The following is a 57,671-nucleotide window of genomic DNA, read 5'->3' as shown; positions in this document are numbered from 1 at the left end:
CGTTATTTGCAGATATTCTTGTGAAAAATCAAAAAATCCGTCTTGGAAATTATCACCTGCAGACGACAAACTGGAATCAGGTAAAGGGGGCATTGATCCCACAGCAGGAAAGTAAAGGCAATTGGATGGATGCATTAGGCACGATTTCACAGAATTTTAGATACAGGGGACGTCAGGTAGATAGCTTACGGAGTATTATGGACCGATCGCCTTATCCCATGATCATGAGCGGAGATTTTAACAATACACCTTTTTCTTATAGTTACAGTACGATCAAGGGAGATTTGAAAGATGCGTTCCGTGAGGCTGGCAATGGGTACGGATACACCTACCGTTATTTTATGAAGTTGTTCCGTATAGATTTTGTTTTTTTTAATGGAGACAACTTTCAGGCATTAAAATATCGTACAGGGGATGTTGATTTTAGTGACCACTTGCCTGTTTTAGTGGATCTTAATATCAAATAAAACATTCATGTTCATTTTTTTGTTAGATAATGTTATTAAAGGATTAATATCGTTGGTAATTAATAATTATATTTAAGAACGAAATTACTTATGTTCGTATTTTCGTATTTGCAGATAGTCTATGGAAATTGATTTTTCACATTATAATATCCTTATTGTTGAGGATTCAGAGCTAAACCGTTACGTATTGAGGGAGATTCTAGAACGGGAGTCTTTCAATGTATTTCCTGCGCCCGGTGCTTCTGTAGCATTTGAAGTTCTTCAAAAGGAAAGAATAGACCTCATTCTTATGGATGTGATGATGGGTGTAACCAATGGTTATGAGCTTACCCAGCAGTTAAAATCAATGGATCTGTATAAGCATATTCCAGTAATTTTTATCACAAATTTACGGTCGCCCGAAGATATCGTACGGGGCTTTGACAGTGGCGGCGTGGACTATATTCCAAAACCCTTTAATAGAAAAGAGCTACTGCAGCGTGTCAAGCATCAGATCAGGATACTAGCTTCCAATGAAACAATCGCAAAGCAGACCGAAGAGCTTAAAGCGGCCATTAAAAACCGCGATAGTATGTATGCTATTTTAGCACATGATCTTCGCAGTCCCATTTCTTCACTTAAGATGATCTTTAATATATTAGCGGTCAAAGCGGAAGAAGAAAATAATGGCTATTCAGCTATGGTCAACACCGGAAATGATATTGCCGAGCAACTTTTTAGTGTGCTGGACAATTTACTAAAGTGGACCAAATCAAGTCTTGGCATACTTAGTTTTATACCGCAGCAAATTCACTTAAAAGATTTGATATTGGGGGTTGTTGAGACACTTCAGCCTTCTGCAAATTTAAAACATATCAATCTCGATCTCGAACTGCAACAGGGACTGGAAATCTTTTTTGACGTGGATATTATGAAAAGTATACTCCGAAATCTGTTGATCAACGCAGTTAAATTCAGTCATGAAGATTCTGTTGTTAAGCTGACTTTACATCAAGATGGGGATTGGGCCGTTGTAGAGGTGATCGATAGCGGTATCGGTATGAGTGCACCAGCTCAAGAGCAGTTGCACAAACAGATTTTTAGACATGATGCGGTAACCGCGATGGGAGAAAAAGGTACGGGTATGGGACTATGGGTAGTCTCTCATTTTATTCATGCGCACCAGGGTGAATTCTTTTTTGAATCTGAGGAAAATGTAGGTTCCCGTTTTGGTTTTAAAGTCAAACTCAGTACCGGCGATTTATCTGTCTAAACTAATTTTTAAGTAAAAGATGCACGGTTTATCTGTAAGAAAAACTGTGCAATTATAGTTAAGACAGATTTTTAAAATAAGCAATGGTCTTTATAAGTCCTTCTTCCAGTTGGATTTTTGGTTCCCAGTTTAATTTTGCTTTTGCCAGATCAATATCCGGTTTCCTTTGTCTAGGATCATCAGAGGGTAGAGGCTGAAAGATAATTTTAGATCTGGAGCCTGTCAGTGCGATCACCCTTTCTGCCAGTTCACGTATGCTGAATTCATTTGGATTTCCCATGTTAATGGGACCTATCGTTTCAACAGGGCTTTCCATCATTTTGATCATACCATCGATAAGATCATCTACATACTGAAAGCTTCTGGTCTGCGAACCATCTCCATAGAGCGTAATATCTTTATTGTTTAGCGCCTGAATGATAAAGTTCGATACGACCCTTCCATCATTCGGATGCATATTCGGGCCATAGGTATTAAATATTCTAATGATCTTTATTTTAACATCGTTCATGCGGTGATAATCCATAAACAATGTTTCTGCGCATCTTTTGCCTTCGTCATAGCAGGAGCGTATTCCGATGGGGTTGACATTACCCCAGTATGATTCCGTTTGCGGATGGATGATCGGGTCACCGTAGACTTCGCTTGTAGAAGCCTGCAAGATTTTAATGTTTAACCGTTTTGCCAATCCCAGCATATTGATCGCGCCCATCACCGAAGTCTTGACCGTTTTGATCGCATTAAATTGATAATGTATCGGCGAGGCTGGGCAGGCTAGATTATAAATTTCGTCCACTTCGATAAAATAAGGCATGGTCACATCATGCCTGATCGCTTCAAAGTACGGGTTTGATAATAACGGAGCTATATTTTCTTTAGATCCTGTAAAATAATTATCCAAAGAAATCACCTCGTTGCCGGCATCCAGCAATCTTCTGCATAAGTGCGAGCCGATAAAACCTGCTCCGCCTGTTATCAATATTCTCTTTTTCATGGATCTCTTTTCTTCTAAAAAGTTGAACATTACGAAGATATAGATCTCACCGTTGTCTGACAAATTTATTCCGCTCCGTATTGAAATTTAGTAAATAAATGAGTAATTTCGACATCCATATAGCTGCTTTAATATCCTTATATTTTGTTGGTTAAGACTTTTAGGTCGTTGTATGCTGTATTACATATATATAAATGAGAGAAATTAAGAGAATAGCCTGTGTCGGGGCAGGTTATGTCGGTGGGCCGACGATGTCGGTTATTGCGCAGAAAAATCCTACTATCACAATTACAGTTGTTGACTTAAATCAATCTCGTATCGATGCGTGGAATGATCCAGATTTAAACAATTTACCGATCTATGAACCCGGTTTAGATGCGGTTGTTGGTGAAGCCAGAGGGCGCAATCTTTTTTTCTCTACTGATGTTGACAAAGCGATTGCAGAGGCAGATATGATCTTTATTTCGGTCAATACGCCCACCAAAACATATGGTAAAGGAAAAGGGCAGGCTGCCGATTTAAAATACATAGAATTATGTGCCCGTCAGATTGCACGAGTTGCAAAAGACGATAAAATTGTTGTTGAAAAATCTACTTTACCTGTCCGTACGGCCGCAACATTGAAGAGTATATTGGATAATACCGGAAACGGTGTCAATTTTCATATTCTCTCCAATCCTGAATTTTTGGCAGAAGGTACCGCAATACCCGATCTGCATCATCCGGACCGTGTACTGATCGGCGGTGAAGATGCCGAAGCTATTGAAGCTCTGGCACAGATCTATGAAGCTTGGGTACCACGGGAACGTATATTGACCACTAATCTGTGGTCTTCCGAACTATCCAAACTAGTGGCCAATGCCTTTTTAGCACAGCGTGTCTCTTCGATCAATGCCATTTCCGAATTATGTGAAGTGACAGGGGCCAATGTCGATGAAGTGTCGCGTGCCATTGGTTATGACTCCCGGATTGGGCCTAAGTTCCTGAAGGCATCTGTCGGGTTTGGTGGTTCCTGTTTTCAGAAGGATATTTTAAATCTCGTTTATATCGCCCGTTCTTACAACTTAACTGCTGTGGCCGATTATTGGGAGCAGGTCATTTTGTTAAATGATCATCAGAAAGAACGGTTTGCACAGCATATCATTAAGACCATGTACAATACGGTCAATGGTAAGAAAATCGTGTTTTTAGGCTGGGCCTTTAAAAAAGATACCAATGATACGCGGGAGTCAGCAGCCATTTATGTGGCCGATCATTTATTAGAAGAAGAGGCGGAGATTGTTGTTTACGATCCTAAGGTGTCTGCTGAGCAGATCTACCGTGATTTGGATTACTTGGGCACGCGTTCTCCATCGGAAAACCGTCGGTTATTGACTGTTGTCAGCGATCCTTATGAAGCGCTGGCTGAAGCACATGCTGTCTCGATATTGACCGAGTGGGATGAATTTAAGTGTTATGATTGGAGTAAAGTAAAAGATAAAATGAAAAAACCATCCTTTGTATTTGATGGACGTAAGATTTTGAATAGAAAAGAATTGGAGAATCTAGGTTTTCAATATTATGCTATTGGCGAGTAATCGTTGCAATATCAAGTATATCACAGTATTAAAGACGCGTTTATCGCGTCTTTTTTTGTTTATAAGCATTTTCGTCTTGCTAGTTTCATCGAAACTTAATTTTAAAGGAAAGTACAGTTCACTTTTGAGGCCTACATTTACATCGTTCAAATATCATATTCTGGTATATAAAGATTGTATTAATAATCTTCTTATCGCTATACGATGTTTCTATTTCATGACGTTATTATAGGCAAATCATGTTTACTATATGCAAAACCATTTTGAGCATTACAGTGTTACTCTTTATCAGGTGAGGTGGTTAGACCGTTAGTAGGTGTTTGTCACTAGTTACTATGTTACGGGTCACTTTGTCACTACGTTACTATGTCACTGGTCACTACGTTACTGATCACTATAAATGCTCTTTTATTTTACAACCCTTAACCTTTACCCACAATGATTATTGTAATTATTTTAATTGTATTATTTTTATTTGGCAGTTATTACTTTTGGACAGCACAGCAGGCAAAACAGCGATTAGCGGAGCATGGAGCTTTATCGGTCAGTTATCTTTTTCAAGAGCGGCCGGGACAGTACAGCGGCGATCGTAGTGTGAAGAGCGGCGTGATTGTGATCCATACCAGCAGCAATGATCAAAAATTGAAGCATGCAACGCTAAAAAGTGTCAATTTAAAACACCCTGATGTCAATATACAGCTTGATCAGTCTTTATCACTTCCTTTTCAATACAATAGTTTAACAAATCCTGAAGTATCCATCCGTTATAAACTGATGAATCGGGATATTAGCACCCTAGACTTGACCGGGGTATTAACAACTATTTCCGGGAAACTACATTTTGAAGGGGGCAAGACGAAGCCTTTTCGAGTTATCATACCGATATCTGGTTTATACCAAGAACAAGTGGAAAATTGATTTTTAATAAGAAAATAAGCTGAAAACCGCATTTTAGCTTGTTTTGCTTGGGTGCTGTGGTTGATTGTTCATAAAATCTTATTACTTTTGATGCTAATCCCTTAATTATCGTTAAGGGGCTTTAAGCTGTTAAGAAATATTTTGCTCATATTATGAATAAAACAATCCTAATTACAGGTGGAGCGGGTTTTATAGGTTCGCATGTTGTACGAAATTTTGTCACAAAATATCCGGATTATCATATTGTTAATTTAGATGCTTTGACTTATGCCGGTAATCTCGAAAACTTACGGGATATCGAAGAAAAACCGAATTATACTTTTGTTAAGGCCGATATTACCGATGCCTTGGATATGTTTCGTGTTTTCGAACAATATAAACCCGATGGTGTCATTCATTTAGCAGCAGAATCCCATGTGGATCGTTCTATTGCAGATCCTACCGCATTTGTGATGACCAATGTGATCGGTACAGTTAATTTATTGAACGCTGCGCGCCAGATCTGGAAAGATGATTTTACAGGTAAACGTTTTCATCATGTTTCTACCGATGAGGTATTTGGGGCATTAGGGGCAGAAGGTCTGTTCACGGAAGAAACATCTTACGATCCGCATTCACCTTATTCAGCATCGAAAGCAAGTTCCGATCATTTTGTTCGGGCTTATCATGATACCTATGGTTTACCTATTGTACTGACCAATTGTTCCAATAACTATGGTCCCAATCATTTTCCGGAGAAATTGATTCCATTATGTATTCATAATATACTGAACAATCAACCATTACCGATTTATGGTGACGGTAAATATACTCGTGACTGGTTATTTGTGATTGATCATGCTACAGCAATAGATCTGGTATTTCACGAAGGTAAGAATGGTGGTTCTTATAATGTCGGTGGGTTCAATGAGTGGCAGAATATTGATTTGGTCAAAGAGTTATGCAAACAGGTCGATGAGAAATTAGGCCGTCCAGCTGGTACAGCAGAGGAGCTGATCACTTTCGTTAAAGACCGCCCTGGGCATGATCTACGTTATGCTATTGATGCCTCCAAGATTAATAAAGAATTAGGCTGGTATCCATCTGTAACGTTTGAAGAAGGTCTTTCCAAAACAATCGATTGGTTTTTGAACAACAAGGAGTGGTTAGAAAGTGTAACTTCCGGAGATTATCAAAAATATTACGATAAGCAGTATGAAGGTTAGTTAGTTAGTTAGTTAGTTAGTTAGTTAGTTAGTTAGTTAGTTAGTTAGTTAGTTACACCATTCTCACTTACTAACCTTCTCATCTTCTAACTATTATCTCACCATCATCTAACCTTCTAACTTTAAAGAGTTAATTATGATAGAGTCTCACAAAGACTTAAAGGTCTGGCAGGAGTCGATGATTCTTGTGGAAGATGTGTATAAAATAACAGCTACATTTCCGAAAGAAGAGTTATTTGGTCTGACTAGTCAATTAAAACGATCTTCAGTATCAGTACCTTCTAATATTGCTGAGGGAGCTGGACGTAGGGGTAAAACTGAATTTATGCGTTTTCTATATATTGCGATGGGTTCTTTAAGTGAATTGGATACACAACTTGAACTAGCTGAAAGACTTTTCTTTTGGAAGCGAGACGAAGAAATATTTAAAAGAGTATATTATATAAAAAGTATGTTAGCGAAGTTGATTAAGAGTTTAGATAGGTAGAAAGTTAGAAAGATAGATTGTTAGAAAGTGAAACTAACCTACTAATCATTTAACCTACTAACCATTTAACCTAATAACCTACTAACTTCTTCACCTTCTAACCATAATAAAAACCATGAAATTTACCGAAACAAAATTAAAAGGCTGTTTTATTTTAGAACCGACAGTCTTTGAAGACGAAAGAGGTTACTTTTTTGAAGCCTTTAATGATCAAAAGTTTGAACAGATTGTAGGGGCAAAACCAGCATTTGTTCAAGATAACCAATCCCAATCGCAGTATGGTGTTGTTCGCGGATTGCATATGCAATCCGGCGATCATGGGCAAGCAAAATTAGTACGTGTTTTGGAGGGAAAGGTGTTGGATGTTGCGGTCGACGTTCGTCCAGGTTCTGCTACTTATGGTCAGTATGTATCAGTCGAGCTATCTGCCGAAAATAAGAGACAACTGTATGTTCCACGTGGATTTTTACATGGATTTTCGGTATTATCAGAAAATGCTGTATTTTTCTACAAGTGCGATAATCATTATCACAAAGTAGCAGAAGACGGAGTTCATCCGTTAGATAGAGAGTTAGGTATTGATTGGCAGGTCCCTCAGGAAGATATGATTCTTTCTGTGAAAGATGAAGAAGCGCAATCTTTTACGGCATTTAAAGAAAAAAATGGAATCGGTTAGTAAAAAACAACGTATTGTTATTACGGGAGCATCCGGACAGCTAGGTCAAGAATTGAAAGTGCTGTTGGATCAGGATGTATCGAAAGAATGTTTTTTCTTGGATCGAAAACAGCTTCCTTTGGACCACATTATGATTATTCAGGATATTCTGAGTATGTATCAGCCTGATGTCGTTATTCATGCCGGAGCATATACTGCGGTTGATCAAGCCGAATCAGATTCAGAGCTTGTTGATCAGGTTAATCATTTGGCTAGCGAAGAGATTGCGCTATATTGTCGTTTACATAATGCAAAACTGATCGCTATTTCAACCGATTATGTCTTTGATGGAAATAGCGGTATTGCCTTGGCAGAGGATGCTCCAGTGAATCCAGTTAATGTTTATGGTGCAACAAAATTAAAAGGTGAGCAAGCCATACAGAAGTGGTGCCCCGACGCTATTATCATTCGAACTTCATGGGTATATTCCACTTTTGGAAAAAACTTTGTAAAAACCATGCTGCGTCTGCTGTCCGAGCGTGAGTCGATTTCTGTTATTAACGATCAGATCGGTTCTCCGACCTCAGCACAAGATTTAGCACAGGCAATTTTAGATATTGTGAATTCAGGTAAATGGAAAGGCGGTGTTTATCACTATAGCAACGAAGGCGAAATCAGCTGGTATGATTTTGCTGTAGCGATCAGGGATATTAAAGGTTTGAACTGTGAGATACAGGCGATACCGACAACAACATATCCTACACCGGCAAAAAGGCCTCAATATTCGTTATTAGATAAAACGAAAATCAAAGCAACATTCGGAGTGGAAGTACCATTTTGGAAAGATAGTTTAAAGAAACAGTTAGAGAGTTAGGAAGTTAGAGAGTTAGGAAGTTAGAGAGTTAGGAAGTTAGAGGGTTAAGAAGTTAGAGGGTTAAGAAGTTAGAACGTTAGAAAGTTTCTAATCTACTAACCATCATTTAACCTTTTAACAATATTCTAACCTTCTCACTATCATCTCACCTTCTCACCATATAAAAAAACAAAAAAATGAAAGGAATTATATTAGCAGGCGGATCAGGAACACGTTTACATCCAATGACATTGGCTGTTAGCAAGCAGTTAATGCCTGTATATGATAAACCGATGATTTATTATCCCTTATCCACTTTAATGTTGGCTGGAATCAATGAGATCTTAATTATTTCGACACCACAAGATCTACCGCAATTCCAAAGACTTTTGGGTGATGGATCGCAGCTTGGATGCCGATTTGAATATATTGCGCAACCAAGTCCAGATGGTTTGGCGCAGGCCTTTATCTTGGGCGAAGAATTTATAGGTGATGATAAGGTAGCGTTGATCTTAGGCGATAATATTTTCTATGGCTCAGGGATGTCCAAGTTATTACAGTCCTGTATCGATATTGAAGGAGGAATGGTGTTTGCTTATCAAGTTACAGATCCTCAACGATATGGCGTTGTGGAATTTGATGAAGATAAAAAAGCCATTTCAATCGAAGAAAAGCCACTGCAACCCAAATCTAATTTTGCTATTCCAGGCTTATATTTCTATGATAATGATGTAGTCGCCATTGCAAAACAAATAAAGCCATCTCCACGGGGAGAGTTAGAAATTACAGATATCAATAAAGTTTATTTGGAGAGATCGAAGCTTAAAGTCACTGTTTTTGATCGCGGTACTGCATGGTTGGATACGGGTACAGTTCAATCACTTATGCAGGCAGCACAGTTTGTTCAGGTTATTGAGGAGAGACAGGGGTTAAAGATTGGAGCAATAGAAGAAGTGGCTTATCGAATGGGGTATATTGATAAAAACCAGTTGTTAAAAATTGCAGAACCCTTACGTAAATCGGGATACGGTGAATACCTGTGCCTCTCAATTAAATAAATTTACCTATTTTTGTGAAAATTTCAAATTAGAATGAAAAGAGTGATATTGTTGTTGTGTGTGATGAGTCTTTTGGGATCGATTCATGCACAAACTAATCCAGCAAATATAAAAGTTGACGATTTAACAGATGCGCAAATTGAGCAGTACGTAAAACGTGCTGAATTGATGGGCTATGGTGAAGGTCAATTGGATGGATTTGCTCGTGCACAAGGTGTTTCTGCGGTTGAAACTCAAAAGCTGAAAGACCGCTTGCAAAAGATTAAAAGAAAAAAACAACAACCAAAAGGAGTACAGAATTACCAAAATAACACACGCTCCACTGCGGGACGTCAGATAAATGGTATATCCCAAACAGATTCTTTAAAAAGTAATAAAAATAGTCAGGATTCTTTAAAAATTGATGACGGTAAGCTTAAAATTTTTGGATCCGATTTATTTAGGAACAGTGAAATTACTTTCGAACCAAATTTAAGAATGGCAACTCCAAGTTCCTATATTATTGGACCTGACGATGAAATTTTATTGGATATTACAGGAGATAATGAAGCATCATATAAATTGCCAGTTAATCCAGACGGAAGCATTACAGTTGAATATGTGGGCAAAGTTGATGTTTCAGGATTATCAGTTTCGGCCGCAAAAAATAAGATCCAACAACGTTTGAGTGGTACTTACCCAGCTATTCGTTCTGGTAATACGCAGGTTGATGTCAACATTGGTAATATCCGTAGTATCCGAATTACACTAACCGGTGCCGTGACAAAGCCGGGTACATATACCTTACCATCTTTAGCAACCGTATTCAATGCGCTATATGCTTCAGGCGGTCCTAGTGAAAAGGGGACTTACCGTCAGATTCAGGTGGTTCGTAACAATCAGGTTGTTACGACCATTGATTTATATGATTTCTTAGCGAATGGCATTCAACGCGGAAATATCCGTTTACAAGATCAGGATATTATCCATATTCCGGTTTATGGTAGCCGGGTACAATTTGAAGGCGAAGTCAAACGTCCAGCGATATTCGAAACCGTATCTGGTGAATCATTATTGGATTTAGTTAAATATGCTGGTGGATTTAATGAAAATGCATACACTGCTAAAGTCAAAGTTTTGCAAAAGACGGATAAAGAACGTAGTGTCAAAGATATTTACGCCGATCAATTTGCTGATTACAGTCCAAATGCAGGTGATCAGTTTATTGTGGAGCCAATCTTGGAACGCTTTGCTAACCGCGTCAGTATTTTAGGGGCCGTATTCCGTCCAGGTTTATATGGAATGGAGCCAGGTATGACGTTGAAGCAGTTATTAGAGCAAGCAGATGGTGTGCGTGAAGATGCCTTTTTAGAAAGGGGGATCATCAATCGGTTACGAGCAGACAATTCGGCAGAATTGATTAATTTCAATGTTCGTGAAGTACTTGCAGGAACAGCAACAGATATTCCGTTAAAAAGAGAAGATAAAATTGAAATTGCTTCTATTTTTGATTTAAGAGATGAATATAAGTTTACCGTCCAAGGTGAAGTGCGTCTTCCTGGTGATTTTCCTTTTGCTAGTAATGCAACGTTAGGCGATCTCATTCAAAAAGCAGGTGGTTTGAATGAAGCAGCAAAAAATGCACGTATTGAAATTGCTAGACGTTTAAATAATAGAGAAGTTGCAGATCCTACTTCATCTCAGACTATAATCGTAGAGATTAACGAAGGAATTGTATCTGATTTAAATATTGCGTTGCAACCGTATGATGTCATTACCGTGTTAGGCGATGCCGGTTTCAGAACACAAAGACAAGTAAAGGTAGAGGGCGAAGTATTGTTTCCTGGAATATATACGATTTCTAGAGAAGATGAGCGTATTTCTGATATCCTCAAACGTGCTGGAGGATTGACTTCTTATGCGTATACCGAAGGTGCCTCATTAAAAAGAACTGGCCTTTCCAAATTAAAAGCTGAGGAGAAGAAAGAAAAAGCTCGTTTAGAAAGAACACTGAGCAAAGGACGTAATCAAAATGGTGAAGATACAGAAACAGATACTCTAGACGATTTTGATAAGGGGGATGGTCAATTGGACTCGGATCTTAAAACAAAAAATAGTGCCTTGGCTAAAGTTTCACAACAAGGTGTTTCAACTCCCGATATTGAACCAAGTGACTTAGTCGGTATTGAGTTAAATAAAATTCTAGCGAGTCCTCATCAACGAGGAGATTTATTAGTGTTAGATGGGGATATCATTACTGTACCCAAGGAGTTAGAGACAGTGAAAGTAATGGGTGAAGTGTTAAACCCAAATAATGTCGTTTATGTTAAAGGTAAAAGCTTAAAATATTACGTCAATCAAGCTGGAGGTTTTACTGATAATGCATTAAAAAAACGTGTTTTTGTACAATATGCTAATGGATCTGTTAAAGGCAAGTCCGGAGGATATCCTGAAGTAAAACCAGGGGCAGAAATAGTAGTTCCAAAACGTGCTCCAAGGCAGAAAATGAACGTTCAAGCTTGGGTAGGGTTAGGTACTGGTATCGCTTCCTTAGCGGCTATTATTGTTTCATTATTGCGTAATTAGAAGGATGGAGGGAGTTCAAAATAAAAAAGGCAGAGTACGTCACGATGAAATATCGCTGAAGGAATTAATCTTAAAAATGCAGGATTGGTTCAAATATTTGTTTTCAAAATGGTATATTTTATTAATTGCCGGGTTTATTGGAGGGGGAATAGGATTTATATATGCAAGGTCTAAGAAGCCTGTCTATATTGCTACTACAACTTTTGTTCTTGAATCAGGAGATAAAGGTGGAAGTTTGGGACAATATGCAGGTATGGCCGCTATGGTAGGTATTGATTTAGGTGGTGGTAGCGGTGGAATATTTCAGGGTGATAATCTTTTAAATTTGTACAGATCACGCAAAATGATAGAAGCCGCTTTATTACAAAGGTCGGTAAGTGATAGCTCGAAACTGTTAATAGATCGTTTTTTTGACATAAATAATATAAGAAACATATGGAGAGAAAAGACCCCTGCTTTGTTAAAAATTGATTTTAAGAAGAAAAATCTTGGTTCACTACAAAGAAGTAGGGATAGTATTGTCTATAATGTTGTTGCTCTTATCAATAAAAATAATTTAGAAGTCGGAACACTTGACAAAAAGTCTTCAATTATAAAAGCTGAAGTTAAATCCGAGGATGAGGTTTTTTCTAAAGAATTTAATGAAGCTATTGTCAATGAAGTCAATTCTTTTTATATACAAACTAAAACAAAAAAATCATTAAATAATATCGATATTTTACAACATAAAACAGATTCTGTTCGAGCAGTAATGAATGGGAGTATTAGTGCTGCGGCCTCAGTTTTTGATGCGACCCCTAATCTGAATCCAACGAGGCAAGCGCAAAGAGTTGTTCCAACACAACGTTCTCAGTTTTCTGCTGAAACAAATAAGGCAATTTTAGGTCAACTTGTTCAAAATTTGGAGATGTCTAAATTGACTCTAATGAAAGAGTCCCCACTTATTGAAAAGTTAGATGAGCCCATATTTCCTTTAAAAAAAGAGGTAGTAAGTAAAATTAAATTTAGTTTATTGTTTGGTTTTGTCTTCATGTTTTTATTCACCTCTTTCTTGTCTGTTCGCTATATTTTGAAAGATATAGGTGTTTTAAAAAGAAATTAACTTGAATATTAAAATTTTTCTGTACTTGGTAAATGGAACATATAAAAAACTAGATTGGATGGATTTCTTTACATTGCAGTCTTTTCCATATGAACCATATTAAGCTTTTAAAGTTTAATTATACAATAGTTAAACAGAACATTGGTTTGATTTTCGATCTGGAATCATGTTTTATATAGATCGTTAGTTCATACAAGGTTATAAATAATGACAAAAGAATTTGACTTAATTATTATCGGCGCTGGTTTGGTTGGATTAGCTACGGCTTATCAGGCGAAGCTGAAGTCACCTTACCTCAAAATAGTCGTTTTAGAAAAAGAAGGTGATGTCGCTGTACATCAATCGGGACATAATAGCGGTGTTATCCACAGTGGGATCTATTATAAGCCAGGAAGCAAAAAAGCTACTAATTGTATTGAAGGTTATAAATCCCTGATTTCTTTTGCGGAAGAACATGGTATATCTTACGATCTATGTGGAAAGATTATCGTTGCTACAAGTACTGAAGAGCTTCCTCTATTGGACAATATTTATAATCGGGGTATTCAGAATGGATTACGAGATCTAAAGTATTTAAGTGTAGAGGAGTTCAAAGAAATCGAACCCCATTGCACTGGTCTTCGTGCAATTAAAGTACCTCAAACAGGTATAATCGATTATCCGGCTGTTGCAAAAAAGCTCAAGGAACTTTTTGAATCTTTAGGCGGTGAAGTATTGTTTAATCAAAAAGTGATTAATCTTAATAAAGACGGTTCGAAATGTTATATTATTACAGATAAAAGCGAATTTTTAACGCAGAAGGTAATAAGCTGTGCGGGATTGTATTCTGATAGTATAACCAAGATGACGGAGAAAAATAATGATGTCATTATTATTCCTTTTCGAGGTGAATATTTTGAATTAAAACCAGAACGTCACCATTTGGTGAAGCACTTGATTTACCCTGTCCCAGATCCAAGTTTTCCTTTTTTAGGGGTGCATTTTACAAGAATGATTCATGGAGGTGTTGAAGCAGGTCCGAATGCTGTATTAGCTTTTGGAAAAGAAGGCTATAAATTCTTTAATATTAATATGGGAGAATTGATTCAGACTTTGACTTGGCCTGGCTTTCATAAGGTCGTTGCTAAATATGGTAAGACCGGAATCGGTGAGATGTACAGATCTCTATCTAAGACAGCATTTACAAGAGCGCTTCAGAAGTTGATTCCGGAAATTCAGGAAAATGATCTGATTGCAGGTGGTGCCGGTATTCGAGCCCAAGCATGTAGTCGTGCTGGTGTATTGTTAGATGATTTTGATATTGTTAGAAGTGGTCAGGTTATTCATGTACGCAATGCACCCTCACCAGCAGCTACTTCGTGCTTGTCTATCGGTAATACAATTAGTGACTTAGCTATTTAGAAAATGAAAAATATACAAATGGTTGACCTTAAAAGTCAATACGAAAACATAAAGAGTGAAATTGATCAGGGGATTCAAGAGGTGATCGACCAAACAGCTTTTATTAACGGACCTCAAGTAAAGACTTTTGCTATGAGCTTGAGTAATTATTTGGACGCATCATATGTAGTACCCTGTGCAAATGGCACAGATGCTCTACAGATAGCCTTGATGTCGTTAGATTTGGAGCCTGGAGACGAGATTATTGTGCCAGCATTTACTTATGTCGCCACAGCAGAAGTTATAGGACTACTTAAATTAAAGCCTGTATTAACGGAGGTTGATCCTGATAACTTTATGATTACAGCTACCGAAATTAAGAAGGTGATCACTCCAAAAAGCAAAGCAATTGTTCCTGTACATCTTTATGGACAATGTGCTCCTATGGAAGAAATATTAAAGCTCGCAAAAGAACTCAATTTATATGTTATAGAAGATACAGCACAAGCTATAGGTGCAGTTTATACTTTTTCTGACGGGCGTACCGCACAAGCTGGGACAATGGGAGATATTGGCTGTACATCCTTCTTTCCCTCTAAAAATCTAGGGTGTTATGGTGACGGCGGTGCAATGTTTACCAATGACGCTACGTTAGGAAAAAAGTTACAGGTGATTGCGAATCACGGTCAAGCTAAGAAGTATTATCACAGTGTGATAGGTTGTAACTCTAGATTAGATACCATTCAGGCGGCTGTTTTGAATGTAAAGCTTAAATATTTAGATAAATATTCTGAAGCCAGGAATAGAGTTGCAGATACTTACGATCGGGCATTTAGAGATATTTCTTGGATTAAGATACCAGTACGTGTAGCTAATTCTACACATGTATTTCATCAGTATACTTTACAATTAGTAAATCAAAGTGATCGAGACCAATTAAAAATACATTTACAAGAGCGAGGTGTGCCAAGTATGGTATATTATCCAGTATCATTACATCTTCAAGAAGCTTTTAAAACTAGCGAATTCGGTGAAGGAGATTTCCCGATCTGTGAAGATCTATGTACCCGTGTACTATCTTTACCGATCCACACTGAGATGGATACAGAAACCTTATCTTATATTATTGAATCTGTTAAAAGTTTTAAATCATGAGTTATTATGTACATGAATCAGCCATAATAGATGAGGGCTGTCAGATCGGTGCTGGGACAAAAGTCTGGCATTTTTCTCATATAATGCCGAGTTGTATTATCGGTGAATCCTGTAATATTGGACAAAATGTAGTTATCTCACCTAATGTCATTTTGGGTAACAATGTAAAAGTGCAGAACAATGTGTCAATATATACGGGAGTGACTTGTGATGACGACGTTTTTTTGGGGCCCTCGATGGTTTTCACTAATGTGATTAATCCTCGCAGCGCAATTAATAGAAGAGATCAATATGCTAAAACGCATGTAGGCAAAGGAGCTTCAATAGGTGCGAATGCAACAATTGTTTGTGGACATGACATCGGCATATATGCATTTATAGGCGCTGGAGCTGTTGTTACAAAGACTGTTCCGAATTATGCTTTAGTAGTTGGAAATCCTGCTCGACAAATTGGCTGGGTAGGTGAGTATGGACATCGATTGAATTTTAACGAAATCAATATCGCTATATGTTCAGAAAGCCAACAAGAATATAAATTGGAAAATAACTGTGTAAATCGGATTAAATAATTATGGAGGGGAGAAAAATAAAATTTGCCGTTTTAGGTTGCGGACATATTGGGAAACGTCATGCTGAAATGATTTCTCGCAATGAGGAAGCTGAACTTGTTGCATTAATTGACGTTAAGAAAAGTTCTGAACTGGGTATAGAAGAATTTAGTGTTCCTTTTTTTTCAACCTTAGATGAATTTATTAAATCTGGGATTGAATGCGATGTTGTCAACGTAGCTAGTCCTAATGGTTTTCATGCTGAGCAAGGAATGAAAGCTTTAGACTCTGGTCACCATTTGGTAATCGAAAAACCGATGTCATTGACAAAGCAAGATGCCGAAAAGCTGATTTTTAAAGGGCTTCAGAAACATAAACAAGTCTTCTGTGTGATGCAGAATAGATATTCTCCACCATCGGCTTGGTTGAAAGAATTGTTAGATTCCGGTCGATTGGGTAAAATATTTATGGTTCAAATAAATTGTTATTGGAATAGAGATGAACGCTATTACAAACCGGAATCTTGGCACGGTAAACAAGCTTTAGATGGAGGGACTTTATTTACACAATTCTCGCATTTCATCGATTTGATGTATTGGTATTTCGGTGATATTACTAATATACAAGCTAAATTTGCCGATTTTAATCACGAAAATCTAACAGATTTTGAAGATTCGGGTTTTGTTTCATTTGACTTTGTGAACGGTGGAATGGGATCATTAAATTACTCTACTTCAATATGGAATAAAAATTTAGAAAGCTCAATTACGGTGATCGCGGAGAATGGATCGCTTAAGGTGGGCGGACAATACATGAATGAAGTGGAATATTGTCATATTAAAGACTATATGATGCCTGAATTAGCGCCTACTAATCCAGGAAATGATTATGGTGCATATAAAGGCTCTGCTGCTAACCATCATTATATCATCGAAAACGTAGTTGATGTACTAAAAGGTAGAAGCATGATAACTACAAATGCCCTTGAAGGTCTTAAGGTGGTGGATATAATCGAAAGAATATATATGAATAAATAAAATGAATTTATTGATATTCGAAGTTTTATTGGAAGGAATAAGGAATTAATTCTTTCTGAATATTAAAAAATAATACAAAAAGACAATTTGATTGTCCTTAGCGAATAATTGCTCTATATTCTAGGTTTGTGAAAGCAAGAAATGAAAAAGGTCGGGAAAGGTAAATCTTTAATCCAACCAATGCTGTGAATAAACAAGTCTTTTGCACTATTGAGATCTGTTGAATCTAGCTAGGTTTGTGTAATAAGCCATACCCATATGTTAATTAAAAATAGGAAATTTTAGTAGTTTTATATTTATGCAAAGTTTAATAGTTTCTTTAGAAAATAGATCTTTTTTGATTGATAGAGATATAATTAGCACTCAATCTACTGTTTTTGATGATTTCTTTTATTCTACAGAACTTTATGAAATCTTTATTCAAGGAGTAATCACAAATAAGGCTGAGTTACTTCAAGCTTATCAAATGAAAAATTTTATTAAGGATTTCTCTGCTAAATTGTATAGTGATAAGCTTATTCTTAAACAGCTCAGAGGGAGCTTTTATGGTTATATATACGATAAAGGTGCTAATTGTATTTATATATTTAATGATCATTTAGGTACTAAAAATATTTATTATAAGGTCGGTAAATCTAAAATAATAGTTTCAAACTATTTTAATTCCTTTTATACAGAAAGTCCAAAATTAAGTGCCTCGTCCGTGAAGATGTTATTGTCTTATGGATATATGCTTGATGATTATACAATACTTGAAGATGTTAAAAAACTTAAGCCCGGATCTATAATTAAAGTAAATTTAGACTGTGAGATTGAAGTAGAACAATATTACAAATTGTCTTCGAAAAAAATTGCTATTGATGATTTTTCTGAGGATGAAATTATATCAAGATTAGATTTTTTGTTTAGAAATGCTGTAACAAGACAATTTGAAGCTGATGTTCAATTAGGTAAAAGGCATTTAGTTGGATTAAGTGGCGGGCTTGACTCGAGAATGACATCAATGGTTGCAAATGAAATGGGGTATAAAAATCAGATGAACTTTACCTTTTCTCAATCAGATTACCTTGATGAATTAATACCAAAAAAAATATCCTCAGATCTTAGACATGAGTGGATATTCAAGTCTTTAGACAATGGGATTTTTTTAAAAGATATTGATTTTATCACCAGCATATCTGGTGGAAATGTTTTATATTTTGGTTTAGCACATACTAACAGTTTAATGAAAGTTTTAAATTTTCAAAATTTTGGAATCATACATACTGGTCAGCTAGGTGATGTTGTTATCGGAAGCTTTATCTCTAGCCTTGATCGCAGTGAGTTAAATAGTTTAGGAGGAGCTTATTCAAAAAAGGGGATTAATCTCGTGGGAATAGATAGAAAATTCGACTCATTTGAAGAAAAGGAGATAGAAATGTTCTATCAACGTGGCTTGAATGGAGCAAATAGTGGGCTCATCACAAGTAATTACTACGCTGAAACTTTATCGCCCTTTTATGACATCGATTTACTAGATTATTGCTTTTCTATTCCTATTAGTTTGCGTATGGATCATAGATTATATAGAAAGTGGATTCTCAAAATGTATCCAAAAGCAGCTAATTATGTTTGGGAGAAAACGGGACGAAATCTTAAAAGTGAACCTTTCTATATATCAATTCTTGGAAGAAAAATTCCAATTAAAGACGTGGTTCCAATTATTTTCAAAAAAATTTTTAATAAAAATCGTAAACTTCCTACAAAAGACAATATGAACCCAATTGAGTATTGGTATCATACAAATTCTGATCTTAGAGAGTTTAAAGATAATTATTATTGTAATTATATTGATAAAGTCGAAGATGTTGAACTTCGTTCAATTTGTAAAGAGCTCTATATCAATGGAAATGCGATTGAAAAGAATCAAGTTTTATCGTTTCTAAGCGTTATTAAAAATTATTTTTAATAATTATAAGATAATCAATAGATTAGATTGTGTGTTTTTCAATCTGCTTGTTTCAAAAGGGGTAGATATTTTTATAACTGCGTACCTAATGGATATTGTAGTTGAAAAATTTGAGTGTTGAATAAAATGGTTTATATTATTAATTAGATACGATTGGTAATCTGGGTTGTGCTACAGAAGTACATAAAGCCTTTCGGATAAGGTATAAAGTAATGTTGAAGTACTTCTTGAAAGTTCTACATTGTGAAAAGAAATTGGATAATGTAATGAGTACATAAGTCAAATAGGTTTTAATTGAAAAATGGTGAAAAGAATATTGATAGTAGGAAATGCTAATAGTCAACATCTGATTAATTTGGTATTAAACGCTCAAAAGTATGCGTTAGGAAAAATAGAAATAGACGTTTTTGATACTTCGTATCCTAGCGGGCTGGATTCAGATAACATGCCTTATAACAATGTGTTTTATTGTGAAAGGAGCTTTCCAGCTTTTATATATAATTTCCCCATTATAAGAGGGGTCATACGTAAGTTTGTTGATTTTAGAAAATCGATTAAGCAAATAGATGTTAGAAAGTATGATCTAATTAATATACATTTTATTACAGAGGACGCTTATTTTCTGTGGCATTATCTTACTAAGATAGGAACTACAATTATGCTGTCACCTTGGGGCAGTGATGTTTATCGTTTTAAAAGTTCCAAATTTAAAAAATTGAAAAGTTTATATGATAAGTGTTCATTTGTTTCTGCCCCGGAAATACAATTTAAAAAAGATATAAAAGCAATATTTAAGCTTGAAGATGATAAGTTCATAAATTTGGGTTTCGGCTCAGATGTTATCGTTAATATTAGTAAGCATGAAAACGTAACTCGCGAAGAGGCTAAAGTTAGGCTAAACCTGGAAGGTAAATATATTATTACATGTGGATATAACGGGGCACACTTACAAAATCATTCTCAGATTATCCAAGCAATTAATGAAATAAAAAATGATATAAATGAAGACCTTTTATTGTTATTTCCTATGACATATTCAGGTAGTGAAGAATATATTTGTCGAATAGAACAACAATTGATAGAGACCGGTATTTCGTATCGAATTATGAAAAATTTTCTGTCTGATGATGATATGGTTTATTTACGTAAATGCTCTGATATTTTTATTCATGGTCAGCCTACAGATGCTTTTTCGGGAAGTGTGCAAGAGTATCTTTTAACTGATACAAAAGTTTTGAATGGAAGATGGACACGTTATCCAGATTTAGAAAAACACGAAATTCCTTATTCTATTTTTAATAGTTTTGATGAACTTGGAGGTTTGATTTTAGAGTTATACAAGAAGCCTAATTATAAAATTTCGCCACCTTTAAAAGCATTTATTAGAAATCAAGGATGGGATGTAAAAGGAAAACAATGGGCAGATTTTTTTAGCGCTTTTCCTATTAATGAAAGATAATTAAGATGGGTTTAGTTGAAAAAACAACTTCTGGAATTAAATGGTCTTCTTTATCCACTATTATTAGAACGACTGTTCAGATTATTCAGTTATCGTTATTAACATATCTTCTTGACAAAAGTGATTTTGGTATTCTTGCGATTGCTTCGATGATCATCGGTTTTACAGAGATATTTTCTAATTTAGGGTTGGCTGTAGGAATTATACATAAACAAAATATTACGAATGAAGAATATTCCACATTGTACTGGTTAAATATAATAGCTAGTATATTTATTTTTTTAGTTCTTTGTGGAATCACTCCATTTTTAGCAAAGTTTTATAATGAGAATATCTTAAATACTATAATACCACTTTTAGGAGTTCAAATTGTTATAAATTCTTTTGGAAAAATTTTTCAAACAATCAAAACGAAAGAACTTGATTTTCAGTTTATCTCTAAGATATCTATAGTTTCCGTGATCATTGGTTTTCTGATAACCTTGCTTCTTGCTTTTAATAATTTTGGATTATATAGTTTAGTTATTGGACAATTGGTTCAATCGTTTATTAATCAAATGGTTTATGTTTTTTATGGACGTAAGAATAAAATAATCAAGTTTTATTTTAACTTTAAAGAAGTTCGACCTTTTGTAATGATAGGGGGATATCAGCTAGGGACGCAAATAATGGATTATGTGTCATCAAAAATAGATGTTTTTCTAATTGGTCGATTTTTTGGAATGGAGGCATTAGGTATTTATAATGTCGCAAAAGAATTAGTGCTAAAACCATTCTTGTTGATTAATTCTTTGGTAATAAGTGTTGTTTCTGCAGCATTTTCTAAAATTCAAAATGATTTGGATAAGGTCAAAATAAACTTTGCTAAAGTTTTAAAATTAGTTTCTTTGATTACAATCCCTATATATGCTATCATGTATGTGTTTTCAGATGTGATTGTTGATTTGCTATATTCTTCAGCTTTTGCCCAAGTTGGTTTATTTATAAAGTTGATGATATTAGTTGGTATTTGCGGATCTATAAGCAGCGTGTCATCTGTACTAATTATAGCTAAAGGCAGAACAGATATTGGTTTCATTTGGACAATATTTAGAGTAACGATTTCAGTTGTCGTAGTTCTCATTACTAGTCAATTTGGGATTAATGTCGTTGCTTGGTCCCAATCAATTTTGTATGTTTTCTTTTTATTTGTTTTTTGGCGTATTGCCGCTTTCAAACTTAGTGGATTGTCCTTAATGGAATATGTGAATACTTTTTTAGAAAGTTTAATTGTAGTACTAATATTAGGTTTAGTCTTTTTATTTATTAGTACTTCTTTTGTTATTCCAATTGCTGGTCAGATTTTATTAATAGTCCTTTTTCTACTTTTCTATATTGGTTATTATTTTATATTTAATAAAGGCTTAGTAAAAGATGTTATTCGATTAATAGTAAAATAACGGAAAAATTAAATTATTAATAATACTATTGGAATTGGATAAATTTAACATTGTAAGAATGAGAAAGATTATATCAATAATTGGTGCTAGGCCTCAGTTTATCAAGCATGCTCCAATGCAGCTTGAGTTGCAGAAATATTTTGAAGCGAAGACAATTCATACGGGGCAGCATTATGACCAAAATATGAGCGATGTCTTTTTTAACGAATTGGGAATGAAACAGCCCGATTATTTATTTGACATTGGAGGTAGCAAATCCCAGGGAGAGCAAACGGGTATTATGATGACCGAAATAGAGCGCGTATTTCAAAAAGAAAAGCCTAATGCTATTCTAATTTATGGTGATACAAACAGTACCCTCGCAGGCGCAATAGTAGCAGTAAAAATGAATATTCCTATTATTCATGTTGAAGCTGGACTAAGAAGCTATAATCGAGCCATGCCTGAGGAGGTGAATAGAATAATCGCAGATGAGTTTTCAAAATTATTATTTTGTCCTACTTCTCAAGCTATTGAGAATTTAAGAAAAGAGGGCATAACTCACGAAGGGATTTTTCTTACGGGAGATGTTATGAGCGACACTTTATCTTTGGTGAAAGATAAAGTGGAAAGAAAAGTAATAGAAGAATATTATTTTGCGACATTGCATAGACCTTATAATACTGATGATGAAGAAAGGTTGATAAAAATAATAGATACTTTTCAAGGTCTCGACAAAAAAGTGGTATTTGCGGTACATCCGCGTACTGTTTCCAGAATTAAAACATTTGGAATTGATATTAATATGTATACTAATATTGACTTTATAGCACCTGTTGGCTATATTGAATCGGTATCGTATCAGAGCTTTGCAAGTGCAATTATCACAGATAGCGGTGGTATGCAGAAAGAAGCTTATATGCTGGGTAAAAAATGTATAACAATTAGAAGTGAAACTGAATGGGCTGAGACATTAATTGGAGGATGGAATACATTAGTTTTCCAAAACTTGTCGATCATACCCGAAATATTGAAACGGAGCCCCGTTAACTATCAAAGAGGTCTCTATGGAGATGGACATGCTGCAAAGGAGATCGTGAATATAATTACAAAAAATATTTAATGAGAATAGTTTACATAACAGAGGTTAACCTCGATAAACCTAGTGGAGTTTTAAATAAACTTAATCAGCAAGTAGAGTCTTGGACCATGAAAGGAAATGATGTCTATGTGGTATCAATACCCTCTGAGGTGAATTTTAGTGGAGATAAATTACTATTAACTTCTGTTGCGAAAGACGTTTTTATTTATAAAAATAAAAAAGCTAGTTCCTTTTTTTCAAAAGGAGAATTGAATTTCATCAATAAATTTTTGAGTACTAGTTCTGTTAAGAATTATATAGCGACAATAAAGCCTGATGTCATATACATGAGGGAAATGGTTGCTTTCCCGAGGATTACCGCGATGTTTAGTAAATATCCAGTTGTTCTCGAGTCTAATACTCTATTGGAAAAAGAGTTAAAATTCTGTGGTTTTGCATTAAGGTTATTTTATAATCTTTTCCAACCTTATTTGAATAAAAGGATTGATGGATTTATCGGGGTTACTGACGAAATCTCGACAACATATATTAAATATAATAAGCCGACTGTTACAATTGGTAATAGTATTCATATAGATATTGATATAATAAATCAAAAGAAAACTCTAAACTCTTCTATTAATATCATATTTGTAGGTTCTCCAGATTGTACTTGGCACGGTATCGATAAATTTGTGAAAATGGCTTCACATTATCCGCAGTATTCTTTTTATTTAGTTGGTCCGATTGTTTCTGATGTATCATTGCCTAATCTTAAACAAATGGGTTTTTTAGGGAAGGATGAATTAGCTGATCTTTATAGTATTGCTGATATAGGAGTTGGGTCTTTAGCCCTGCATAGGAATGAAATGAATCAAGCCTGTCCTCTTAAAGTTCGGGAATATCTGTCATTGGGTTTGCCAATAATCATAGCTTATGAGGACAAAGATCTTAATAATCAAGATTTTGTTTTACAACTTCCTAATGAAGAAAATTGTATTGATGGTCATTTAGGTGATATTGAGGGGTTTATAGAGAAGTGGAAAGGTCAACGTATTAATCTTGATCTTGTTCACTCTCTGGTTTCAACGGAAGTAAAGGAAGATGAGAGGCTCATTTTTTTGAGTAAAGTGATTGGTGATCACTACGTCTCAAATCGTTTATAAATGGTACGAGTATAAAAATTGAATATTACATATATAAATATTTCTACACTTGACGAAGACATTATCTCGGAAGGGTATTTTTTTTATAATTTTATTAATTTATGAAACGCAATGTTTTAGTATCTGTCGTTCTGCCTGTTTATAATGCAGAGAAGTTTATAGGTGCGGCAATAAATAGTGTTCTTGAGCAAACTTATTCTAGTTTCGAGCTTATTATAATAAACGATGGTTCACAAGATGATAGTTTAAAAAAAATTAATGAGTTTAATGATCCTAGAATTGTAGTTATTAATCAAGCGAATAAAGGTTTGATTGCGTCGCTCAATTATGGTATTTCATTAGCTAAAGGTATGTATATTGCCCGTATGGATGCCGATGATATTTTATTGCCTTTAAGATTTGAGAAACAGGTGGAATATTTAGAAGCTAATTTAGATTACGGTGTTGTCGGTACTTCCGGGGTTTTTATACAAGATGATATTATCGTGGGGGATTTTGAAAAACCCATTTCTGACATAGACATTAAATGTTCGCTGTTTATTGATTCTCCAATGATACATCCATCGGTAATGATTCGAAAGGATTTAATGCCAATTTACGATTCTGAATTCTATCAAGTAGAGGATTATGCACTATGGGTAAAATTAAGTAAGCAGACTAAATTTTATAATTTGCCAGATAAACTCATAAAATATCGCCTATTAGAAACAAGTGAAACTCGTAAATCACAGGCGGACAATTTGCGTCGGCATCAGGCCTTAAAATCTATTTATTCACTTCTTTTTCAACTGGACGGTTATAACTTAAGTGATGGAGAAATTGATCAGTATACCTATTCTATGTACCGGAGTAATTTTGACTTGGTTAATCCCATGATCTTAAAAGGGGTTTATCGTAGAATATTGACAAATAAAAGTTTTAGATTGAAAATGCTCTTATCAGAGCGCTGGTTTGGAACCTTTGTATTATCGAAGCATACATTAAAAGAATTTTGGTTATATTTATTTACGAGCTATACTTATACTGGATTGTTATTTTTTTTGTATAAAAAAATGAAGCATGCATTTAATTAAAGTCATATTGTTGTTTTTTGTTGTGTTTAATTTTCCAATTCCAATAATTTACAACTCATCATTTCTTGCTATTTTAATCGCGAGTATAGTATATTTACTTTATCCAGCATTGCTATCTACACTTGTATCTACTTTAAGAAACAAATACACTGTCCGATTAATCTGTGTCTTTGTAACATTGATTTTATTTGGTTTGATACCTGGATTTTTGCATTTCACGTTTGACTTCAGCATCATAAAACCATATGTTCTCACTTTTTTTCTAATTTTGTGTTCTTGTTATATTTATCCCATTTTAATATATGATAAAGAATACGAAGATCGATTCTTAACTATTTTATTATTATTAATAACCATTTTCTTTCTCCAATCGTTAATTGAAATTGCTGCTTTAACTACTCCCGCAGTAAAAAATATTGTTGAATTTTTTCAGAAAGAAGCAGTCTCTTCTAAAGATATGGGAGGAATACGCGCATTGGGTTTAACCGGTAATCCATTTTTTGATCTGGCGGCAGGTTTTGGTCTTATATTTATAGTTTTTTTCTATTATATTATTCATCAAAGGTCTAAGGATTTCTTTTCATTCATAAATGTATTATTATTTATCATACTTTTTATTGGTAGTTTTTTTGCGGGAAGAACAGCATTCGTCGGGCTAGGGGCTGCGGTGTGTTTTTATTTCATGTCATTTGGAAATAGGCTACAAAAAATTGCTAATTTCGGTAAGCTGTTATTGATCATTTTATCTTTTTCATTTTTACTATACACTTTTCTTTTGCCCGATAATTTAAAAGAAATTGTTGAGAATCAGCTTTTACCTTATGCTTTTGAGTTTGTTTATAGCTATTTAGATACGGGTAGTGTAAGTACAGAATCTGGAGATGTCTTAGAGCAGATGTATTTCCCGATTTCATGGGAAACATTTTTCTTGGGTGATGGTCATTATACGGGAGCAGATGGAGCATATTACCGACACACAGATTCAGGTATTATGCGAAATGTGTTGTTTTATGGAATTTTTGGACTTATACTTATTCTTTTTGGGCATCTCTTTTATTTTTTTAAACCTTTTCAGATCGTATTATCTGAATTGCGAAAAAGGTGTAGATTTGAAGATTTAAATTTAGGTCTGTTTTTTATTACTATTTTGGGCTATACCTTAGTGTTGCAGTATAAAGGTGAAGTTTTATTATTTATGCCCATCATACAAACCATGCTATTTTTTGTCTGCTATTCTTTTGTTGAAAATAACAAACAGCTTATCAATAAGCAATAGTCCCATTACAAATTTTTATGAAAATTATTTTTGTTGTACATACATTTGATATTTCAGACCTAGGCGGAGTGTTGAAAGTGATTTCAATGTTGGCAAATGCCTTATCCGAACGGGGTTGGTCGGTTTCAATTTTGAGTTTAGGTAAAGTGCATACGTTAGCATATCCCTTGGTTAGTGCCGTGCAATTGATTGAGCTAGATTTACAATATTATGATACACGGCAGTTGGCCGGAGTAAATAAAATAAGATGGTTTACAAATGCTTATTGCCCCATTCAAAAATTTCTTAATAAACATACGAGCGATAGTATATTCATTACCAGTTCTCCTCCATTGAATATTTTATTCTCGTTATTCAGACAATCGCACCACGTAATAGGATGTGATCATACCGCTACAACTTATCGAGTTTCATATGGGCAGAAACTTATTGATTATTTAAAAAGAAGGCTGGATGTTATGATTGGCTTAACACCTGAAGATGCACAATATTACAAGGAGGCCGGTATTCGTTCAGAGTTTATTCCCAATTTCATCGACCCCAATTTCGTAGATGCTTCTAATGATAAAAAGTATATTACTTGGATAGGTCGTCTTTCTAATGAAAAACGTCCAATCTTAGCTATTCAATTATATATGGAAAGTCAGTTATATAAAGCAGGTATAAAACTTAGAATATATGGATATGGACCTTTAGAAAATGAAGTGAAATCATATCTTGTTCATCATGATTTAGAAGATTATGTTGAGATCATTCAAGGCGTTTCTGATCCACTGCAGATGTTTAAACACTCAATATGTCTCTTTTCCACATCTTCGATCGAAGGCTTTGGCATGGTGTTTTTAGAAGCGATGGGTTTAGGAATCCCATGTATTTCATTTGACGCGGGTTATGGTCCTAAAAACATTGTCCGAAATGGTATCAATGGGTATTTAATTCAGATGGATGATAATCAGCTTTTTTGTGAAAAAATGCGTTTATTATGCCTTTCCAACGGTATTTTCGATTCAGATACCGTTCGTTCGTCTATTGAACCTTTCTACAAAAATAATGTTATTGAAAAGTGGGAAAAGTTATTTTACACGATTACCGAAGATAAATATATCAAACCTGTTTAATCTATTACATATTAATTATTCTGAATTTTTAATTGCAAGCATATCATTAATGAAATCAAGTTTAATATCTATTATAACTCCCTGTTACAATTCAGGACATTTAATTACTGCGACTATTCAATCTGTAATTGCGCAAACCTATACTAATTGGGAATTAATTTTAGTCAATGATGCCTCATTGGACAACACAGGAGAAATCATTGATTTTTATGCAAATCAAGATTCCCGAATCCGGGCGGTTCATTTAGAATTAAATGGTGGGATCGCCAATGCGCGAAATACTGGGATAGCAATTGCAAATGGAGATTATGTTTCATTTTTAGATAGTGATGATCTATGGTTTTCTGAGAAACTTGAACTTCAAATCTCTTTCATGAAGAAACATGATTATGCATTTTCTCATACCGCTTATCAAAAAATAAATATTGATGGAGATATAATTTCAAAAGTGATCCAAGTAAGCAAATCTGTAAATTATAAAGCTTTATTAAAGCATAATGAAATAGGCTGTTTAACAGCTATGTATGATGTTACAAAGGTCGGGAAACGTTTTTTTAAACAAATAGGGCATGAAGATTTTGCATGTTGGTTGGAGATTTTAAAAGATGGTTACCAAAGTTATGGTATTTCTTTGCCATTAGCATTCTATAGAATTCATGGTAAAACTGCTTCTGGTAATAAGATAAAAGTAATTGGATATACTTGGAGCATTTACCGTAAGATTCAGAAATTACCCTTATTAAAATCGCTCTATTACTTTTCATTTTATGCTGCAAATTCATTCTTAAAATATATTAAATAGTGCTATTTGCAATGTCTAATTACATTGATAAAGGTAGATCGCAGAATTTATAAAATATGTTAAGAATTTTTATTTCATGTGTAGCCTTATTACAAGCTAGTAAATTTTGAGTCAATTATAATTAGAGCATTTTATATAATAAATGTCATTTTAATTTTATATCTCATTAAAAAATAAGGCTAATATCTGTTTGTATTTAGTTGACACGAGACTAGATTTTGCATTTCTTTTAAAAAAAAATGGCCCAAAAGAGCTTTAAATTCACATTATTGAGAAATTATCAATCTCACCTGTAGCATTTTACATAGATTTAACGTTAAGTAAATAAATCGAGTAAATATAAGTATATTTGTCTCTGTAAATATTAACTAAGTATACGTTATGTATCTTTTCTGTTATAATATTGTTTGTTACAGAATTTTTTATGTATTACAAGAGACTAGGGTCACAGCGTTATGATTTAGTTTAATTATTTCTTTGTTAAAAGAATCTTAATAAGGGGAAATGGAATATTGCAGATGCAATATTTAAGATTCGATTAAGCTTTTTAAGGTGTGTGGATTTTTGATTATTATTCAGGATAGTTTTCTTCGTTTATAGTAATATATACTTTAACAGACAACCAATGCATTAATAGTTTTGAAATTCAGATGGTAAAAATTGATCATAAAAAGGTAAATAGTTTAAAATTAATAATATAGCGGTTATAAAAGCTTAAAGAATGAAAGTGTTAATTTTAGGAGGAAATAAGGGCTTTATAGGGAGTCATCTAGATAATAAATTAGTTGATTCATTCACTTGTAAGTTTGTTTCTATGAGGAATTTAGACTGGATGAATGAGCCTTTTAATCCGAATTGCATTATTAATTTAGTGGGTAAAGCTCATGATTTTACGGGTAGAGCGACCGAATCTGATTTTTACTATGCTAATCTTGAATTGGCAAAAAAGGCATTTCAAATATTTATTGCTTCAGGAGCAAGTGTATTTATTCATATTAGTTCTCTTGCCGCCATTGAAGAGGTTGAAGCTACTAATCCATTATCTGAAGGGGCCTCCTATAATCCTGTTTCTCCATATGGTAAATCTAAACGCGCGGCAGAAGAGTGGCTTCTTAAGCAAACTTTACCTTTTGGTAAAAAGCTTATCATTTTGCGTCCGCCAATGGTTCATGGTGAAGGGGACAAAGGAAATCTCAATCAATTGTACCGAATGGTAAATAAAGGTATTCCTTATCCATTAACTCAATTTAAAAATAAGCGGTCATTTCTTTCTGTAGAAAATTTTTGTTTTTTTATTGAACAAATCCTGTTTAAAAAAGACAAGATGGAGTCTGGTATTTATCATCTGGCTGATGATGAAACGTTATCATCCAATGAAATTATTAAGGTCATTAAAGAAGAGACAGGTTTTAGTACACCCTGCCTGCCGTTACCTAAGAGTTTAGTGAGGTGGATATCTAAAATCGGTGATCGAACATCATTGCCTTTGAATACTTGGCGCCTCAAAAAATTAACGAGCACGTTGGTTGTTTCCAATAAAAAAATAAAGATAGCTTTATCAATTCAACGTTTACCGCGCACAGCTAAAGAAGGGTTGAGAGAAACTATTCGATCATTTCAACAAGAGTGATAACAGATTTATTGAACTAACTTCTGTAATTTCTTCTATGTCTTGTTTAGCAATGGTTGCAAAAGAAGGTTTATGAGAAACTATCCACTCATTTTAAAAATAGAACTGCATTTCAGACTAAAGAAGTAATAGAACGCTGTGTTATATAGATAGCTGTTACTCAAAAGCGATCATATTGCTCTTCTATGGGCAACACTATTGTGGAATAAAGTGTCGTTTAGTGATTACAATCTTTCATGATATAGCTTAATGGGAGCTATAGTAATTGTTACTAATGCAATTATTATTTTGCTTATACCTTATCAGTATAAGAGATTACAAGGTAAAAACTTTAACTGTTTTTCTAACCAATTTAACACCATATTCTAATGCTTTTCAGGGTGGCTTAGAGCAAAACATTATTAATTTCTTAATAACATGTTGTCTTCATTTGTAGTCACTGTTTTTGTTAATTTACTATATTTTGTTTTATTTGGTTAACATAATTTAAAGAACTGCGTACTTACTAGATTTTTCAATTAAATAAGCATTAAATTGTTAACAATTTTTTAATTTGGATTTTTAATTACTGATGAGTACTTTTGTTGCTCATAAACTAATCAATCTGATGTTAGATTCGCTAATAACTTCAAAAACAAGACTGAAGCTACTGATCAAATTTTTTGTATCAGCGAGCAATCAGGGATATCTTAGAGGATTAGCTGATGAGTTTCAGGAATCGACCAATGCTATTCGTAAAGAATTGAATCAATTGGAAGATGCAGGTTATCTGGAAAAGAAATCAGAGAAAAACAAAATTCTTTATCGCGCCAACACACAACACTCTTTATTCAAGCCCCTTCAGAAATTAATTCATACTTTTTTAGGTATTGAAGATGTTGTTGATCAAGTCTTATCTAGATCAGGTGGGGTTGAGTCCGTTAGTTTAATCGGTGATTATGCCAAAGGCTTAGATTCTGGCCTAATCGAGGTGATAATTTTCGGGGAAAATATAAATCAGGCATATTTATTGCAGTTAGCGGCAAAGGTTGCGGAAAAGCTCAATAAGGAAATTAAACTTTATTTCAATATTAATCCGCAAGAAGGACAGCGCATTATTTTGTATACAAAATAGAGTTCTTATTTATTAGACATACATTATTGAAGTTAATATATATTAGAAATTAACACTTACATGAAAAAAATAGCAATTATTGGACAAGGTTATGTAGGGCTACCTTTAGCTATAGAATTCTCACATCATTTCCCTGTAATCGGTTTTGATATTAGCAAAGACCGAGTAGAAGAACTAAACCAAGGAAAAGATAGAACCTTGGAGGCTGATTTAGATAAATTAACCAATGGTTTGGAGCTGGCTAAAATCACATCTTTCGAAAAGGGATATAAGGCTTCTTATAACTTATCAGATTTAGAAGATGTTCAAATCTTTATTGTCACTGTTCCTACTCCCATCGATCGTTATAATGCACCTGATCTGACTCCATTGATCAAGGCTACAGAGATGTTAGCTAAAGTTATTTCAAAAGGTGATATTGTTATTTATGAATCGACTGTTTTCCCTGGTTGTACAGAAGAAGATTGTGTTCCTGTATTAGAGAAAATTTCTGGACTGAAATTTAATGAAGATTTTTTCGTTGGTTATTCACCAGAACGTATCGTTCCAGGAGATAAAGTGAACACACTCACAACAATTAAAAAAGTAACTTCAGGGTCAACACCTGAGATTGCGGAAGAAGTTGATCAATTATACAAAACTATTGTTACAGCAGGAACCCATAAGGCGCCAAATATTAAAGTTGCAGAGGCTTCTAAGGCCATTGAAAATGCGCAACGTGATGTTAATATTTCTTTTGTCAATGAGTTGGCATTAATATTTGATCGTATTGGGATAGATACAAATGACGTATTGGATGCTGCAGGAACCAAATTTAACTTTCTTAAGTACAAGCCAGGTTTAGTTGGAGGTCATTGTATCTCAGTTGATCCATATTATTTGGCTCATAAAGCTGTTCAATTAGGCTATCATCCTAATGTTATTTTATCGGGTAGACGGGTTAACGATTCTGTTGCAGAATTTATTGCTTCTAAAGTCGTAAAACTGATGATCAAAAAGGATATTAAAGTCAGTACAGCAAACGCTTTAATTCTTGGTGTTACATTTAAAGAGAACTGTCCTGATGTTCGTAACACAAAAGTTGTAGATGTATACAACGAACTAAAAGAATATGGTGTAAGTGTTGATATATACGATCCTTGGGCAAATGAAGACGAGGTAAAACATGAGTATGGAGTTGGTGTTTTATCCGCATTAGATCTGGATGTCAGATATGATGCAATCGTACTTGCTGTTTCTCATAATGAATTCCTAACAATGGATTTAACGAACTTAAAGAAAGAAAAGGCTGTGGTTTTTGATATAAAAGCATGTTTGGACAGATCTCAAGTTGATGGAAGGTTATAAGTATGGAAATGTTAAAATTAATCGGAAGAAATCAAGAGCTTTTCAATAGTGATATTGAAAAACATGAGAACGAATTACAGGAAATAGTTCGCTCGTCTAAATTTTTAGTAATTGGAGGGGCGGGCTCAATTGGTTCGGCAACTACAAAAGAAATTTTTAAGAGAAATCCAAAAAAGTTACATGTCGTTGATATCAGCGAAAACAATATGGTTGAATTAGTCCGTGATATTAGGAGTAGTTTTGGTTATATTGATGGTGATTTTCAGACCTTTGCATTAGATATTGGATCTATTGAATATGATGCATTCTGGAATGCAGACGGGGATTACGATTATGTTTTGAATTTATCTGCCCTGAAACATGTTCGAAGTGAGAAGGATCCTTACACATTGATGCGAATGATTGATGTGAACATCTTTAATACCGACAAAACAATTCAGCAATCTATTGATAAAGGAGTTAAAAAATATTTCTGTGTATCTACAGATAAAGCCGCTAACCCTGTCAATATGATGGGGGCTTCAAAACGTATTATGGAAATGTTCTTAATGCGTAGAAGTAAAGAAATCAACATTTCGACAGCGCGTTTTGCAAATGTCGCTTTTTCTGATGGTTCTCTATTGCATGGATTTAATAAAAGAATTGAAAAAAAGCAACCTATAGTTGCTCCCAATGATATTAAAAGATATTTTGTAATTCCTAAGGAATCAGGAGAACTTTGTTTGATGTCCTGTATTTTTGGCGAAAATCGCGATATATTTTTCCCAAAATTAAGTGAAAATCTTCATCTAATTACTTTTGCTGAAATTGCAGTTCAGTATTTAAAAGGTATTGGTTACGAGCCTTATCTTTGTGATAGTGAGGATGAAGCAAGAACTTTGATTGATAGTTTACCGCAAGAAGGCAAATGGCCATGTCTTTTTACAAAAAGTGATACAACGGGAGAAAAGGACTTTGAAGAGTTCTTTACATCCAATGAAACATTGGATATGGATCGTTTCAAAAATTTAGGTGTTATAAAAAATGAGTTGAACGAGGACACTGCTAAAATACAGTTATTCGAAAACACTATAAATAATCTGAAACAGAATGGCGCTTGGGGTAAGGAAGAAATAGTGGAGTTGTTTAATCAAATGATCCCCGACTTTGGACATAAAGAAACAGGGAAATATCTAGATGCAAAAATGTAATAATGGAAAAAATTAGTCAACTCATCTCTTTTGTTAGAGATCAATATAAAACTGATAAGTTTATCCCTTTGCACGAACCTAGATTTCGGGGCAACGAAAAAAAATATGTTCTTGACACGATTGATTCAACATTTGTATCTTCAGTAGGTGCTTATGTAGATCAGTTCGAAGTTATGATGCAGGAGGTAACGCAAACTAGTAAGGCTATTGCGGTTGTTAATGGGACTTCATCCTTGCAGGTTGCATTGCGATTGTCAGGTGTTTCTGCAGGAGATGAAGTTATTACCCAGGCATTGACATTTATAGCAACTGCAAATGCTATCGTATATAATCAAGCTACCCCCATCTTTATTGATGTCGATTTAGATACCATGGGACTGTCGCCGACAGCGGTTGCCGCATTTTTAGAAGAATTTGGAGAACTTCGTGAAGGTGGCTGTTATAATAAATTAACAGGTAAAAGAATAGCGGCTTGCATGCCAATGCATACATTTGGTTTTCCTGTGCATTTAGATGAATTATTAGCTATCTGTAATAAATGGCAGATTCCTGTAGTTGAAGATGCTGCAGAATCTTTAGGAAGCTATTACAAAGGTAAGCATACAGGTTCAATGGGGCTTATCAGTGGCTTTTCATTTAATGGAAATAAAACGATTACTTCTGGTGGTGGTGGTGTTATTGTTACCAATGACATTGAAATAGGTAAACATGCTAAATATTTAACGACAACTGCGAAAAGACCACATCCTTACGAGTTTTTTCATGACGAATTAGGATATAATTTTAGAATGCCAAATTTGAACGCAGCATTGGCTTGTGCGCAATTAGAAGAATTGGGCGGATTTTTGGCAGATAAAAGAGACTTAGCAACAGCATATTCCGCATTATTTCAAGAATTAGGGATCAAATTCAGAGAAGAATTACCAGAGTCCAAAGCTAATTATTGGTTAATGTGTGTTGAGTTGAATAATAAGGCTGAAAGAGAAGACTTTCTTAAGTATACAAATGAAGCAGGAATTATGACACGTCCAATTTGGAATTTGATGTACCGTTTGCCAATGTATACCCACTGTCAAAGGGATGCTCAAAAAAATGCGGAATTTTTAGAAGAAAGAATCGTTAATATTCCTAGTAGCGTAAGGTAAAATGGAAAATATTGCGATTATTGGATATTCTGGACATTCATATGTAGTGTTGGACGCAAGTTTAAAAAGTAATTTGCATATCCAATTCTATAGTGATTTATCAGAGAAGCAGAATAATCCATTTAATTTACAATATATCGGCGATGAATCAAAAGATACATTTAATTGGGATATAGCTGATAGCTACATTTTGGGTATTGGTGATAATACTATTAGAGAACTTATTGTAAGAAATATTATAAATAAGGGGGAAAAAAAAATATTAAATATTATTCATCCAAATAGCACAATTGCAAATTTTGTTAAAATTGGAATTGGGAATTTTATTGGACCACAGGCTACTATAAATGCATTAGCAACAATTGGTTGCTATTGTATTATTAATTCCGGATCTATCGTTGAGCATGAATGTCAAATTTCTGATTTTGTTCATTTAGGTCCAGGTTCCGTATTAGCTGGACAAGTAACAGTTGGACGTAAGACATTTATAGGTGCTAATACCGTTGTCAAGCAAGGAGTTTGTATTGGGGAAAATGTTGTTGTTGGAGCTGGCAGTGTAGTTTTGAAAGATATTCCAAATGGAGAAGTCTGGGTTGGAAATCCAGCTAAAAAATTAAGATAATGAAAAACAAAGTTATAATTATTGCAGAAGCTGGAGTTAATCATAATGGCAGTCTTGAAAATGCTTTTAAACTTGTTGACGCTGCTGTAGATGCAGGTGTAGATTATGTCAAGTTTCAAACATTCAAAGCTGATAAACTTGTTTCTAAATCAGCAAAAAAAGCTGATTACCAAATTCAGAATACAGGAGATAGTCAGGATTCTCAATTGGATATGCTGAAAAAATTGGAACTTTCTCATGCCGATCACGAAAAGCTAATTTCCTATTGCCAAGATAGGAATATTCAATTTTTTTCGACAGCATTTGACCTAGAGTCACTTGATTATTTATCTGAAATTGGCCTTAAATTGGTGAAAATTCCTTCAGGAGAAATTACGAATCTACCCTACCTGCGAAAAGCTGCCTTGCTTTTTGAAGAAGTAATTCTGTCAACCGGAATGTGTACGCTTGAAGATATTCGCCTAGCGGTAGATGTCTTTTTAAAATCAGGACTATCTAAAGATAGAATTACAATTTTACATTGTAATACTGAATATCCAACACCAATGCTCGATGTTAATTTGAAAGCAATGCTTCATATTGCTGATACTTTCGCTACAGAAATTGGTTATTCTGATCATACATTAGGTATTGAAGTCCCAATTGCAGCTGTTGCGCTAGGAGCTCAGATTATTGAAAAGCATTTCACTTTAGATAAGACGATGGCAGGTCCAGATCATGCTGCTTCATTAGAACCAACTGAATTAAAGGCTATGGTTTCTGCGATCCGAAATATTGAAGCAGCAATTTCAGGAACTGGTCTTAAAGAACCAAGTGCTTCGGAGGCAAAGAATATGGCTATTGCTAGAAAAAGTATTATTGCAAAGCAAAATATTCAAAAGGGTGAGGTATTTACCAATGAAAACTTAACTGTAAAAAGACCTGGGACAGGTATTTCTCCAATGGATTGGGATCAAGTTATTGGAAAAGTTGCAAAACAAGATTTCGAGGAAGATGAACTAATTGAATTGTAGATGAAGAAAATCTGTATTGTAACAGGAACACGAGCGGAGTATGGTTTATTGAAGCCATTAATGCATAAGCTACAAGAAAATGATCAATTTGAATTACAAATTGTAGCGACGGGTGCTCATTTGTCTCCTGAATTCGGTTTGACTTATCAATTTATTGAATCAGATGGATTTAAAATAAATGATAAGGTTGAAATGTTATTATCATCAGATACGCCAACTGGTATTGTTAAATCGATGGGATTAGCTCAGATTGGTTTTGCTGATATATTCAATCGTCTTTTGCCGAATGCAATCATCATTTTAGGTGATCGATATGAGATGTTATCTGTAGCTTCTGCCGCAACTATTTTTACTATTCCAATTATACATTTACATGGTGGTGAAATAACAGAAGGGGCATACGATGATGCTATAAGACATGCTATTAGCAAATTGAGTTCAATTCACTTTACTTCTACAGAAGAGTATCGTCAAAGATTGATTCAAATGGGTGAACTCCCAAATCAGGTTTATAATGTAGGAGCTATTGGTCTAGATAATATTGTCGACCTACCTTTAATGAGTCGTGAAGAATTGGAGAATAGTCTAGGGATTGGTTTTAAAAAATATAATTATCAAATTACTTTTCACCCTGAGACTTTATCAGATATAAGTTCAGAAGAGCAATTTAATATTTTATTGAAGGCGATACGTCAACAAAAGGATAGTTATTTTATTTTCACAAAAGCAAATGCAGATACAAATGGACGCATTATTAATCAAATGATTGATCAGTTTGTTGCTGAAAATAATACCATCTCGTCTGCTTACAGTTCACTAGGGAGCTTACGGTTTTTATCTGCTGTAAAAATATGTGATGCTATTGTTGGAAATAGTTCAAGTGGAATCATTGAAGCACCTTCTTTAGGTACAGCTACCATTAATATAGGAGACAGACAAAGAGGTCGTACACAAGCCACCAGCGTTGTAAATTGTAAGGTCGATTTAGAAGAAATTTTAGAGGCTTTTCAAAAGATATCAGACAGCGCTTTTAAGAAGTCATTAAAAAATATACATAATCCATATGGTCAAGGAGGAACTTCGGATAAAGTTCTCCAAGCTCTTTCCCAATTAGATTTTCAGGATTTAAAAATAAAGAAATTTCATAATATAGCCTTTTAAAATATGAATATTGTTGAAAGACATACGATATTGCAATCTCGTTCCGTTCGAGAAGCTTTAATTAAACTCGATAGTTTAGCTTCAGATGCTATTTTATTTGTTGTAGATACTGATAGTAAGCTTTTAGGCTCATTAACTGATGGTGATTTACGCAGGGGATTTATCAAAGGTCTAGATTTTAATAATCAACTTTGTGATTTTGTTCAAACATCACCTAAATATATTTTAGCCAATAGCTATAGTTTAGATAAACTAGAAGTTTTTAAAGCAAATCATTTTAAAATACTTCCAATTGTCAATGAAAATCATATCATCGTTGATATTCTTAATTTTAGACTACAATCTACAATTATTCCTGCGGATGCAGTTTTAATGGCAGGAGGAGAAGGGAAGCGTTTACGTCCTTTAACGGAAACAACACCAAAACCGCTATTAAAAGTTGGTGAAAAACCAATTATAGAATATAATATTGATCGATTGCAAAAAGTCGGAATAAAGAATGTGAATTTGAGCATTAATTATTTGGGAGACCAATTGGTCGATTATTTTGGAGATGGAGCAAATCGTAATTTAAATATACGCTATGTCCGTGAAAATAAGCCCTTAGGGACAATTGGATCAATCTTATTAGTCGAAAATTTTGAACATGAGGATATTTTGGTGATGAATTCAGATTTGTTGACTAATATTGACTATGCTGACTTTTTTAAAACTTATAAAGACTCAGAAGCTGATATGGCTGTCGCAGCAACTTCTTATCAAGTAGATATTCCTTATGGCGTACTTGAGGTTAATGAGTCAAATATCGTAAAATCGTTAAAAGAGAAACCACGTTACACTTATTTTTCTAATGCAGGGATTTATATCATTAAGAAAGATTTATTAAAAATGATTCCTGAAGATCAATTTTTTGATATCACGGATTTGATAAATCGAATTATTGAAATGAATCTAAAACTGATAACCTACCCGATCAATGGATACTGGTTAGATATTGGAAAACATGAGGATTTCAAAAAAGCTCAAGAAGATATTAAACATATAAAATTATAAATTTATGCCAAGATGATGTTTCATATTGATCTAAATATAATTTGTTTACATATGTAAATATTATGAAAAATCTGTTGTAAGAAAAGTGAAAAAAATTAATAATGTATAAATGTTAGCAATAATTCCAGCGAGAGGAGGCTCCAAAGGACTTCCTGGGAAAAATATAAAATTGTTGAATAATAAACCATTGATTGCCTATACAATTGAACAAGCTTTATTGTGCAAAGAAATTACGGATGTCTTTGTAACAACTGATTGTCCAGAAATTGCAGAGGTTGCAAGAAACTACGGAGCATGGGTTCCTGAATTAAGACCATCTCATTTGGCTGAAGATAATTCGACAACTTTAGATGTATTAGAATATGTTCTTAATTATTTAAAAATCAATTTTGATAAAAGTTATGAATCTTTTATTGTTCTTCAGCCTACTAGTCCATTAAGAAATGTGGAGCATATAAGAGAAGCTTATGCAATGTATAAAAATCAAAATGCTGATTCGATAATTTCATTTACTGAAAATAGTCATTCTATTTTTTGGAATAAATTTGTTAATGAGGAAGGTAGAATAAGTAGAATTTTTGAGGAGACTGTTAGTTCAAATAGACAAGAATCTAAAAAAGCTTATTATCCAAATGGTTCGATCTATTTAATAAATTCTAATTTTTTTTTAAAAAATAGGACTTTATATTCCGATAATACTTACGCTTATATTATGAAAAAGGAAGTATCTTTTGATATCGATGATTTGTTAGATTTCAATATAGTGCAATTTTTAATACAAAAACATGAAGGGATATAATTTTATATTTATTTTATACTTTTTTTTCTGCCTCATGTTTCTTAACATTTGGGGGATAAACGCTATCGAGGAGAAAATTGATTTTGAGTTTTTTGCGGATTCAGAAACTTACATGTTGTTGTATAACATGGGATACAGTATTTCTGAATTAATCGCACTTAATTGGAATTTAATTGGTCCTTTAATGATTTTGAAAATTTTTTCAGGTAATTTTTACTTGGTATTTTTATTAAATATGTTAGTCCTATATGTTTCTTTTTATGGAGTAATAAAAAATTATCAACTGAATAATAATAAATTTTTACTATTAATAATCTTAAGCCCTTTGATGATTGGTAGTGTTATTGGGATTAATAAGGAAATATTCTCTTTTTTGGTTATCTCTTTACTTCTTCAATATAATGCTAATAAAAAACTAAAATATTTAATTTTAGGAGTTCTTCTTTCGATTTTAGTAAGGTGGCAAATGACTTTAGTGTGCTTAATTTTTGCATTTATAACATCGCCTGCAAATCCTTTTAGAAAGAATCGACTTAAGAGTTTGTTAATTATGATTATTGGTGTTTCTGTAATTTATCCATTAAATATTTCATTATTTGAGCATGTGGATAATGTTGCTACTTTGGGTGCTTCGAAAGCAACAGAAGGTTCTGGGCTTTATAGTTTTTTAATATCAATTCAGAACCAATTATTTGGATATTGTCTAGTGTTTATCCCTAAAGCATTATTTCTATTTGGTGGTTTAGTATTCCGGTTTCAAAAAATGTTAGATTTTTCTGATCTATATAATAATCTATTTGTTTTTTCGCAGAGTGTCTTTAATCTACTATTGCTTTACATAGTTATTAAAAGAAAGCAGTGGCTATCAAATGATTTCGTCTATTTCGCATTTATATATTTAATAGTATTTTGTATATCACCAATATTTGCTCCTCGTTATTTAATTCCAGTAACTTTACTATTTATTTGCACAGTTAGTCAAAAAAAAATATTATAAAATAATGGAAACCAATACTAGAAATATTTTTATAGTTTCTTCACCTTTTCAAGTTCTAAGCGCTTTTGAAGCAATTAACAAAATGGAATTAGGTAATCAAGAAAATATATTTTTAATATATAAAGGATCAAATACCATTCAAAATGACCAGATTGAATCTGTGCTTCAATTTTTTTTAGATAAATTCAATGTTAAAGTTGACTATCTAAAGTATAAATACAATGCTCAATTTTTTATAAAAAAATTTTACACTATAAAAAAGTTGAGTCGTGGAAGGTTTGAAAAATTATTTATCGGACATATTAATGAGTATTCAAATCAAATTGCAATTTGTAATATCAATTTTAATAAAATTTATAATTTAGATGATGGGGCCGCAACATTAAAACAGAATCAAGATTTTGTTAATACTAATGAATTAATAGATCCTCATTCTTTGAGAAGCTTTTCAAATAGTTTGAAACTGATAATTTCTTACATTTTTAACTTGGCAGATAAAAAAACAATTAAGCTTCATTGGTTTACAATGTTTAATTTTAAACCCAAAAATAGGAATGAATATATCGGACATTCATTTGACGCGTTAAAATTATTTTTAAACTCGAATAATATTGTTGAAGATCAATCGAAGATATATTTTATCGGCACTAATCTGGTAAATGCAATGGTAGTAAAAGATTTATCGACTTATCTTTTTTTATTAGAAGAAATATTTGAACAAAAATGCAAGGAAGGGCAGATTGTATATATTCCACATAGATTTGAAAACTTATTTGATTTAAAAATACTATTTGATAAATATTCGATTGAAATTTTAAGGATAGATAGTATAGTTGAATTATTTTTCGTTAAAAATAAGATAGTTCCGAAGGAGATTTTATCATTTTATTCCACTGCTTTATTCTCTCTAAATAAAATATTCCCAGAGACTAATATAACCTTTCAATGGATTGATTCACAGTTTTTAAATGCTTCATTTAAGGACACTGTAAATACTGTTCAACAATATTATTCAAATATTTTCAAGAAGAATAATGAAGCTTAAATTATCAAATAACTTATTTAAATCTTCCTTAATTTATACTGTAATAAATTTTATAAATAAGGTGTTCCCTTTTTTATTATTACCCCTTTTTACAAGAGAATTAAGCATGAATGATTTTGGGATCTATAATCTAATTAAGGCATCAATTGGCATTTTTATTCCGCTTATAGGATTTAATTCTTCTGAAGCAGTCATTAGGAAATATTATGAAAGTTCGAAGGAGGTTTTATCGGAATATATTTTTTCAGGATTGATATTTATGTTAGGGCTATGTTTATTTTTTTTGGTTTTGGTTTTAATGTTGCCAAGTTCAATTTTTCAGGATTTATTTGACATAAAGTCTAGCTTTCTTTTAATAGCAATATTAATAAGTTTTTTTACTGCAATAAATAATATTGAACGAGGATTACTGCGATGTGAAGGAAATAATAGATTATTTGCAGTATTAGTTATATCTCAATCAGTACTTTATTTTAGCATTGCAATATCTCTGTATTTTGTTGGTATATTAAATTTGAGAAACATTTTAATTACTGAGTTATTTAGCTTTTGCTTCTTCGGTATTTGTGGAATAGCTTTATTGAGAAAAAAATATAGGTTTAAGATGAAAGTTTACTTTATTCATGTTAAAGAAATTTTCACTTATTCTCTACCGCTTGTCCTAAATACTATTTTGGCCTATCTCTTCGCTTTATCTGATCGCTTTCTGATTAGTAATAAATTGAATAATGATTCCGTGGCTTTATACGCAGCTGCTTTTCAGATTGTTTCGGTGCTACAAATTCTTGCGGTTTCTTTTAATTCTGCTTGGGTTCCATATGTATTTAAGAAACTGGGTAATTTTCAACTAAATATAACTTCATTCAAAAAAAATATTTCATACATTATGTTTTCATTTCTATTAATTGGGTTTGTGTATTATTTCGTCCTGAAATATTCAATAGTTTATATTCTAGGTGAAAAGTATATTGGGAGTGAGAAGTTAATAGGTTGGATGATTTTCTCAAATATCTTGCAATCATTTTATTGGTTGGCAACTCCAATTATTAAATATTATAAAAAGAATTGGCTGTTGACTTTTGCATCCTTACCTGCAGTAATATTTAGTATTGTGTGTAATTATTTATTTCTAGAAAATGAAGGAATAGTTTTTGCGGCCCAAGTAAATGCTTATTCATGGGTAATAATGCTTACAATAACATTTTATATGTCCTATAAAATGCTTCATGAAGCATATAAGCCGAATTTTAAATAATAAAGTATTTCAATTATTAAAATAGGTGGGTGTTAAGATTAGTTAGTTAATTAAAGTAATTAAAATGGTTTTAAAAATTGTATTATTATATGGAAAAAATTAAGTTAATCATATGGGATTTGGATGAAACCTTTTGGAAAGGAACGCTTTCTGAAGAAGGTATCGAGCCAATTCAATTTAATATTGATCTGGTTAAAGCCTTGACAAATAAAGGAATTATGAACAGTATAGTTTCTAAAAATGATTATAACCTTGTAAAAAATGAGTTAATTAAATTGGGAATTTGGGATTATTTTATTTTTCCTTCAATTGCATGGTTACCAAAGGGGCAGCTTATAAAAGATCTTTTAGAGAAAGCGCAATTACGTGCTCCAAATGTATTGTTTTTAGATGATAATCATTCTAATTTGGAAGAAGCAGTTTTTTATAATCCGGGCTTAAATATTGAATTACCTGATTTTATTAATTTGATTCCGACTCATGATTCATTTATAGGGAAAGATGATTCAGAACATTCAAGATTAAAACAGTATAAAATATTAGAAGAAAAAAGTTTGGATATTATTAATTTCAGTAATAATGATGATTTTTTATTAGCCTCTGAAATAAAAGTTACTTTGATTTATGACTTAGAATATTATTCAGATAGAATATATGAATTAATAGAAAGAACAAACCAACTTAATTTTACAAAAAAAAGGTTTTCACAAACATCTGTAGATAAGCTTGTTAATGATGATTCTTTAAGTCAATTTGTAGTTTCTGTATCTGATAAATATGGTGATTATGGTATTGTTGGATATTGCGCCTATTCGGAGAAATCTCATCGACTTGAACATTTTGTTTTTTCATGTAGGATACTTAATTTGGGTGTTGAACAATATATTTACTCTAAGCTTAATTTTCCTGAGATAGATATTATTCCATCAGTTGCTATAGAACTTGATTCGATTTCAAGTCCGAATTGGATAACTGAATCGGAATTGAGACCTAATAGTTTAAATTTTGAACAAAATAACGATGCAATTAGAATCCTTTTTAAAGGGGGATGTGATTTATCACAGATGTTGTTTTATATTAACGGTGATAAAGTTAATGTCGTTGAAGAGACTAATTATGTAACAAAGGATAATGTCTCTATTCATAATGAACATACATATTTGCTACTTCAAGAAGAGGAAAATACAAAATTAAAAATTCCACTTTTAGATGAAGGGAGCTCTAAATCACTGGTTTTTAATTCAGAGTATGATGTTTTAATATATAGTGTTTTGATGGACTATACACAGGAGCTTTATCTAAACAAAGAAACAGGACTATTGTTCCCACACGGAGGATATTATAATTTTTTGAGTGAGGAATCTAATCAAGATATTTTATTAGAACAGTTTAGAAAAATGAATTCTAAGGGATTAGATAAAACTTTTTTATCAAATTTTAGGGAGAATTTTGTGCATATTGGTAAAATAACACCCTCTGATTTCGTTGGAAATTTATCAAAGTTGAGAAATAGAATATCTCCATCAATTCCAATTGTTTTTATAAATGGTGCTGAAGTGGATTCAAATGAATTGGAGGTAGGGGCTAAGGATAGGCATATTTCGATGAATAAAGCTTTGGATGATTTTATTGCTAATAATCAAAATTGTTATTTATTAGATGTACGAAAATATGTTTATGACTTAAATCATGTTACAGGTAATGTTAGGCATTATCAGAGATCTAAGTATAGAGATTTGGCCTTAGAATTAAAATCAATTATTGATGATGTTATAAATATCAAGGACGCATTTAAAATTAAAAATAGTAACTCAGTAAAGGAAAAAGCTCTAAATAGCAATTTTATTAGAAACTTATGGAAAACATATGTGCCAAGTCGAATGAAAAATTTCATTAAGAAATTTATTTAAAAGATCTCTTCTTTATAACTATTTTAAATTGATATGCAAAAAATATTTAATTTACATAGTTAAATTCAAATATTTATAAAATGAAATATATCATTATTATTTTAGTAATCTTATTAAATATATTGCAAATAGCTTTTTCGCAAAACAAGTTATTAATTGCAATGGATGATTTAAATACTGAGACATTTAAAGATTTGAAATCTAAGAATGTTAGTGAGTTAAAAGTTATTTATGGTGCAGATATTTACCCAAATAATCCAATTGAAGTTGATTTGGGTAAATTAGAAAAAGCTATTATACTAGCTTTTCCAAGATCGGATCAATCAGGGTACGGGATGTTGGATTGGGAGGGAAAAGGTTATCATGAACTAATTCATGCAAAGGGTAGAACTCAAGATTTTGTAAATATTCAAAATCAGTTTATTAAGACAATTAAATTTGCAAAAAAATTAAGGCCCAATGTGAAATGGGGTTTCTTTGAAATTCCTGCCAGAGAAAGAAGATTTAAATCTAGAGCCTTACAACTTGATTCACATGAGCGTATTTCTGTATTGTTAGATGCTTGTGATGTTTTTTATCCTTCAATGTATGGTTATACACCTGAAGACTTGGGTTCATTAAGTGATGTGTTATTTGCGTTAGAATTAGGTAAGAAATTTAATAAGGAAGTTTATCCAATGGTTTGGCATCGTTTTCAAGGAGATACAAAAAATCAAACTAAAAAATATTGGTTTGAAATTATTCCAAAAAAAATGTTTTCTGAACGGATAAAAGAAATTAGATCCATTAATAATAATAATAACAGAATTAATGGAATCGTATGGTGGGGTAAAGATACTTACTTTTATATCAAAAAAAATAAAGTTGTTAGATCCGAATCTAGAAACATTAGTAGTTTCAAGTCTAAATATAATCTAATGGTGAAGGATTATGTCAAATTTATTCAGAAGAAATAATGAAAAATATTAGAACTTTAATTTTTATAAATCATTATCTTCCGGGTTTTAAATTTGGAGGACCAATTAGAAGTATTCAAGCAATTGTGTCAAAGTTATTTTCAAATCTTGATTTCTCCATTATAACTTCCGACAGAGATTTTGGTGATACTAAACCCTATGCAAGCATTCAATTAAATACTTGGCAAAAAATGAATCATAGTTCGATTTATTATTGCCATGGTAACACTTTAAACTTTATTAAGCTTATTATATCAGAATGCAGAAAGCATGATGTTGTATACCTAAATAGTTTTTTTAATCTAAACTTTAGCATATTAATCATTTTACTGAAGTATTTAGGGTTAGTAAGAAGTGAAATAATTATAGCACCAAGAGGAGAATTTAATCCTGGAGCTTTAAAAATAAAAAATAAAAAAAAGCGGTTTTATTTAAATGTTACGAAATTTTTTGGTTTATATAAAAATATTCGTTGGCATGCTACTACTGAAGAAGAGTACAATATGATTACTGATATTTTTGGAAATCATGCTAAGGTTATATTAGCGGAAGGAATGTCTCCACAAGTTGTAAATTATGATTTGGTGGTCAATTTAAAAAAGCAACATAGCTTAAGGCTAGTCTATTTAGCAAGAGTTGCTCAAATAAAGAATTTGATATTCATTCTCAAATTGTTAGAGAGAAATAATTTTCAAGGTGAAATAGTCTTAGATATCTATGGACCGAAAGAAGATATTGATTATTTTAAGAAATGTGAAGAAATTATCCAAATTATAAATAGTAAAAGTAATTCTATTTGTATATCCTATAAAGGTGAAGTTGCTTATGAAAATGTTTTATCTACTATAGCATTTTATGATTTTTATATCTTACCTACTTTAGGAGAAAATTTTGGACAGTCTATTGCTGATGCTTTATCTGTAGGAGTTCCTGTAATTATTTCAAATAAAACTCCTTGGACAAATTTGGAAAATAAGGGGGTCGGCTGGGATTTAACTTTGGAAGAAGAACCCTTTGTAAATGTATTAAAATATTGTATACAATTAAATCATGATGATTACAATAATTTTCAATTAGCTGCAGTCAAGTATGCTTCAGAGTTTTTAGATAATCAGCTATTAAAAAATAAATATTTAAGCTTATTTCAAGATTAAATTTCAAAGATGGAAATAAATAACAAAATACTCCTTATTACAGGAGGAACAGGCTCATTTGGTACAGCCGTATTGAATCGTTTTCTAACGACAGATCATTTTAAGGAAATTCGTATTTTTTCACGTGATGAGAAAAAGCAAGACGATATGAGGAATCTGTATAGAAATGACAAAATTAAATATTACATCGGGGATGTTCGTGACTATACATCAGTAGAACCTGCTACGCGTGGAGTAGATTATATTTTTCATGCGGCAGCATTAAAACAAGTTCCTTCCTGTGAATTTTTTCCAATGCAAGCAGTAAAGACTAATGTTGAGGGAACTCAAAATGTTATTCGCGCAGCATCATCAAATGGTGTGAAAAAAGTAATCTGTTTAAGTACAGATAAGGCCGCATATCCAATTAATGCTATGGGAATTTCTAAGGCAATGATGGAAAAAGTTGCTGTCGCTGAAGCACGTAATTTGACTGAAACTGTCGTGTGTTTAACACGATATGGCAATGTGATGGCTTCTCGAGGATCAGTTATACCTCTTTTTTTGAGTCAGATTGAAAAAGGTGAACCATTAACAATTACTGATCCTGAAATGACACGTTTTTTAATGTCGCTTGAAGAAGCAGTTGAGCTTGTTTTATTTGCTTTTGAAAATGGGAATCCGGGTGATTTATTTGTTAATAAAGCACCTGCGGGCACTATTGGAGATTTAGCAAAAGCAGTTTTAGAATTAAAAGGTGCAACAAACGAAATTAAAATTATTGGTACACGTCACGGTGAAAAACTTTACGAAACTCTTTGTACTAGAGAAGAGATGTTAAAAGCTGAAGATATGGGTAACTTTTATAGAATACCTGCAGACAATAGAGACTTAAATTATGCGAAATACTTTTCAGAAGGAAAAGAAATCACACCTAATATTGAAGATTATAATTCTCATAATACAAAAAGGGAAAATGTAGAAGGCGTAAAATCATTACTAAAGAAGTTAGATTTATTTTAAATATCAAGTGGAAGTCAAAATGAAAAAAATTAAAGTAGCTACAATTCTTGGAACTCGTCCTGAGATTATAAGGTTAGCCGAATGCATAAAAAAGTTCGATACATATTTTGATCACGTCTTGATACACACAGGACAGAATTACGATTATGAATTGAATGAAATATTTTTTGAAGATTTAGGTTTACGTAAACCGGATTATTTTTTAAACGTTGCTGGGAAGCATTTAGGTGAGACAATTGGTAACGTTATTGCAAAAAGCTACGAACTTTTAACTAAGGAATTACCAGATGCTCTTTTAGTTTTGGGTGATACTAATAGTGTATTAAGCACAATTGCTGCTAAAAGACTTAAAATTCCCATCTTTCACATGGAGGCTGGTAATCGATGTTTTGATCAAAATGTTCCAGAGGAGATAAATAGAAAAATATCTGATCATATTTCAGATATTAATTTAACGTACACAGAAAATAGTCGAAGATATTTATTAAGTGAGGGTTTTCGGAAAGATCATGTTTTTGTTACAGGATCACCATTAAAAGAGGTATTAGAAAAATACCAATTCCAAATCAATAAAAGTGAGGTTTTAAATAAACTAAATTTAGTCGAGGATGGTTATATAGTAGTTAGTGCCCATCGTGAAGAAAATATTGATCTCGGTAACAATTTTGAGATTTTAGTAAATTCCATAAATCTGGTTGCAGAAAAATATAATGTGCCAGTAATATTTTCTACTCATCCAAGAACAAAAAATAGAATAGCTAAAAACAATATTACATTCCATCCTTTAGTTAGTAATGTAGTTCCTTTGGGATTTTTTGATTATGTGAAATTACAAAGTAAAGCATTTGTAGTTCTTTCAGATAGTGGAACAATTAGCGAAGAGTCAGCAATGATGGGCTTTCCAGCAGTCAGCATCAGAACAAGTACAGAAAGACCAGAAGCTATTGATGCAGGAACTATAGTTTTGGGAGGAATTGAAAGTGTTCAAATGTTAAATGCAATAGATATTGCGAAAGGACTATTTGATTTAAATGTACAACTTCCTTTTGAATATGAAGTAAGTAATACGTCAGATAGGATTGTAAAAGTTATAATGGGATATACATCAATTGTGAATAAAGTAATTTGGAACAAATGATAAAGATTTTGATAATTGGAATTAAGGGAATGGCTGGACATATGCTATTCAATTACTACACTGAATCTTCTCGTTTTGATACTTTTGGTGTAGCAAGAAATATACAAAATTCAGATAGAATTTTTGATATAGATGTTAGTGATGTTAGCAATATGGAAAGCCTTTTAGAAAAGTATCAGTTTGATTATGTAATTAATTGTATTGGAATTTTAAACAAAGATGCCGAAGAGAATCCTGAAAAGGCAATCTGGTTCAATAGTTATTTTCCTCATTTATTAGAAAAAATTACAAAGCAATCGAAAACTCGTCTTATCCACATTAGTACTGATTGTGTATTTTCTGGTAAGAAAGGTGATTACACGGAAAATGATTTTAGAGATGGCATTGGTTTTTATGCCCAATCGAAAGCGCTTGGAGAAGTTGAAAACAATAAAGATCTTACGATAAGAACGTCGATTATAGGACCTGAAATTAACTCGACAGGTATTGGGCTTTTCCATTGGTTTATTACGAGGCCATTAACAGAGAATATTAAAGGCTATACAAAAGCATTTTGGTCTGGGATTACTACACTTGAGTTAGCGAAAGTAATAGAAAAAGCCATTGTTGAAAATCTGACCGGATTGATTCAAGTATCGCCTGCCAGTAAAATTGACAAGTATAACTTATTACTATTATTTAACAGTATCTATAGAAATAATATGATACATATTGAAGGGTCTGATAATTATGTGGTCGATAAGAGCCTAAAGAGCATTAGAACCGATTTTTCTTATAACGTACCTGATTACAAAATCATGTTAGAAGATCAATTGAGTTGGATCTCAACGCATAAGCATCTTTATAAACACTATATAATTTAAAAAATGCGTATACTGATAGTATCCCAATATTTTTGGCCTGAAAATTTTCGAATTAATGATATAGCTCTCGGATTAAAAGAGCGCGGTCACGAAATCGTTGTTTTAACTGGATTGCCAAATTACCCTCAAGGTCAATTTTATGAAGGATACGAGAAAAAACCCAGAATTGAATATTGGAATGATATTAAAGTATATCGTTCAAGAATGATTTCACGAGGGAGTGGGAGAGGAAGTCGTTTGTTTTTGAATTATATTTCATTTGCTATTGGAGGTATTATTACAGCTTTTCGTATCAAAGAAGATATCGACAGTATTTTAGTATTTGAGCCTTCACCTATTACTGTTGGTATTCCTGCAATTGCTGCAAAATATTTAAAAAAGGCTCCAATGGCATTTTGGGTACAAGATCTTTGGCCTGCTTCACTTACTGCTGCTGGTGGAGTTAAAAATAAATATATACTTAATTTCTTTAACTCTTTGACAAGAAAAATTTACCGAGAGTCATCATATGTTTTGATTCAATCTCGTATGTTTGAAAAATACATAATTGATCAAGGAATTTCTAAAAGTAAAATAAAATATCTTCCTAATACGACCGAAGATTTTTATTATCCTAAATCTTCATCCAAATATGATCGAATACTTCCTCAAGGCTTTAAAATATTTTTTGCAGGAAATATTGGCGAAGCTCAAAGTTTGGATACGTTTGTTGAGGCTGCTAAAATTATTTTAGATAAAGGTTTAATAGTTCATTGGATTATTATTGGTGATGGAAGGTATAGATCTACTTTGGAAGCTAAAATTAAAGAATTGAAATTAAATGAATTTATACATTTCCTTGGGAAATATCCACCAACTGAAATGGCTGATTTTTTTTCTTACGCTGATGCTTTATATGTTTCCTTAAAAAATGAATATATATTTTCATTAACCATTCCATCTAAAATTCAATCTTATTTAGCATGTGGCAAGCCAGTATTAGCTAGTATAGATGGAGAAGGAGCTAAGATCATCAGAGAAGCAAATGCCGGTTTTACCAGCGCAGCCGAGGATAAAAATGAATTGGCTAATAACGTGATAAAATTATTTCAACTTTCACACGAAGAAAGACAACAGTTAGGAAGTAATGGACTGGAATATTTTGAAAAGGAGTTCAAACGTGAAATTGTTTTAGATAGGATAGAGCTTTTGTTAAGAAATTAGATTTACTTAAATATATAATATGAAAATTCAGATTACCGGTGCTTCAGGATTTGTGGGGCAAAATTTAAAAGAATTTTTTTTACTTAAAAATATTGAAATAAAAGATCTTTCGTTAAGAAATTCTAATTGGAAAAATCTTATAGATGGTAATGTAACAGCTTTAGTTCACCTAGCAGGAAAAGCGCATGATACTTCCAATACTTTAGAGGATGATGCATATTTTTCAATTAATCGTGATTTAACAATTGAATTATTTACTATATTTCTTAAATCTAATGTTCGTGACTTTTTTTATTTTTCTTCGGTGAAAGCTGTCGCAGATATTGTGGATGGTGTTTTGGATGAAAACGTAGTCGGTAATCCTCAGACACCTTATGGCAAATCAAAATTAGAAGCAGAGGAGTATTTGTTGAAGCAGATATTACCAAATAATAAAAGATTGTTTATTATAAGACCATGTATGATACATGGACCAGGTAATAAGGGTAATCTCAATCTGCTATATAAAATTGTTGAGAAAGGTATACCCTGGCCATTAGCTTCCTTTCATAATGAACGCTCTTTTCTGTGTATAGATAATCTTTCATTCTTAGTTGATACAATAATCAGTAACAAATTTGTTACTTCTGGAGTTTATAATTTTGCTGATGATGAAGTTTTGTCAACTAATCAATTGGTTATTTTAATCTCTAAAGTTTTAGGAAAGAGAGCTAAACTTTGGAATATTCCAACTTCATTTATCAAGTTAATTGTTAAATTAGGTGATATTTTGCCATTGCCTTTGAATTCCGAAAGATTGAAAAAACTTACAGAATCTTATATTGTATCAAATACTAAAATTAAGATGGCGTTAGGAATTGAAAAATTACCTTTTACTGTAGAGGAAGGCTTAGAAAAAACAATCAAATCTTTTAAAAATCGTAATTAGTAAAAAACAGTTTTTTTTAAGTTGTTCATATATCGTTATAATTCAAGCTGATTTTTTAGGCATTAAATTTGTAATAATGACACAAATTTGATTTATCTATTTTTAAATGACAATTAATACAAAGAATTTGGGTAAATTAACATATTTTTGCTCTCAAATTAAATCTATCTCATAATTTATATATAGCATGCGATTAATATCAAAGTATGGTTTGACATTAGGAATACTTGTCGTTTTCTTGATGTTTTTTAGTTCTTGTGGATCTCGGAAGAGTATGGTGTATTTTCAACCCGATTCTACTAGAATTAACACAATTTATGAACAATATGTTCCTAAAATTCAGAAAAATGATATCCTAACCGTTGTCGTTACAGCTGCAGATCCGAAGGTAACAGCACCTTTCAATCCCTTAAGTACGATGACAACCACCAATATGTCTCAGGGTGTAGATATGGCGCTTCGACCAACCTATACCGTAAATGAGGAAGGAGCGATTACATTACCGATGTTAGGGAAAGTTCAAATCGCAGGTTTGACACGATTAGAAGCTATTGAGAAAATTCGTACAGAATTGAGTCAGTATATTAAAGATCCGGGTGTGAACATGAACTTTAATAATTTTAGAGTGTCTGTACTTGGTGAAGTTGCTAGACCAGGATCTTTTATTATGCCTACTGAACGTGTAACGGTATTAGAAGCTTTAGGTATGGCTGGTGATTTAACTATACGTGGTATACGTGAAAACGTCACCTTGATTCGTGAGGTTGACGGGCAGAAGACAATACATCGGTTAGATTTGACGAAACAAGAGACATTAAATTCACCTTACTATTATCTGGCTCAAAATGATGTTATTTATGTCGAGCCAAATAAAGCACAAATTAATAACTCTAAATTAGGGGCCAATACAAATATCATCATTTCAATCGCAGGCTTAATAATCACCGTAATATCCGTATTGACACGCTAAAAAACATGGAACAACGTAAAGAAAATCAAGAAGAAGAAATCAATCTGAGACAGCTGTTTGAGCAATATGCTTTTTATTGGAAATGGTTTGTGCTTGCCGTAATCGTTTCACTAGGGATAGCATTTGTATATTTGAGATATGCGCAGAAAACGTATAGCACTACAGCTAAAATTTTATTAAAGGATGAACGTAGTGGTTCTGCAGGTGAATTAGCAGGAATTTCTGAATTAACCAGCAGCATAGGCTTTGGTGGAGCTCGATCGGCTTTTGTTCCAGATCAAATAGAGGTCTTGACTTCTCGTCGATTAATGCGGAAAGTCGTAGAACAGCATCATTTGAATGTAATCTATTCTGTAAAAGGGAATATTCGTTCTGCAGAGGTCTTAGAAGATGATATGCCTTTTATCCTACAACCACTAGGTAATCAGGATACAATTAAGATGCATATGAAAGTGCAAATTAAGGGAGAGAATCAACTGCAACTAACAAATGTCCGTTCAGGAGTGAAGGTAATGGTCGGTTTTGATCAGCAGGTGAAATTAGGAAATAATGTTGTTGTTTTTAGGAGAAATACAGGTGTTAAAAGTGATAAAGATAGCGATTATCAAATTACTGTTATTCCCAAGGATTGGGCCGTCGATGCGGCTTTAGGATCCATCAGTATTTCACCATCTAAGGAGATGCAATCTTATATTGTCAATTTTGCAATGGTTTCAACTTTGAGCAAAAAGGCGAAATTGATTTTAAATACGTTGATTGAGATCTATAATAATGATTTGACGAATGATAAATTACGGATGACACGAGCGACATCTGACTTTATCAATAAACGCTTAATGTTAATTTCCAAAGATCTCTCGGGTGCTGATGAACAAGTGGCTGACTTTAAATCGGCAAATTCTATGGTGGATATGTCTGCTGAGGCTGATGCATTTTTAAAAAATGCTTCGGAGAATGATAAAAAAGTCTTAGAATATCAGACGCAATTGCAATTAGTGGATCATATGAATGACTACTTGAAAGGCGAAAAGATGGGGAAATTATTACCTTCTAATATTGGCCTACAAGATGCATCTATTGGTACTGCTATTGCGGAATATAATAAATTGGTAATGGAGCGCGATGATTTATTAAAATCAGCTTCAAATAGTAATCCGGCTGTGATTTCCTTGAATGAAAATATAGATGAGAATAGAAATAATATTCGACGTTCATTAGAAAACTATCAGCAAGTTACAAAACTAGCCCTTAACAGTATAGAACGCAAATCAAACGAGATTAAAGGTAGAATCAATTCAATTCCTAATCAAGAGCAAGGATTTAAGAAGATTTCAAGACAGCAACAAATCGTCGAGTCCCTTTATCTTTTATTATTGCAAAAACGAGAAGAATCTGAGGTAAAAGCAGCGGCAACACCGGATATTCTTAAGATTATTGATGGAGCGTATAGTAATGGCGTACCAGTTGCTCCGAGAGGAAAAATTGTCCTGTTAGGTGCATTGATTATTGGATTATTACTTCCTCTTGCTATTCTTTATTTAAAGTTTTTATTAGATAATAAAATTCATTCACGTAAGGATATTGAAGATATTGTTAAAGTACCTGTACTGGGCGAGATACCGAGTTCAGAAGATACTGTTATTCATCAGAACGACCGTTCTTCACTCGCCGAGGCCTTCCGTATTTTGCGGACTAACATGAACTTTATGTTTGGGGCAGATAAAAAGGATCAATCTAAAGTTGTGTTTGTTACTTCAACAATATCCGGTGAAGGAAAATCATTTGTAACGACTAATTTGGCACAGATTTTATCTATGTCAGGTCAACGTGTGTTATTAATTGGTGCAGATATTCGTAGTCCTAAAGTTTTGGATTACCTTGGTCTATCACATTTACAACATACTAATGTTGGTATTACACAATTTTTGATTAATCCTGAGATGGATGTTGACAATATCATTATCAAGAAACCTGGAAACTATGATTTTGATGTCGTTTATTCAGGTTATATTGCTCCTAATCCTGCAGAACTTTTGATGAATGGACATTTTGATGATGTGATCAAATATACTCGAGATCATTATGACTATATTTTAGTGGATACAGCTCCTGTTAGTTTGGTAACGGATACTTTATTGATCGCCCACAATGCTGATTTAACATTATATGTTTCACGTGTTAATTATCTAGATAAGCGTTTATTGCAGGTACCGCGTGAACTTTATGTGGAAGGTAAATTGAAAAATTTAGCTGCAGTTGTCAATGATGTGGATTTTGCTCGTGGTTATGGTTATGGCTATGGTTATGGTTATGGTTATGGAGATAAGGGGGGCAAAAAAACTGGTTTAACTAAATTTTGGTATGATTTACGGAATAAGTTTAAAAAGAAATAATTCGTAATTTAATTGCAATTGGCGCATTTCTTTACAGAATTGCGCCAATTTTTTTGGAGAATCTGTCATCGAACCTACTATATGCAGCTGATATAAACATATGCCCATTACAATGAACTATTTAATCGTCCTTATTGTCTTAATTTTACTCGAAATTTTTTATTTCAAAGTTGCTGATCATTTCAATATTATTGATAAACCCAATGAACGTTCTTCGCATAGTACAGTAACCTTGCGCGGCGGTGGTATCATCTTTTATTTTGGTGCGCTCATCTTTTTTATGCTTTCGGGCTTCCAATATCCCTGGTTTTTTCTCGGTCTAACTTTGATGACTGCTGTATCATTTTTGGATGATGTATTTACACTTTCGAACAAAATCAGGCTTCTGATTCACTTTAGCTCTGTGCTCTTAATGACCTATCAGCTTGATCTCTTTAATATGCCATGGTATTACCTTATAATTACTTTTATTATAGTAGTTGGTGTTATCAATGCATATAATTTTATGGATGGCATCAATGGCATAACTGCCTGCTATAGCTTGGCAGTTGGTGCGTTGTTGATGATCGTTAACGATAAACTAAATTTTATTGAACAAGATCTGCTGACTTACACTTTAATGGGCGTACTTGTTTTTGCTTTTTTTAATTTTCGAAACAAAGCCAAATGTTTTGCTGGAGACGTAGGAGCGGTAGCTATTGCTTTTGTTTTACTTTTTGCATTGGGTGCTTTGATAATTAAAACAGGCAATATTATCTATATATTATTTTTATCGGTATACGGTATTGACGCAGTCTGGACAATAGTTCGGCGCTTAATGAAAAAAGAAAATATTTTCGAAGCTCATCGTTCGCACCTGTATCAATTCTTGGGTAACGAAGCAAAGGTGAATAAATTGGCAATTTCCTTTTGTTATGGATTTATTCAGTTATTAATTGGATTATTAATTATTCAATTCTCAAATCAGGATCTAACGACTCAAATTATATTTGCCGTGAGTTTACTTGTTGGGTTGAGTGTAATTTATCTAATTTTAAAAACCTATATTATAAAAAAATATGTCAAATAATACATCAGCTATACAAATGATAAATGGTGGTATAGCAAAGGATCTGCGTGGACAGATTCGTTTTGTCAACGATTTTGATATGTCACTCGTGAAGCGCTTTTATATCATTAAAAATGCTGATGTTGAATTAGTGCGTGGTTGGAGGGCACATCGTATTGAACAACGTTGGTTTTATGTTTTGGCAGGTGCTTTTGAGGTTGATATAATTCAAATTGATAACTGGGACAAACCAGCAAATGATCTTACTATTGAGAGAATAAAATTAGACTCTATTAGCATGCAAGTTTTACATGTTCCTAAAGGTTATGGCACAGCTTTTCGTGCGTTACAACCCGAAAGTGAGTTATTGGTATTTGCCGATCATGGAATAGAGCATGCTCCATTGGATGATTATACATGGCCTTTGGATTATTTTATTGTTAGGAAAGGTTAATTAGTAAAGATGTTAGATCGTTAAGAAATGAGGAAGATTTTAACCTATTCATCTATTAACCATCAGATTTTTAGCTATGAATATTTGATAATTCCTATGATTTTAAAACAAGTATAGTAAGAATAATACTTCTTACTATACTTGTTTTAATTAATGTTTGAAGTTCGCCCACATACGAGAATGCTCCTCTCGATTGTAAGTGTCCCAAAAAATCAAACAGCTTAAAACTGGACATAAATGTTTAGATTTAAGTAATAAGATGAAAAAGACACGTTTTACAGAAACCCAGATTGTAAGAGCTCTCAAAGAGGGAGAAGAAGGTAGAAAGACGGATGATATCTGCCGGGAGCTTGAGATTAGCAAAGCCACCTTTTATAACTGGAAAAGCCGTTACGGTGGCATGGAAGCATCTGATGTCAAGCGCCTGAAGGAACTTGAAGAAGAAAATGCACGCCTGAAAAAGATGTTTGCCGAGCTGAGTATGAACCATGATATCCTAAAAGAAGTCATCACAAAAAAAGGTTGGGGCTCCGGCAACAAAAACAGTTAACTCAGGAAATTGTCCTAGATCACGGTTTGAGTGTCGCGGGATCCTGTAAATTGACAGGTATGTGCCGTTCACAATATTACTATGTTAGCAAGAAAGACGACAGTGCCGTGATGGCAGCATTAGATGATCTGTCCTCC

Annotated in this window: 50 protein-coding genes and 1 pseudogene (1 of these 51 running past the window's edge); 50 read left to right on the top strand and 1 reads right to left on the bottom strand. The window is 33.1% G+C overall.

What is annotated here, in order from left to right:
* Both EDF66_RS18520 and EDF66_RS18515 read left to right on the top strand, forming a co-directional pair.
* Window positions 1-467, top strand: the 3' end of a protein-coding gene (locus EDF66_RS18520; protein WP_165902463.1) for an endonuclease/exonuclease/phosphatase family protein. It extends 559 nt beyond the left edge of the window; only the last 467 of its 1,026 coding nucleotides appear in the window; its start codon lies off the left edge, out of view; it ends in the stop codon at window positions 465-467.
* 121 nt (window positions 468-588) lie between these two features.
* Window positions 589-1,719, top strand: a complete 1,131-nt coding sequence (locus tag EDF66_RS18515) for a hybrid sensor histidine kinase/response regulator (protein ID WP_132844208.1) — start codon at window positions 589-591, stop codon at window positions 1,717-1,719.
* 58 nt (window positions 1,720-1,777) lie between these two features.
* On the opposite strand, the gene EDF66_RS18510 is transcribed toward EDF66_RS18515, so the two are convergent.
* Window positions 1,778-2,713: a UDP-glucuronic acid decarboxylase family protein gene (locus tag EDF66_RS18510; protein WP_132844206.1), complete on the bottom strand. Its 936-nt coding sequence runs from the start codon at window positions 2,711-2,713 to the stop codon at window positions 1,778-1,780.
* Window positions 2,714-2,907: 194 nt separating this feature from the next.
* Here EDF66_RS18510 and EDF66_RS18505 point away from each other — a divergent pair, with 194 nt between their 5' ends.
* The 48 genes and pseudogenes from EDF66_RS18505 to EDF66_RS18270 all read left to right on the top strand — a co-directional run.
* Entirely contained in the window at window positions 2,908-4,290 is a 1,383-nt protein-coding gene (locus tag EDF66_RS18505) for a nucleotide sugar dehydrogenase (protein WP_132844204.1), read from the top strand.
* 438 nt (window positions 4,291-4,728) lie between these two features.
* Window positions 4,729-5,208, top strand: a complete 480-nt coding sequence (locus EDF66_RS18500; protein ID WP_132844203.1) for a hypothetical protein — start codon at window positions 4,729-4,731, stop codon at window positions 5,206-5,208.
* Window positions 5,209-5,360: 152 nt separating this feature from the next.
* Window positions 5,361-6,413, top strand: a complete 1,053-nt coding sequence (rfbB, locus tag EDF66_RS18495; RefSeq protein ID WP_132844201.1) for a dTDP-glucose 4,6-dehydratase — start codon at window positions 5,361-5,363, stop codon at window positions 6,411-6,413.
* Window positions 6,414-6,549: 136 nt separating this feature from the next.
* The gene (locus EDF66_RS18490) at window positions 6,550-6,900 is read left to right on the top strand and encodes a four helix bundle protein (RefSeq protein ID WP_132844199.1); all 351 of its coding nucleotides are present in this window, start codon (window positions 6,550-6,552) and stop codon (window positions 6,898-6,900) included.
* Window positions 6,901-7,015: 115 nt separating this feature from the next.
* Window positions 7,016-7,576 carry a dTDP-4-dehydrorhamnose 3,5-epimerase gene (rfbC, locus tag EDF66_RS18485; protein WP_132844198.1) on the top strand — a complete coding sequence of 187 codons (561 nt, stop codon included), beginning with the start codon at window positions 7,016-7,018 and terminating at the stop codon, window positions 7,574-7,576.
* The gene (gene rfbD / locus EDF66_RS18480) at window positions 7,524-8,429 is read left to right on the top strand and encodes a dTDP-4-dehydrorhamnose reductase (protein WP_243656083.1); all 906 of its coding nucleotides are present in this window, start codon (window positions 7,524-7,526) and stop codon (window positions 8,427-8,429) included. The genes rfbC and rfbD overlap by 53 nt, the downstream gene beginning before the upstream one ends.
* Before the next feature lie 176 nt (window positions 8,430-8,605).
* Window positions 8,606-9,466 carry a glucose-1-phosphate thymidylyltransferase RfbA gene (gene rfbA / locus EDF66_RS18475; protein ID WP_132844194.1) on the top strand — a complete coding sequence of 287 codons (861 nt, stop codon included), beginning with the start codon at window positions 8,606-8,608 and terminating at the stop codon, window positions 9,464-9,466.
* Between the two features lie 33 nt (window positions 9,467-9,499).
* Window positions 9,500-12,031 (top strand): SLBB domain-containing protein, encoded by a 2,532-nt coding sequence (locus EDF66_RS18470; protein ID WP_243656082.1) that lies wholly within the window; start codon window positions 9,500-9,502, stop codon window positions 12,029-12,031.
* 4 nt (window positions 12,032-12,035) lie between these two features.
* Window positions 12,036-13,133 (top strand): lipopolysaccharide biosynthesis protein, encoded by a 1,098-nt coding sequence (locus EDF66_RS18465; protein WP_132844190.1) that lies wholly within the window; start codon window positions 12,036-12,038, stop codon window positions 13,131-13,133.
* A 207-nt stretch (window positions 13,134-13,340) separates the two neighbouring features.
* The gene (lhgO, locus tag EDF66_RS18460; RefSeq protein WP_132844189.1) at window positions 13,341-14,534 is read left to right on the top strand and encodes an L-2-hydroxyglutarate oxidase; all 1,194 of its coding nucleotides are present in this window, start codon (window positions 13,341-13,343) and stop codon (window positions 14,532-14,534) included.
* Window positions 14,535-14,537: 3 nt separating this feature from the next.
* Complete coding sequence (locus EDF66_RS18455; protein WP_132844187.1) at window positions 14,538-15,668, top strand: DegT/DnrJ/EryC1/StrS family aminotransferase; 1,131 nt, start codon at window positions 14,538-14,540, stop codon at window positions 15,666-15,668.
* Window positions 15,665-16,237: an acyltransferase gene (locus EDF66_RS18450; RefSeq protein WP_207898680.1), complete on the top strand. Its 573-nt coding sequence runs from the start codon at window positions 15,665-15,667 to the stop codon at window positions 16,235-16,237. The genes EDF66_RS18455 and EDF66_RS18450 overlap by 4 nt, the downstream gene beginning before the upstream one ends.
* A gap of 2 nt (window positions 16,238-16,239) precedes the next feature.
* On the top strand, window positions 16,240-17,253 hold the full coding sequence (locus EDF66_RS18445) for a Gfo/Idh/MocA family protein (protein ID WP_132844184.1): 1,014 nt from the start codon (window positions 16,240-16,242) through the stop codon (window positions 17,251-17,253).
* Window positions 17,254-17,551: 298 nt separating this feature from the next.
* Window positions 17,552-19,201, top strand: a complete 1,650-nt coding sequence (locus tag EDF66_RS18440; RefSeq protein WP_132844182.1) for an asparagine synthase — start codon at window positions 17,552-17,554, stop codon at window positions 19,199-19,201.
* 301 nt (window positions 19,202-19,502) lie between these two features.
* Window positions 19,503-20,660 (top strand): glycosyltransferase, encoded by a 1,158-nt coding sequence (locus tag EDF66_RS18435; RefSeq protein ID WP_132844181.1) that lies wholly within the window; start codon window positions 19,503-19,505, stop codon window positions 20,658-20,660.
* Between the two features lie 5 nt (window positions 20,661-20,665).
* On the top strand, window positions 20,666-22,099 hold the full coding sequence (locus EDF66_RS18430) for an MOP flippase family protein (protein WP_132844179.1): 1,434 nt from the start codon (window positions 20,666-20,668) through the stop codon (window positions 22,097-22,099).
* Window positions 22,100-22,157: 58 nt separating this feature from the next.
* Window positions 22,158-23,201 (top strand): non-hydrolyzing UDP-N-acetylglucosamine 2-epimerase, encoded by a 1,044-nt coding sequence (gene wecB, locus EDF66_RS18425; protein WP_132844178.1) that lies wholly within the window; start codon window positions 22,158-22,160, stop codon window positions 23,199-23,201.
* The gene (locus tag EDF66_RS18420; protein WP_132844176.1) at window positions 23,201-24,325 is read left to right on the top strand and encodes a hypothetical protein; all 1,125 of its coding nucleotides are present in this window, start codon (window positions 23,201-23,203) and stop codon (window positions 24,323-24,325) included. Before wecB (EDF66_RS18425) ends, EDF66_RS18420 begins: the two co-directional genes overlap by 1 nt.
* Before the next feature lie 101 nt (window positions 24,326-24,426).
* Window positions 24,427-25,398: a glycosyltransferase family 2 protein gene (locus EDF66_RS18415; RefSeq protein WP_132844174.1), complete on the top strand. Its 972-nt coding sequence runs from the start codon at window positions 24,427-24,429 to the stop codon at window positions 25,396-25,398.
* Window positions 25,385-26,674, top strand: a complete 1,290-nt coding sequence (locus EDF66_RS18410) for a hypothetical protein (protein WP_132844173.1) — start codon at window positions 25,385-25,387, stop codon at window positions 26,672-26,674. The genes EDF66_RS18415 and EDF66_RS18410 overlap by 14 nt, the downstream gene beginning before the upstream one ends.
* A gap of 17 nt (window positions 26,675-26,691) precedes the next feature.
* Window positions 26,692-27,792 carry a glycosyltransferase gene (locus EDF66_RS18405; protein WP_132844171.1) on the top strand — a complete coding sequence of 367 codons (1,101 nt, stop codon included), beginning with the start codon at window positions 26,692-26,694 and terminating at the stop codon, window positions 27,790-27,792.
* A 49-nt stretch (window positions 27,793-27,841) separates the two neighbouring features.
* Window positions 27,842-28,594: a glycosyltransferase family 2 protein gene (locus EDF66_RS18400; protein WP_207898678.1), complete on the top strand. Its 753-nt coding sequence runs from the start codon at window positions 27,842-27,844 to the stop codon at window positions 28,592-28,594.
* Window positions 28,595-29,315: 721 nt separating this feature from the next.
* The gene (locus EDF66_RS18395) at window positions 29,316-30,224 is read left to right on the top strand and encodes an NAD-dependent epimerase/dehydratase family protein (protein WP_165902462.1); all 909 of its coding nucleotides are present in this window, start codon (window positions 29,316-29,318) and stop codon (window positions 30,222-30,224) included.
* Between the two features lie 571 nt (window positions 30,225-30,795).
* Window positions 30,796-31,338, top strand: a complete 543-nt coding sequence (locus EDF66_RS18390; protein WP_243656081.1) for a winged helix-turn-helix domain-containing protein — start codon at window positions 30,796-30,798, stop codon at window positions 31,336-31,338.
* 60 nt (window positions 31,339-31,398) lie between these two features.
* Window positions 31,399-32,685: a nucleotide sugar dehydrogenase gene (locus EDF66_RS18385; RefSeq protein ID WP_132844169.1), complete on the top strand. Its 1,287-nt coding sequence runs from the start codon at window positions 31,399-31,401 to the stop codon at window positions 32,683-32,685.
* A gap of 8 nt (window positions 32,686-32,693) precedes the next feature.
* A complete protein-coding gene (locus EDF66_RS18380; protein ID WP_243656080.1) occupies window positions 32,694-33,875 on the top strand; it encodes a UDP-N-acetylglucosamine 4,6-dehydratase in 1,182 nt (393 codons plus the stop codon).
* 2 nt (window positions 33,876-33,877) lie between these two features.
* Window positions 33,878-35,020, top strand: coding sequence for a LegC family aminotransferase (locus EDF66_RS18375; protein WP_132844166.1), 1,143 nt, complete (start codon window positions 33,878-33,880; stop codon window positions 35,018-35,020).
* 1 nt (window position 35,021) lies between these two features.
* A complete protein-coding gene (locus EDF66_RS18370) occupies window positions 35,022-35,642 on the top strand; it encodes an acetyltransferase (RefSeq protein ID WP_132844164.1) in 621 nt (206 codons plus the stop codon).
* Window positions 35,642-36,655 (top strand): N-acetylneuraminate synthase, encoded by a 1,014-nt coding sequence (gene neuB, locus EDF66_RS18365; RefSeq protein WP_132844163.1) that lies wholly within the window; start codon window positions 35,642-35,644, stop codon window positions 36,653-36,655. Before EDF66_RS18370 ends, neuB begins: the two co-directional genes overlap by 1 nt.
* The gene (neuC, locus tag EDF66_RS18360; RefSeq protein WP_132844161.1) at window positions 36,656-37,816 is read left to right on the top strand and encodes a UDP-N-acetylglucosamine 2-epimerase; all 1,161 of its coding nucleotides are present in this window, start codon (window positions 36,656-36,658) and stop codon (window positions 37,814-37,816) included.
* 3 nt (window positions 37,817-37,819) lie between these two features.
* The gene (locus EDF66_RS18355) at window positions 37,820-38,869 is read left to right on the top strand and encodes a nucleotidyltransferase family protein (protein WP_132844160.1); all 1,050 of its coding nucleotides are present in this window, start codon (window positions 37,820-37,822) and stop codon (window positions 38,867-38,869) included.
* A 109-nt stretch (window positions 38,870-38,978) separates the two neighbouring features.
* Window positions 38,979-39,668 (top strand): cytidylyltransferase domain-containing protein, encoded by a 690-nt coding sequence (locus tag EDF66_RS18350; RefSeq protein WP_132844158.1) that lies wholly within the window; start codon window positions 38,979-38,981, stop codon window positions 39,666-39,668.
* Window positions 39,655-40,665, top strand: coding sequence for a hypothetical protein (locus EDF66_RS18345; protein ID WP_132844157.1), 1,011 nt, complete (start codon window positions 39,655-39,657; stop codon window positions 40,663-40,665). The genes EDF66_RS18350 and EDF66_RS18345 overlap by 14 nt, the downstream gene beginning before the upstream one ends.
* Window positions 40,666-40,669: 4 nt before the next feature.
* Window positions 40,670-41,710 carry a hypothetical protein gene (locus EDF66_RS18340; protein ID WP_132844155.1) on the top strand — a complete coding sequence of 347 codons (1,041 nt, stop codon included), beginning with the start codon at window positions 40,670-40,672 and terminating at the stop codon, window positions 41,708-41,710.
* Window positions 41,700-42,965, top strand: coding sequence for a lipopolysaccharide biosynthesis protein (locus EDF66_RS18335; RefSeq protein ID WP_132844154.1), 1,266 nt, complete (start codon window positions 41,700-41,702; stop codon window positions 42,963-42,965). Before EDF66_RS18340 ends, EDF66_RS18335 begins: the two co-directional genes overlap by 11 nt.
* An 89-nt stretch (window positions 42,966-43,054) precedes the next feature.
* Complete coding sequence (locus EDF66_RS18330; RefSeq protein WP_132844153.1) at window positions 43,055-44,875, top strand: hypothetical protein; 1,821 nt, start codon at window positions 43,055-43,057, stop codon at window positions 44,873-44,875.
* Window positions 44,876-44,955: 80 nt separating this feature from the next.
* Window positions 44,956-45,831 carry a hypothetical protein gene (locus tag EDF66_RS18325; protein ID WP_132844151.1) on the top strand — a complete coding sequence of 292 codons (876 nt, stop codon included), beginning with the start codon at window positions 44,956-44,958 and terminating at the stop codon, window positions 45,829-45,831.
* Window positions 45,831-46,985, top strand: coding sequence for a glycosyltransferase (locus EDF66_RS18320; RefSeq protein WP_132844150.1), 1,155 nt, complete (start codon window positions 45,831-45,833; stop codon window positions 46,983-46,985). The genes EDF66_RS18325 and EDF66_RS18320 overlap by 1 nt, the downstream gene beginning before the upstream one ends.
* Before the next feature lie 9 nt (window positions 46,986-46,994).
* Window positions 46,995-47,987 carry a polysaccharide biosynthesis protein gene (locus tag EDF66_RS18315; protein WP_132844148.1) on the top strand — a complete coding sequence of 331 codons (993 nt, stop codon included), beginning with the start codon at window positions 46,995-46,997 and terminating at the stop codon, window positions 47,985-47,987.
* 19 nt (window positions 47,988-48,006) lie between these two features.
* Window positions 48,007-49,125 carry a non-hydrolyzing UDP-N-acetylglucosamine 2-epimerase gene (gene wecB, locus EDF66_RS18310; RefSeq protein ID WP_132844146.1) on the top strand — a complete coding sequence of 373 codons (1,119 nt, stop codon included), beginning with the start codon at window positions 48,007-48,009 and terminating at the stop codon, window positions 49,123-49,125.
* On the top strand, window positions 49,122-49,988 hold the full coding sequence (locus tag EDF66_RS18305) for a sugar nucleotide-binding protein (RefSeq protein ID WP_132844144.1): 867 nt from the start codon (window positions 49,122-49,124) through the stop codon (window positions 49,986-49,988). The genes wecB (EDF66_RS18310) and EDF66_RS18305 overlap by 4 nt, the downstream gene beginning before the upstream one ends.
* A 3-nt stretch (window positions 49,989-49,991) precedes the next feature.
* The gene (locus tag EDF66_RS18300) at window positions 49,992-51,191 is read left to right on the top strand and encodes a glycosyltransferase family 4 protein (protein WP_132844142.1); all 1,200 of its coding nucleotides are present in this window, start codon (window positions 49,992-49,994) and stop codon (window positions 51,189-51,191) included.
* 19 nt (window positions 51,192-51,210) lie between these two features.
* A complete protein-coding gene (locus EDF66_RS18295; RefSeq protein WP_132844140.1) occupies window positions 51,211-52,119 on the top strand; it encodes an NAD-dependent epimerase/dehydratase family protein in 909 nt (302 codons plus the stop codon).
* A gap of 187 nt (window positions 52,120-52,306) precedes the next feature.
* Window positions 52,307-53,089, top strand: a complete 783-nt coding sequence (locus EDF66_RS18290; protein ID WP_132844138.1) for a polysaccharide biosynthesis/export family protein — start codon at window positions 52,307-52,309, stop codon at window positions 53,087-53,089.
* A gap of 5 nt (window positions 53,090-53,094) precedes the next feature.
* Complete coding sequence (locus EDF66_RS18285; RefSeq protein WP_132844137.1) at window positions 53,095-55,482, top strand: GumC family protein; 2,388 nt, start codon at window positions 53,095-53,097, stop codon at window positions 55,480-55,482.
* Between the two features lie 112 nt (window positions 55,483-55,594).
* Window positions 55,595-56,551 (top strand): MraY family glycosyltransferase, encoded by a 957-nt coding sequence (locus tag EDF66_RS18280; RefSeq protein ID WP_132844135.1) that lies wholly within the window; start codon window positions 55,595-55,597, stop codon window positions 56,549-56,551.
* Window positions 56,541-56,984, top strand: coding sequence for a WxcM-like domain-containing protein (locus tag EDF66_RS18275; RefSeq protein WP_132844133.1), 444 nt, complete (start codon window positions 56,541-56,543; stop codon window positions 56,982-56,984). The genes EDF66_RS18280 and EDF66_RS18275 overlap by 11 nt, the downstream gene beginning before the upstream one ends.
* Before the next feature lie 259 nt (window positions 56,985-57,243).
* Window positions 57,244-57,496: pseudogene (locus EDF66_RS18270) on the top strand (transposase); the annotation flags it as partial.
* Window positions 57,497-57,671: the final 175 nt, after the last annotated feature.

Source organism: Sphingobacterium sp. JUb20 (assembly GCF_004342035.1).
Taxonomy (GTDB): Bacteria; Bacteroidota; Bacteroidia; order Sphingobacteriales; family Sphingobacteriaceae; genus Sphingobacterium; species Sphingobacterium anhuiense.
The sequence above is the reverse complement of the archived record's forward strand: the minus strand, read 5'-3'. Positions and strand labels throughout refer to the sequence as shown.

Bases quoted from the DNA above. Each gene is read 5' to 3' on its own strand.
- EDF66_RS18515 (WP_132844208.1), top strand. From the start codon at position 589: ATGGAAATTGATTTTTCACATTATAATATCCTTATTGTTGAGGATTCA.
- EDF66_RS18510 (WP_132844206.1), bottom strand. From the start codon at position 2,713: ATGAAAAAGAGAATATTGATAACAGGCGGAGCAGGTTTTATCGGCTCG.
- EDF66_RS18505 (WP_132844204.1), top strand. From the start codon at position 2,908: ATGAGAGAAATTAAGAGAATAGCCTGTGTCGGGGCAGGTTATGTCGGT.
- EDF66_RS18500 (WP_132844203.1), top strand. From the start codon at position 4,729: ATGATTATTGTAATTATTTTAATTGTATTATTTTTATTTGGCAGTTAT.
- rfbB (WP_132844201.1), top strand. From the start codon at position 5,361: ATGAATAAAACAATCCTAATTACAGGTGGAGCGGGTTTTATAGGTTCG.
- EDF66_RS18490 (WP_132844199.1), top strand. From the start codon at position 6,550: ATGATAGAGTCTCACAAAGACTTAAAGGTCTGGCAGGAGTCGATGATT.
- rfbC (WP_132844198.1), top strand. From the start codon at position 7,016: ATGAAATTTACCGAAACAAAATTAAAAGGCTGTTTTATTTTAGAACCG.
- rfbD (WP_243656083.1), top strand. From the start codon at position 7,524: ATGAAGAAGCGCAATCTTTTACGGCATTTAAAGAAAAAAATGGAATCG.
- rfbA (WP_132844194.1), top strand. From the start codon at position 8,606: ATGAAAGGAATTATATTAGCAGGCGGATCAGGAACACGTTTACATCCA.
- EDF66_RS18470 (WP_243656082.1), top strand. From the start codon at position 9,500: ATGAAAAGAGTGATATTGTTGTTGTGTGTGATGAGTCTTTTGGGATCG.
- EDF66_RS18465 (WP_132844190.1), top strand. From the start codon at position 12,036: ATGGAGGGAGTTCAAAATAAAAAAGGCAGAGTACGTCACGATGAAATA.
- lhgO (WP_132844189.1), top strand. From the start codon at position 13,341: ATGACAAAAGAATTTGACTTAATTATTATCGGCGCTGGTTTGGTTGGA.
- EDF66_RS18455 (WP_132844187.1), top strand. From the start codon at position 14,538: ATGAAAAATATACAAATGGTTGACCTTAAAAGTCAATACGAAAACATA.
- EDF66_RS18450 (WP_207898680.1), top strand. From the start codon at position 15,665: ATGAGTTATTATGTACATGAATCAGCCATAATAGATGAGGGCTGTCAG.
- EDF66_RS18445 (WP_132844184.1), top strand. From the start codon at position 16,240: ATGGAGGGGAGAAAAATAAAATTTGCCGTTTTAGGTTGCGGACATATT.
- EDF66_RS18440 (WP_132844182.1), top strand. From the start codon at position 17,552: ATGCAAAGTTTAATAGTTTCTTTAGAAAATAGATCTTTTTTGATTGAT.
- EDF66_RS18435 (WP_132844181.1), top strand. From the start codon at position 19,503: ATGGTGAAAAGAATATTGATAGTAGGAAATGCTAATAGTCAACATCTG.
- EDF66_RS18430 (WP_132844179.1), top strand. From the start codon at position 20,666: ATGGGTTTAGTTGAAAAAACAACTTCTGGAATTAAATGGTCTTCTTTA.
- wecB (WP_132844178.1), top strand. From the start codon at position 22,158: ATGAGAAAGATTATATCAATAATTGGTGCTAGGCCTCAGTTTATCAAG.
- EDF66_RS18420 (WP_132844176.1), top strand. From the start codon at position 23,201: ATGAGAATAGTTTACATAACAGAGGTTAACCTCGATAAACCTAGTGGA.
- EDF66_RS18415 (WP_132844174.1), top strand. From the start codon at position 24,427: ATGAAACGCAATGTTTTAGTATCTGTCGTTCTGCCTGTTTATAATGCA.
- EDF66_RS18410 (WP_132844173.1), top strand. From the start codon at position 25,385: ATGCATTTAATTAAAGTCATATTGTTGTTTTTTGTTGTGTTTAATTTT.
- EDF66_RS18405 (WP_132844171.1), top strand. From the start codon at position 26,692: ATGAAAATTATTTTTGTTGTACATACATTTGATATTTCAGACCTAGGC.
- EDF66_RS18400 (WP_207898678.1), top strand. From the start codon at position 27,842: ATGAAATCAAGTTTAATATCTATTATAACTCCCTGTTACAATTCAGGA.
- EDF66_RS18395 (WP_165902462.1), top strand. From the start codon at position 29,316: ATGAAAGTGTTAATTTTAGGAGGAAATAAGGGCTTTATAGGGAGTCAT.
- EDF66_RS18390 (WP_243656081.1), top strand. From the start codon at position 30,796: ATGAGTACTTTTGTTGCTCATAAACTAATCAATCTGATGTTAGATTCG.
- EDF66_RS18385 (WP_132844169.1), top strand. From the start codon at position 31,399: ATGAAAAAAATAGCAATTATTGGACAAGGTTATGTAGGGCTACCTTTA.
- EDF66_RS18380 (WP_243656080.1), top strand. From the start codon at position 32,694: ATGTTAAAATTAATCGGAAGAAATCAAGAGCTTTTCAATAGTGATATT.
- EDF66_RS18375 (WP_132844166.1), top strand. From the start codon at position 33,878: ATGGAAAAAATTAGTCAACTCATCTCTTTTGTTAGAGATCAATATAAA.
- EDF66_RS18370 (WP_132844164.1), top strand. From the start codon at position 35,022: ATGGAAAATATTGCGATTATTGGATATTCTGGACATTCATATGTAGTG.
- neuB (WP_132844163.1), top strand. From the start codon at position 35,642: ATGAAAAACAAAGTTATAATTATTGCAGAAGCTGGAGTTAATCATAAT.
- neuC (WP_132844161.1), top strand. From the start codon at position 36,656: ATGAAGAAAATCTGTATTGTAACAGGAACACGAGCGGAGTATGGTTTA.
- EDF66_RS18355 (WP_132844160.1), top strand. From the start codon at position 37,820: ATGAATATTGTTGAAAGACATACGATATTGCAATCTCGTTCCGTTCGA.
- EDF66_RS18350 (WP_132844158.1), top strand. From the start codon at position 38,979: ATGTTAGCAATAATTCCAGCGAGAGGAGGCTCCAAAGGACTTCCTGGG.
- EDF66_RS18345 (WP_132844157.1), top strand. From the start codon at position 39,655: ATGAAGGGATATAATTTTATATTTATTTTATACTTTTTTTTCTGCCTC.
- EDF66_RS18340 (WP_132844155.1), top strand. From the start codon at position 40,670: ATGGAAACCAATACTAGAAATATTTTTATAGTTTCTTCACCTTTTCAA.
- EDF66_RS18335 (WP_132844154.1), top strand. From the start codon at position 41,700: ATGAAGCTTAAATTATCAAATAACTTATTTAAATCTTCCTTAATTTAT.
- EDF66_RS18330 (WP_132844153.1), top strand. From the start codon at position 43,055: ATGGAAAAAATTAAGTTAATCATATGGGATTTGGATGAAACCTTTTGG.
- EDF66_RS18325 (WP_132844151.1), top strand. From the start codon at position 44,956: ATGAAATATATCATTATTATTTTAGTAATCTTATTAAATATATTGCAA.
- EDF66_RS18320 (WP_132844150.1), top strand. From the start codon at position 45,831: ATGAAAAATATTAGAACTTTAATTTTTATAAATCATTATCTTCCGGGT.
- EDF66_RS18315 (WP_132844148.1), top strand. From the start codon at position 46,995: ATGGAAATAAATAACAAAATACTCCTTATTACAGGAGGAACAGGCTCA.
- wecB (WP_132844146.1), top strand. From the start codon at position 48,007: ATGAAAAAAATTAAAGTAGCTACAATTCTTGGAACTCGTCCTGAGATT.
- EDF66_RS18305 (WP_132844144.1), top strand. From the start codon at position 49,122: ATGATAAAGATTTTGATAATTGGAATTAAGGGAATGGCTGGACATATG.
- EDF66_RS18300 (WP_132844142.1), top strand. From the start codon at position 49,992: ATGCGTATACTGATAGTATCCCAATATTTTTGGCCTGAAAATTTTCGA.
- EDF66_RS18295 (WP_132844140.1), top strand. From the start codon at position 51,211: ATGAAAATTCAGATTACCGGTGCTTCAGGATTTGTGGGGCAAAATTTA.
- EDF66_RS18290 (WP_132844138.1), top strand. From the start codon at position 52,307: ATGCGATTAATATCAAAGTATGGTTTGACATTAGGAATACTTGTCGTT.
- EDF66_RS18285 (WP_132844137.1), top strand. From the start codon at position 53,095: ATGGAACAACGTAAAGAAAATCAAGAAGAAGAAATCAATCTGAGACAG.
- EDF66_RS18280 (WP_132844135.1), top strand. From the start codon at position 55,595: ATGAACTATTTAATCGTCCTTATTGTCTTAATTTTACTCGAAATTTTT.
- EDF66_RS18275 (WP_132844133.1), top strand. From the start codon at position 56,541: ATGTCAAATAATACATCAGCTATACAAATGATAAATGGTGGTATAGCA.